Annotated in this window: 38 protein-coding genes, 1 pseudogene and 1 other annotated feature; of the genes and pseudogenes, 7 read left to right on the top strand and 32 right to left on the bottom strand. The window is 60.1% G+C overall.

What is annotated here, in order from left to right; all coding sequences use genetic code 11:
* Nucleotides 1-507: 507 nt before the first annotated feature.
* From AB1576_01335 to AB1576_01315, 5 genes and pseudogenes are all read right to left on the bottom strand, one after another.
* Complete coding sequence (locus AB1576_01335; protein MEW6080441.1) at nucleotides 508-942, bottom strand: hypothetical protein; 435 nt, start codon at nucleotides 940-942, stop codon at nucleotides 508-510.
* Nucleotides 857-1474, bottom strand: a complete 618-nt coding sequence (locus AB1576_01330) for a type II toxin-antitoxin system HicB family antitoxin (protein MEW6080440.1) — start codon at nucleotides 1472-1474, stop codon at nucleotides 857-859. Before AB1576_01330 ends, AB1576_01335 begins: the two co-directional genes overlap by 86 nt.
* Complete coding sequence (locus AB1576_01325) at nucleotides 1455-1727, bottom strand: hypothetical protein (protein ID MEW6080439.1); 273 nt, start codon at nucleotides 1725-1727, stop codon at nucleotides 1455-1457. The genes AB1576_01330 and AB1576_01325 overlap by 20 nt, the downstream gene beginning before the upstream one ends.
* A 390-nt stretch (nucleotides 1728-2117) precedes the next feature.
* Nucleotides 2118-2515, bottom strand: a pseudogene (gene tnpA / locus AB1576_01320) (IS200/IS605 family transposase).
* 324 nt (nucleotides 2516-2839) lie between these two features.
* On the bottom strand, nucleotides 2840-4309 hold the full coding sequence (locus AB1576_01315; protein ID MEW6080438.1) for a PLP-dependent aminotransferase family protein: 1470 nt from the start codon (nucleotides 4307-4309) through the stop codon (nucleotides 2840-2842).
* Nucleotides 4310-4479: 170 nt separating this feature from the next.
* Between AB1576_01315 and AB1576_01310 the strand changes: the two genes are divergently transcribed.
* On the top strand, nucleotides 4480-5202 hold the full coding sequence (locus AB1576_01310; protein ID MEW6080437.1) for an AzlC family ABC transporter permease: 723 nt from the start codon (nucleotides 4480-4482) through the stop codon (nucleotides 5200-5202).
* A complete protein-coding gene (locus tag AB1576_01305) occupies nucleotides 5192-5515 on the top strand; it encodes an AzlD domain-containing protein (protein MEW6080436.1) in 324 nt (107 codons plus the stop codon). The genes AB1576_01310 and AB1576_01305 overlap by 11 nt, the downstream gene beginning before the upstream one ends.
* 211 nt (nucleotides 5516-5726) lie before the next feature.
* Here AB1576_01305 and AB1576_01300 read toward each other — a convergent pair whose 3' ends face one another.
* Both AB1576_01300 and AB1576_01295 read right to left on the bottom strand, forming a co-directional pair.
* Nucleotides 5727-7010 (bottom strand): M28 family peptidase, encoded by a 1284-nt coding sequence (locus AB1576_01300; GenBank protein MEW6080435.1) that lies wholly within the window; start codon nucleotides 7008-7010, stop codon nucleotides 5727-5729.
* A complete protein-coding gene (locus AB1576_01295; protein MEW6080434.1) occupies nucleotides 7007-7168 on the bottom strand; it encodes a hypothetical protein in 162 nt (53 codons plus the stop codon). The genes AB1576_01300 and AB1576_01295 overlap by 4 nt, the downstream gene beginning before the upstream one ends.
* 425 nt (nucleotides 7169-7593) lie before the next feature.
* Between AB1576_01295 and AB1576_01290 the strand changes: the two genes are divergently transcribed.
* Entirely contained in the window at nucleotides 7594-9144 is a 1551-nt protein-coding gene (locus AB1576_01290; GenBank protein ID MEW6080433.1) for a hypothetical protein, read from the top strand.
* A 164-nt stretch (nucleotides 9145-9308) separates the two neighbouring features.
* Here AB1576_01290 and AB1576_01285 read toward each other — a convergent pair whose 3' ends face one another.
* The 9 genes from AB1576_01285 to AB1576_01245 all read right to left on the bottom strand — a co-directional run bounded on the left by AB1576_01285 (nucleotide 9309) and on the right by AB1576_01245 (nucleotide 18078).
* Nucleotides 9309-11033 carry a proline--tRNA ligase gene (locus AB1576_01285; GenBank protein ID MEW6080432.1) on the bottom strand — a complete coding sequence of 575 codons (1725 nt, stop codon included), beginning with the start codon at nucleotides 11031-11033 and terminating at the stop codon, nucleotides 9309-9311.
* Between the two features lie 314 nt (nucleotides 11034-11347).
* Nucleotides 11348-13192: an aldehyde ferredoxin oxidoreductase family protein gene (locus AB1576_01280; GenBank protein ID MEW6080431.1), complete on the bottom strand. Its 1845-nt coding sequence runs from the start codon at nucleotides 13190-13192 to the stop codon at nucleotides 11348-11350.
* 15 nt (nucleotides 13193-13207) lie between these two features.
* Nucleotides 13208-13591 carry a 4Fe-4S dicluster domain-containing protein gene (locus AB1576_01275; protein MEW6080430.1) on the bottom strand — a complete coding sequence of 128 codons (384 nt, stop codon included), beginning with the start codon at nucleotides 13589-13591 and terminating at the stop codon, nucleotides 13208-13210.
* A 25-nt stretch (nucleotides 13592-13616) separates the two neighbouring features.
* Complete coding sequence (locus AB1576_01270; protein MEW6080429.1) at nucleotides 13617-14765, bottom strand: FAD-binding oxidoreductase; 1149 nt, start codon at nucleotides 14763-14765, stop codon at nucleotides 13617-13619.
* Nucleotides 14766-14784: 19 nt separating this feature from the next.
* Complete coding sequence (locus tag AB1576_01265; protein MEW6080428.1) at nucleotides 14785-15927, bottom strand: FAD-binding oxidoreductase; 1143 nt, start codon at nucleotides 15925-15927, stop codon at nucleotides 14785-14787.
* On the bottom strand, nucleotides 15920-16201 hold the full coding sequence (locus AB1576_01260; protein ID MEW6080427.1) for a (2Fe-2S)-binding protein: 282 nt from the start codon (nucleotides 16199-16201) through the stop codon (nucleotides 15920-15922). Before AB1576_01260 ends, AB1576_01265 begins: the two co-directional genes overlap by 8 nt.
* Nucleotides 16198-16689 carry a 4Fe-4S binding protein gene (locus tag AB1576_01255; GenBank protein ID MEW6080426.1) on the bottom strand — a complete coding sequence of 164 codons (492 nt, stop codon included), beginning with the start codon at nucleotides 16687-16689 and terminating at the stop codon, nucleotides 16198-16200. The genes AB1576_01260 and AB1576_01255 overlap by 4 nt, the downstream gene beginning before the upstream one ends.
* Nucleotides 16686-17786 (bottom strand): NAD(P)/FAD-dependent oxidoreductase, encoded by a 1101-nt coding sequence (locus AB1576_01250; protein ID MEW6080425.1) that lies wholly within the window; start codon nucleotides 17784-17786, stop codon nucleotides 16686-16688. Before AB1576_01250 ends, AB1576_01255 begins: the two co-directional genes overlap by 4 nt.
* Complete coding sequence (locus AB1576_01245) at nucleotides 17764-18078, bottom strand: (2Fe-2S)-binding protein (protein ID MEW6080424.1); 315 nt, start codon at nucleotides 18076-18078, stop codon at nucleotides 17764-17766. Before AB1576_01245 ends, AB1576_01250 begins: the two co-directional genes overlap by 23 nt.
* Before the next feature lie 246 nt (nucleotides 18079-18324).
* Between AB1576_01245 and AB1576_01240 the strand changes: the two genes are divergently transcribed.
* Together AB1576_01240 and speB are read left to right on the top strand one after the other, a co-directional pair.
* Complete coding sequence (locus AB1576_01240) at nucleotides 18325-18801, top strand: YbaK/EbsC family protein (protein MEW6080423.1); 477 nt, start codon at nucleotides 18325-18327, stop codon at nucleotides 18799-18801.
* The gene (gene speB / locus AB1576_01235) at nucleotides 18798-19748 is read left to right on the top strand and encodes an agmatinase (GenBank protein MEW6080422.1); all 951 of its coding nucleotides are present in this window, start codon (nucleotides 18798-18800) and stop codon (nucleotides 19746-19748) included. The genes AB1576_01240 and speB overlap by 4 nt, the downstream gene beginning before the upstream one ends.
* Before the next feature lie 84 nt (nucleotides 19749-19832).
* Here speB and AB1576_01230 read toward each other — a convergent pair whose 3' ends face one another.
* The 3 genes from AB1576_01230 to AB1576_01220 form a co-directional block, all read right to left on the bottom strand.
* A complete protein-coding gene (locus AB1576_01230; GenBank protein ID MEW6080421.1) occupies nucleotides 19833-20426 on the bottom strand; it encodes a superoxide dismutase in 594 nt (197 codons plus the stop codon).
* Nucleotides 20427-20680: 254 nt separating this feature from the next.
* Nucleotides 20681-22021, bottom strand: a complete 1341-nt coding sequence (gabT, locus tag AB1576_01225; GenBank protein MEW6080420.1) for a 4-aminobutyrate--2-oxoglutarate transaminase — start codon at nucleotides 22019-22021, stop codon at nucleotides 20681-20683.
* A gap of 178 nt (nucleotides 22022-22199) precedes the next feature.
* Nucleotides 22200-23606 carry a sigma 54-interacting transcriptional regulator gene (locus AB1576_01220; GenBank protein MEW6080419.1) on the bottom strand — a complete coding sequence of 469 codons (1407 nt, stop codon included), beginning with the start codon at nucleotides 23604-23606 and terminating at the stop codon, nucleotides 22200-22202.
* Nucleotides 23607-23760: 154 nt separating this feature from the next.
* On the opposite strand from AB1576_01220, the gene AB1576_01215 reads away from it, so the two are divergent.
* On the top strand, nucleotides 23761-25113 hold the full coding sequence (locus AB1576_01215; GenBank protein ID MEW6080418.1) for an MATE family efflux transporter: 1353 nt from the start codon (nucleotides 23761-23763) through the stop codon (nucleotides 25111-25113).
* A gap of 250 nt (nucleotides 25114-25363) precedes the next feature.
* Nucleotides 25364-26179, top strand: coding sequence for a M23 family metallopeptidase (locus AB1576_01210; GenBank protein ID MEW6080417.1), 816 nt, complete (start codon nucleotides 25364-25366; stop codon nucleotides 26177-26179).
* A 28-nt stretch (nucleotides 26180-26207) separates the two neighbouring features.
* Here AB1576_01210 and AB1576_01205 read toward each other — a convergent pair whose 3' ends face one another.
* The 13 genes from AB1576_01205 to trpE form a co-directional block, all read right to left on the bottom strand.
* Entirely contained in the window at nucleotides 26208-26924 is a 717-nt protein-coding gene (locus AB1576_01205; protein ID MEW6080416.1) for an ABC transporter ATP-binding protein, read from the bottom strand.
* Entirely contained in the window at nucleotides 26921-27691 is a 771-nt protein-coding gene (locus tag AB1576_01200; GenBank protein MEW6080415.1) for an ABC transporter ATP-binding protein, read from the bottom strand. The genes AB1576_01205 and AB1576_01200 overlap by 4 nt, the downstream gene beginning before the upstream one ends.
* 32 nt (nucleotides 27692-27723) lie before the next feature.
* On the bottom strand, nucleotides 27724-28719 hold the full coding sequence (locus tag AB1576_01195) for a branched-chain amino acid ABC transporter permease (GenBank protein ID MEW6080414.1): 996 nt from the start codon (nucleotides 28717-28719) through the stop codon (nucleotides 27724-27726).
* Nucleotides 28720-28724: 5 nt separating this feature from the next.
* A complete protein-coding gene (locus AB1576_01190; GenBank protein MEW6080413.1) occupies nucleotides 28725-29633 on the bottom strand; it encodes a branched-chain amino acid ABC transporter permease in 909 nt (302 codons plus the stop codon).
* Nucleotides 29634-29713: 80 nt separating this feature from the next.
* Nucleotides 29714-30880, bottom strand: coding sequence for a branched-chain amino acid ABC transporter substrate-binding protein (locus AB1576_01185; GenBank protein ID MEW6080412.1), 1167 nt, complete (start codon nucleotides 30878-30880; stop codon nucleotides 29714-29716).
* A 1081-nt stretch (nucleotides 30881-31961) separates the two neighbouring features.
* Nucleotides 31962-33014, bottom strand: a complete 1053-nt coding sequence (gene aroF, locus AB1576_01180; protein ID MEW6080411.1) for a 3-deoxy-7-phosphoheptulonate synthase — start codon at nucleotides 33012-33014, stop codon at nucleotides 31962-31964.
* Between the two features lie 460 nt (nucleotides 33015-33474).
* A complete protein-coding gene (gene trpA, locus AB1576_01175) occupies nucleotides 33475-34305 on the bottom strand; it encodes a tryptophan synthase subunit alpha (protein MEW6080410.1) in 831 nt (276 codons plus the stop codon).
* A gap of 2 nt (nucleotides 34306-34307) precedes the next feature.
* Nucleotides 34308-35507: a tryptophan synthase subunit beta gene (gene trpB / locus AB1576_01170; GenBank protein ID MEW6080409.1), complete on the bottom strand. Its 1200-nt coding sequence runs from the start codon at nucleotides 35505-35507 to the stop codon at nucleotides 34308-34310.
* A gap of 29 nt (nucleotides 35508-35536) precedes the next feature.
* Nucleotides 35537-36259 (bottom strand): phosphoribosylanthranilate isomerase, encoded by a 723-nt coding sequence (locus AB1576_01165; protein ID MEW6080408.1) that lies wholly within the window; start codon nucleotides 36257-36259, stop codon nucleotides 35537-35539.
* On the bottom strand, nucleotides 36259-37062 hold the full coding sequence (gene trpC / locus AB1576_01160; GenBank protein ID MEW6080407.1) for an indole-3-glycerol phosphate synthase TrpC: 804 nt from the start codon (nucleotides 37060-37062) through the stop codon (nucleotides 36259-36261). The genes AB1576_01165 and trpC overlap by 1 nt, the downstream gene beginning before the upstream one ends.
* On the bottom strand, nucleotides 37059-38072 hold the full coding sequence (gene trpD, locus AB1576_01155; protein ID MEW6080406.1) for an anthranilate phosphoribosyltransferase: 1014 nt from the start codon (nucleotides 38070-38072) through the stop codon (nucleotides 37059-37061). The genes trpC and trpD overlap by 4 nt, the downstream gene beginning before the upstream one ends.
* Nucleotides 38072-38671 carry an aminodeoxychorismate/anthranilate synthase component II gene (locus AB1576_01150; GenBank protein ID MEW6080405.1) on the bottom strand — a complete coding sequence of 200 codons (600 nt, stop codon included), beginning with the start codon at nucleotides 38669-38671 and terminating at the stop codon, nucleotides 38072-38074. Before AB1576_01150 ends, trpD begins: the two co-directional genes overlap by 1 nt.
* Nucleotides 38656-40152: an anthranilate synthase component I gene (trpE, locus tag AB1576_01145; protein MEW6080404.1), complete on the bottom strand. Its 1497-nt coding sequence runs from the start codon at nucleotides 40150-40152 to the stop codon at nucleotides 38656-38658. Before trpE ends, AB1576_01150 begins: the two co-directional genes overlap by 16 nt.
* A 114-nt stretch (nucleotides 40153-40266) precedes the next feature.
* Nucleotides 40267-40527 (bottom strand) — a binding site (T-box leader).
* Nucleotides 40528-40904 lie beyond the last annotated feature (377 nt).

The raw sequence follows: 40904 nt of genomic DNA, 5'->3' as shown, positions 1-40904 counted from the left end.
GATCAAATACAGCTTCGACAAGACTACGGCCATGTGACTACGTTTTAATACCTCAGCAGTACCGCAAAATCTCCTGTAACCGCAACGGTTTCGGGAGATTTTGCCCCTTTTATCTGTTAAACTCGGGTTATAGCATGGATTGAACGTAAGATGAAGGATCAAGTCTGAAGCCTCAATGCTCGTGATTTCGCATCCCAGGCTTTCTTCACCGTTCTGCTTATATCCCTTGGGTCTTACCCCGTAGCAGTAACAGGCATGGGAGCCCATATCTTTCTTCCCTTCATGCAGGCTCGCCCAGACGTTGCTGCCTCCTCCGGGGCTCGTGCTCGTCGGGCCACGGTTTTGCCTAGGGCTTCCTTCAGATCCCGTGTCGCCCCTCGCCTTCGGCTAGAGGTTGTACGGGACCACCCTCCTCACGGGACTTCCAACCGCTAGCACTCGCCCATGCCGGCGCACGTGAAAATGGCCCAAGGGAAACCCAAGGGCCATTGATGCATTTCTTCCGAGCTAAACATCCACATCGAACTGAATCTTTTCTGATTGATCCTCTGGTTCCGCTAGTCCGTCCTCAGTTGGGAATGGGGGCAGTACTATTGGGAAACCCAAAGCCATGTTAGTAAGGTATCCAACGAGTAGACTGCGTGTACTGTACAAAGGATATCCGCCGGCTTCAACAGCCGCGGCTATTTCGCCCTCAGTAAACTCCGGGTCCACTTTGACCTGTCCAACCACGACTATCTCCATTTCTAGGTGACCCAGGGGCTCGAAACAATACTGTTCAATCAGACGAAGTATTACTTCGTCTCCTTTCTCTCTTTTAACCTCTAACCTGGATTCTTCTTGAAAAGCAAATGACTCAGCTCCTGGTTTGGCAGTAACCGTCTTTAAGACCAAAGACTCCAGCCGGACCTTGTCGAACATGAGTTCCAGCTTCTTCTCCACTTGGTATCACCCCTCTGTCATAAGGCATACACCTATTCCATGAACCCATTGAAAGATGACTCAGATAGGCTGTACGCAAGTCGATTGGCCGCTCCTCAACAATTATGTGTACCTCTTGAGGGGCCTTCTTTGCTGATTCAAAAACGCCCGTATCAAAAGCTAATGCCGCAAGTATGAACTGATTGAGACTGCTTCCCTCTTTCCTCGCCAACGCTGCAATCTTGCGATGCAGGCTCTTGGGCATCCGAACAGTCAACCTACCAGAGTACTCCTCCTGATCATCGACCTGGGGCATGGGGACCCTTCTTCCGCGCTTCAACGCTGCGCTGAGCCATAGTTTCTTGGATGCCTGAATATTGGCCAAGGCTTCCTGTTCTGTCTCTCCATCAGCCATGCAGCCTGGAAGTTCCTTTATCTCCGCAAACCATCCGCCTCCTTCTTCTTGGGTCAATGCCCTTAAGGTTATAGGATAGTTTTGGCTCATGTAGAACTCCAAGTCTCGGCTAACCATGTCAATCCTCCTCTTCCTCATTCAACTCATCCAGCACACTTCGAACGTATTTCGTAAGCTTTGTGCGGTAAACGGGTTTCTTCAGTAAATTATCTTTTACCGAGACCGTGATAATGCGCTCATCTGCCGGGTGAAGCACCATCCAGTTATTTGGATCATCAGAGCACTGCTCAACCTCGAATCCGAAAGCCCTAAGCGCAGGAACCAACTTGCTCCACTTTGAATTCTGTGGAGCGTCAAGAAATCGCAGTAAGGTCTTAGTCGCGGTAGCCACGGATTCACCACCCTTATTATTCGCTGGTGGGCTATACGTATTCCTCCGAGCACCACATGTGGTGCGCATACAATACTATAATGGTCAAGGCTCTTCGTCAAGTGGAATCAGCCTTGAGGCATTTGCGTTGCACGTACATCAGCGGATTGTCATGGTGCAGGAGGCATCCTTTTATGGGCTTCAAGGCGGTCATGAAGGGGTAGTTGGCGGCGGTGTATGGGGATTGTAGAGGATCAGGTGCTCTATGGCAAATGGTTCTTACGCCCCACGTTGGGACAGGGAATTGGAATGTTTGTTCAGGCAGCCTGAGTTAAGCTTCGGAGTCCACCGCCCTGTTTCTCCTGAGGTGGGGAGCCCCGGAGGGGAACCTCACACACGAAACTGGGCGTCTCAGACGTACTTCTGTCTCTCGATGTACTCACGCAGGGTCGCAAGGGGAGCCATTCCCACGGTGGCCACGAAGTATCTGTTGGTCCAGAGGGTTAAAAGCCTCGACCTGAGCCAGGAGAACTCCTGGCTCAGGATGCGGGAGGAGCGGCCCTTCATGAGCTTCACCAGCCGGTGGATGCCGAACCGGGGATCCACCTCCACCAGCAGGTGGACGTGGTCCGGCATGACCTCCAGCTCGATGATCCTCTCTCCCGCGCCACATCGCCGAGGATTTCCTTGAGCCGGGAGTCCACCCCGTCCTTCAGGACGGGAGGGCGGTACTTCGGGCACCATACCACGTGGTACTTGCAGCAGTAGACTATGTTGTTGTTGGACCTGGATTCGCGCCTTACGCCCAATCATACCATATAATGACAGCAGTCTGAAACCAAGGACCGCCTATCCCCAGCCCTGAAGGGCGGGGCCTGCGGCGGCTGTTATTCGGTCAAGACGGACGATACCTATCCCCAAGGACATGGCACTAGCCCTAAGAAACGATAAGGCTTCCCAAAATGCCGAAAGGTTACGTGCTGCACGCTTGAGCGTATGGAAAAGCTGGGGGTGAAGCCAAAACCCTGATTATCCCGGAGTTATGAAGGGATTTGAACCCTTGGCCTGCTGATTACGGATAACCTGGCCCTCGCAACCCATTACGTCGCAGGGCATCTTCGACACTAGTCTCCCTATACGATCGGTCTTGTCCCCTTGTCCCCCGCAGCCTTCGACGTCTTGCTCGTCGCTGAAACGGAAGCAAGGGCCCTGCCAAGCCGGCGGGCGCCCTCCCGGAGTCGCCCTTCCGAATTGGCAGCGAAGCACAGTCGCAGCTCCCTTTCTCCCTCAGGTGGGCTAACGTAGAAGGCCTCGCCTGGTACGAAGGAAACCCCTTCGCCGCTGGCCTCCTGGAGCAACCGGCTGGCGGAGACCGGTCGGTTGATCCTGCACCAGAGGTAGAAGCCTCCCTCAGGGGTACTAAAGGACAGGTCGTCCCCCAAGTACCTCCGGAGAGCCTTGGCCAGGGCGTCCCGGCGGCTCCTGTACTCCCCGCGTATCATCGCCAGGTGGCTCTCCAGGCCCCCGCCCTCGAGCAGTTCACAAAGCAGCCACTGGACCATGTTGTTGGTATGCAGGTCGACAAATTGTTTCTCCAGGGCCATGCGGTTGAGTAGGGCTGGATGAGCCACCACGTAACCGGTGCGCAGTCCCGGAAAGAGGACCTTGGAGAACGTGCTCAGGTATACCACACAGCCGTACGTATCCATAGCCTTGAGGGGAGGAGGAGGTTTCGCTCCGTAGTGCAGCTCGCTGTAGGGGTCATCCTCCACCACCACCAGCCTGTGCCGGGCGGCCAGCCTGAGAACCTCCATTCTCTCGGCCTGGGACATTACCCTGCCAGTGGGGTTATGGTATGTGGGTATTACGTAGAGGATCTTGGGCCGGTAGCGGATCAGGTAATCCTCAAGAAGACCAAAGGGAAACTGCCCCGTTGCAGGCAGGCCCAGGATCCTCGCCCCGGATGCGTTGAACACCTGGTGAGCTCCGATGTAGGTTGGGGATTCCACCACCACGTAGTCCCCCGGTTCCAGCAATGCCTTACCAAGAAGGTACAGGCCCTGCTGTGAGCCTGCGGTGATCATAACGTCGTCAGGCGTGGTTGTGACGCCCCGGTCCGCCAGCACCTTGCCCAGAGTCTGGCGCAGGGGCCCGTACCCCTGGGTGGCGATGTGACCTAGATCCTGGGGGTTGACTCCCCCGTGAGTCGCGGTGAAGAACTGCGGGAGGGAATCCACCGGGTACAGCTGGGGATCAGGCATCCCCGCCGCCAGAGAAATGCCCCCTCCGGAGGTGCTCGCCTCAAGTATGTCCCTCAGTACTGTGGGAAGCGGGATTTGGGGAATTGGGGTCATCACCTGCATCCAGGGAACCCCAAGCTCGTCCCGGGGCTGGGCGGCAGGGGCCTGGGCCACGTAGGTACCGCTGCCTACCCTTGTAACTACCATACCTTGCTTCTCCAGGTGGCGATAGGCGTTTATGGCAGTAGTGCGGCTAACCCCAAACAGTACAGCCAGCTCCCTCTCTGGCGGTAGCTTGCACCCGCCAGGGAAGACAGAGCCCCTTATCCTTTCGCAGATGATGTCCGCCACTTGCCTGTACATCGGCTGCCGGGAATGTGGATCCAATTTAGCGTCCGATAGGATTTTGGATGTGTCCATATGCCCCCTCACAATCCCTAGGTATCCAATTTGGGCCACTAAATCGCTAATTGGATATTTACGCTGTTTTCCCTTCTGGGTATGATGGAAAAACACAAGCGAGGGGATGTCCTATGAGCGAGGCAAGAACCGTAACAGCGGTGACTGGTGACCCGAGGTCGGAGTTCTGGTCAGGGATTCGTGCCAGCCTTCCCGTAACAATTGGAGTAGTGCCCTTCGGGGTGACCTGTGGAGTAATGGGGGTCACAGTGGCATTGACTCCCATGGAGACCATCCTCATGTCAGCCCTGGTTTTCGCTGGTGCCTCTCAATTCGTGGCACTGACCATGCTGTCAGGGCCGGCCGGGTGGGGAATGATCGTCCTGACCACCCTCCTTATTAACCTAAGACACCTGTTAATGGGGGCCTCCCTGGCACCGTACATGAAACGACTGCCCATGCCCCTCCAGGCCCTGCTTGCCTTCGGAATAGTGGACGAAAGCTATGTGCTGACCATGGACCGGTTGCGGCAGCATGCCTACGACCCCAGTTTTCATCTTGGCTGCCATGTGCCTTTCTACGTGGTGTGGCTGACCTCCACGGCGATCGGAGCCTACATGGGCAGGCATATCGCTGACCCTCTGGCCTGGGGGCTGGACTTCGCCATGCCGGCCACCTTCCTCGCCCTCCTGGTGCCACGCCTCGTGGACAAGACCGCGGCGCTGGTCTGCGTCCTGGCAGGGGCGGTGTCCGTCGCGGGGGCCCTCTACCTGCCGGGTAAATGGTACATAATAGTTGCCTGCCTTGTGGCAAGTCTGGCCGGGGGCTTGATGGAGGGGAAGACGGATGCGAGTTGAAGTACTGCTGGGTATCGTTGGAATGGCTGTGGTCACGTTCTTGACCCGCTTCGTTTGCCTGGCGCTTTTCCGGCGTGGCGGGGTTCCTGCCTGTCTGGAAAGATGGCTGAAGCACATGCCCACCTCTATACTCACAGCCCTGATAGTGCCATCCCTCCTGCTACCCGGCGGGGCCCTGGACATAAGCGTGGGTAACCACTACCTCTTGGCAGGATGTGTGGCTGGGGTAGTCGCCTATAAAAGCAGGAACATTGTTGTCACCTTGGCCCTGGGGCTCCTGGTGATGCTGGCCTTGCGGCGGTTCGCAGCGTGAAGCAGGACTCCGGCACTCAGGGAAGAAGAGGAGGCAGGGCCAGTACACTCCAGCACAGGCACCCTTGTCCAGCAAGGAGGACGCCCCGGACCTTGCCAGTACATGCATCGCGACTCACGTTGACCTCCTGGTGCTTTTTGGGCAGGCCCCCTGGCTAAGATTCTTCAGTCTCACAGGCGTAGCCGGGATGATGGCTTCAGAGGTTCTCCAACTACCACGTGGGGGTCACGGCCTCGGTTCCTGGTGAACAGGGAATGGGCCTGAGGTGTAAGGACATAACCAAGCCAATGGAGGCGACCCCCTCAGGATATTCCACTAGGCAGGCCGTGGAAGACTGGCTTCGCGGCTGATCATCCCGGAGGATCCACCCCTTGGCGGGCGTTACCCACCTCCTTGCTGTTCCTGTCCAGGCCAGGATCGTTATCCCTGAGGCGATGGCCGTGATACCCGCAAGAGCAGCGTGAAGGGGTATCATCCCAAAGGCCAGCATCTGCAGGAAGTACCACGACATGTACCATCCCAGGTAGAGCTCGTAGGAATACATGAGCAAGCCCAGGAAGAGCACCAGGTCCCCACAGAGGAAGAGACCGAGGTTTGCCACTCTCCCTGGCAGGCTCCGCCGAGGGTCCATAAGCGGCCACAGGTAGAGGGCGGGCAAGAGGAAGAGGAGGGCGAAGGGGTTCCACAGGTAGACGGCCATGGACAGGGCGGAGAGAACGGCTAGCGCCACTGGTCTCCTGGTTTTCAGTTCCAGGGGGATCCCCTTCTTCAGCCGGGGCAGGAGGGCTGCAGATAACACCATCATCCCCAGCATTATCGCCAGGGCAACCCACTTCACCTCGTACAGGACAGGGTCCTTAGGCGGCGCAGGGTAGTAACTGAAACGGGGGATGAGATTCACCGCAGCCGAAAGGTAGAGGCTCAATAGCCCGCCGAGGAATGGCAGGGCGTTGACGAGGAGGTTAAGGCACTGGCCAAGGAGGTGCCTGAGGCCCATCCAGCGCCCATTCCAGGCAAGGAACATCCACCAGCAAAGGGGCACGACCAGGGCAAGCACCACGGCCTTCAGCGGGAGACTGGGCAGGAAGGTGCGGCTGGCCTCGAAGTACAGGAAGGGCTCGGGCGATTGGGAGGTATCCCCGCTCCGGTCCATTTCCCTGATCAGCGCCTCGACCAGAACACCCACCTGCTCCATGGGATACGGCGATATCCGGTCAATCGTGTCCTCGGGGGTGTGGTAGTAGAGCCATCCCCCGGGCGAGGTGACCCCGTTGTACCTGCCAACGTTGTCCAGGGATATGGCCATGGAGACCCGGCGGTTGAGGGGGTGGTTCTCGGCGAAGTGCTTGGCCCCGAGCATCCCGTACTCCTCTCCATCTGTGGCTATGAAGAGCAAGGAGTACTCGGTATCCACATCCCGGAACACCTCAGCCAGGTGCAGCATGATCCCGTTGCCCGAGGCATCGTTATCGGCGCTCTGGAGTGTTGTCCTCACCTGGTCCAGGTGGGTACAATGGCTATGGCGTCCTCCAGGTTCCCCTGCTTCCTCCCAACGACGTTCTGAAGAGGGGTTAACTCGCCATAGAGAGTGGCATCAAACTCGTCCTGCTCCGTCTCGTACCCCACTCCCTCCAGCTTCTGCATGATCCACAAGGCACTATGCCTGTTCGCTTCGGTACCTCTGTGCCTGCCCGTGAATCCCGTTGCCATCTCGGTGGCGAGCTCGTAGGCCCTCCGACCCGAGAAGGCAATCTCGTCCCTGGTGTCTGCACGTTGTTCCGGGGCACCGGGATCACGCTGGCGCGCGCCCAGACCAGAACACCTAGGATCAAGGCGGCTACAAGGCTCCAGCCCAGAAGGTGCCGGGTCCTTCGTCTCAATGGTGACCCTCCTCCCCTATCCTACCCGTGCCGGTGGCATCCCCAGTCCCTCAACGTATACTGTACTAGACACCCAGCCCTGGGTAACCGACCCAAATGCTAAGTGGGGGGAATTCTCCATGACCCCTTTGGGAAGACGGTGTTCGCGGCCTGTCACACGCCCCCATGGCATGCCCGTAACCTGGGTCGCGTTGAGCCATGGCCCGGCAGGATAGGCTCCTGGCAGTGGCCCCGGGCCAGGAGCGCTTCTCCTCGAAGGCCGGGGCCTGGAGGATTCCCTTTTCGCTGGTATCACCCAGCTCGAGAAGCCCTGGCACCATCTTGCGATCCGTGAGGCTGAACGGGAGGCAACTTGATACCAGTCAGATCCGCTTCCTGCATGGCGATGCCCGTCAACTCCCTGTGGTTTCTGCAGGGTGGTACCTTCCCCCTCAAGACCTCTTGGAATGGCACCGCCTCTTTGTGCTGGAGGAGGGCATGAAGCCTACAACCCTGGCCGAGAACACCCACTTTACGGCGCTGGGCACCCAGATTCACCTTGCCGCTGGGAGAAGCCCCGAAACAGAGGACTCCAACGAGATAATCATACCATGGAGCCAGTGGAGGCCCTGGGAAAACCGGGTTCTTCACCTTGAGGTGCTCTTCGGGTCTTCACTGTGGGGCACGGCATGTGGGTTTGAGACCTCGGTGTCTAGGGTGCCCGCGCTCTTGCCCGGGAAGAAGCGCCACTGGGTCGCGGGAAACCTCCAGGTACACTCAACCTCCTCCGACGGGCGTCGGAGCCTTGGCCAGCTAAGGTCCCTTCTGGAGGACCGAGGGTACGACTTCGCTTACCTGGCCGACGGCCACCATACCAAGAAGCTGCTGGATGAGGGCTGGCAAGACTACAGGAAGGAGACCGCCGCAGCCTCCAGCAAAGGATTCTCTATGTTCCCGGGGGTAGAGACCGCCGTGGGCCCCGTTGAGACTGAAGAGGGGCACCTCCTGGTCTATGGCACCAATGAGACAATAGCGGGTCTCGAGGAACATACCCTGGGCCCCCAGGGAATGATTGACCAGGCCGTGGCAAACGAACCAGCAGGACCCTCCTCCGCCTCCATATCCCACCCCATGGGCCTCTACAGGTGGATGGACTTCACGGTACTGGGCCACAGTGGCATGGAGGTCATGAGCGGCGCTATCCAGACCCGTTTTGACTTGGTGAGCGCCCCCTCCAGGCTCTGGCGCCAGGAGATCATGCGCCACGCCGGGGGCGCCCTTGACGGCGGCACCTTCCCCTCCCCACATTCAGGGACCGACTGGCATGGCTACTGGTTCGAACCCCTCCGCGGCTATACCACGTGGGTCCGTGTGGAGCCGGACTGGGAAAGCCTGGACTACCCTGGGCGGAAGAGGGCGGTGGACCTCGGGTTATATGAAGGCAGGTTGGTTACCAGCGCCCGGGGCTCCCTGGGATTCTTCAAGGTGGCAGGCGAGCACGTGGGAGGCCTCCTTCGCGGCCTGGCCGCAGGGGAGACCCTGCCATTTGAGGTGGAGTATCTCTCCTCGGCCAGGGGCACCGCCCACATCTACATCTTCCGGAACGACCTGGAGGAGACGGTGTTCTACCGCGCCTTCCCCTGCGATGTAGGGGATGTGAAGCGCTGGAGGGATAGCCTCGTGTTTCCCGGCGGCCACCAGGTCTACTGGATGTACGCAGGGGGGCCGGACTACGTCTACTCAAGCCCCATATTCGCCAGCGAGGACTGAGGGGGCATACCGGCGTGCCGCCGCTGGCGATACAAGGAATCCGCGGACCCAGGTCGTATTATACCCTTTGTGGCAAACCAGATCGGAACATTGGGGGCTAGGCCCTCAATAGAAAGGGCCACGGGCACCGGTTACCTAGGGGGAACCTTGCCCGCGGCCCAAACCTATCCCTGTGAAAGCGCCTCCTTGACCCGCTGGGCTACGTACTGGGCAGCCTCCGTGGCACCGTGCTCCCAAACCTGCCCGCTTCTCCTCTCCACCACTTCCACCACGCCCTGAGGCGCCTTCTTGCCCACATTTATCCTGAAGGGGAAGCCCAGGAGGTCCGCGTCCTTGAACTTCACACCAGCCCTTTCCTCCCGGTCATCCAGCACTGCCTCAACACCCAGTCTCCCCAGTTCCTCATACACGGATGACGCCAGGCTAGCCTGGACTTCATCGGCAGAGTTCACGCACACCACCGTGGCATGATAGGGAGCCACCGACACCGGCCACATTATGCCGTTCTCATCATGGCACTGCTCGATTACCGCCGCCACGGTCCGGGTTATCCCAATGCCGTAGCAGCCCATGACCATCGGGTGCTGCTGGCCACTCTCATCGGTGAACAGGCACCCCAGGGACTCACTGTACTTGGTCCAAAGCTTGAAGAGCTGGCCGACCTCTATGCCCCTTCCTCCCCGGAGCACCTGGCGGCACCGGGGGCAAATGTCCCCCTCCCTCACGTACCGCAGGTCAGATACCTCCCCGGAGAAGTCCCTGCTGAAGTTCACGCCGGTGAGGTGGTAGCCATCGTCGTTGGCCCCGGTGACCATGTTCCTTGTCACCGCTATCTCCCGGTCCACCATCACCCGGGCGTTCTGGAGGCCCACAGGGCCCGCGGAGCCAGGGGGCGCCCCCGTCACCCGGGTCACGTCCTCCGCCGGGGCCATGGTGACGTGCATGGCTCCGGTGAGGTTCTTCATCTTGATCTCGTTGAGTTCCCTGTGGCCGAGCACCATGGCAGCGACCATCTCCTCGCGGCCGTCGTGGTATACGGCCCAGTAGAACAGTATCTTGGCGGTCTTCTCCACGGGCACCCCCAGGCATCCCACCAGTTCCTGGATGGTATGGACGCCAGGCGTGGCCACCTTGCCCATGGGCAGTTCTTGCTCTTTGGAGGCCTCCGGCGCCACCGCCTCGGCCTTCTCCACGTTGGCGGCAAACCCGCAGGCATCACAGTAAACGATCTCGGATTCACCATGTTCCGCCAGGACGGTGAACTCGTGAGTCCCCGAGCCGCCTATGGCACCCGGGTCAGCCTCCACCACCCGGAACTCCAGGCCGCACCGGGTGAATATGCGGGCGTAGGCATCGTACATCTTATCATAGCTCACCGCGAGGCCCTCGGGATCCACATCAAAGGAGTAGAGGTCCTTCATGATGAACTCCCTGCCCCGCATCACCCCAAACCTGGGCCTGATCTCATCCCGGTACTTGTTGCCGATGTGATACAAGAGCTGGGGCAGCTGCCTGTAGCTGGTCACGTCATCCCGGGCGATCTGCGTTATGACCTCCTCGTGCGTGGGGGCCAGGCAGAACTGTCGCTGGTGACGGTCCTTCAGCCTGAACATCTCATCACCGTAGTCCCCCCACCTGCCCGTCTGTATCCAGGGCTCCGCAGGGAGCAGGAGGGGCATCAGGCACTCCTGTCCACCCTTCCGGTCCATCTCCTCCCGCACGATGGCCTCAACCTTCCTCACCGCTCGAAGCCCGAAGGGAAGGAGGTTATAGATGCCCGGGGCAACCTTCCGTATGAGCCCGGCCCGGACCATCAACTGGTGACTGGGGATCTCCGCATCCGCCGGGTTCTCACGGAGCGTGGGCATGAATGCCTGCGACATTCTCATCAGACGGCACCTCCACTATAAACGTGGGTCTTCCGCCCCGTTGGGACGGAAGACCCGATCTTCCGTGGTACCACCCATGTTGGCCCTGGTAGGCCCTCTCTGGTACCCCTGTAACCGAGGGTCTCGGCCCGGCTCATCGCCGGGAGCTCCAGGGCGGGTTCACCCCTTGCCCGCATCCGGCCTTGCAGCGGCCACCGGCCAGCCGGACTCTCTAGGCGGATCAAAACAGGCTACTGCTCCCCTTCACTGCCTTTGTGGGTATTCTACCAACCCCCGGGAGGGCTGTCAAGGACAGCCTCCGGGCTCGTTTCTCGCTACCTTGCCTTCTCCAGGTCGGCCGCTACACTGGGAAGCCCCAGTGCCTCCAGCCTCTCTCTGGTGGGGATCCCGTTGTTGTCCCAGCCCCGGATCTCGTAGTACCTATCGAGGAGACTCTCCAGCTGGTCCTTCTTGATGTTGCCGCCCTTGGTGGGACCCGACGGTATTGGCTCCTCGTAGAACCTGGCAGGCGGGTAGTCATACCCCCGGCCGAATCCCGGGATGTGCAGGATGTTGAAGGCCCGGTTCATGTTCCAGACCCTCTCAGAGAGGTAAAGCATGTGCTCCCAGGTGTAGTCCTGCCCCGTGATGGTGCTGAGGATCTCCGGGTAGTAGCCCAGCTCAAAGGAGATCTCCACCCAGGGGAACCGGCACGCCCCCATCATGTCAAAGAGGGGTCTTACATGCTGGAGTTCCACGGTCTTCTCAGCCTTGCCCTCAAGGCTTTCCCGTCCTGAGGCTATGTCGTAAGTGATGGCCCAGGCCCTGTTATGGTGGGCGCCGATGTCCGCCGTCATGTAGGCCAGCATCATGGCCGGGGCGTTCCTGGGCTCGTAGCCGCTGAGCTCCAGGCCCTTGACGTGGATGGCGAACCTCTCTGACCCCTGGCCGAACCGGGCGGCGGCATCCCTGACCCCTTCCGCCAGGATGTCCCCGACGCCCTCACGCTTGGCGATCTTCTCCAGCAGGTACACCACGGAATCCAGGTCGCCGAAGGCCAGGTCCTTCCCTGTGTCCTTCTCGGTGATGATGCCCTTCTCGAAACACTCCAGGGCAAAGGCCACCGTGTTCCCGCCGGAGATGGTGTCGATGCCCAGCTCGTCCATGATGTAGTTGGCGTAGGCCACCTCTTCGATGGTGCCGATGAGGCAGTCCCCGCCCACCATGGCTATGGTCTCGTACTCAGGACCCTCCACGTGGATCTCACCCTGGGGCACCTTGGCCTTGGAGTACTTGCCGCAGGGTATGGGGCAGCCGAAACAGCCCTTGTCCAGTATGTGGATCTTGTCCCGGAGGGCCTTGCCGTTGATCTCCTTGTACCTTTCAAAGTAGCCCGTCTGGAAGTTCTTCGTGGGGAAAGAGCCCACCTCGTTGACCCAGTCGGTAACCCCGGCGGTGCCGAAGGGCGTCCACTCCTTGAACCCTGGTTTTGAGAAGCACACGTCGAACATCTTCTTGCCAAGATCCAGGGCCTTCTCCGGGTCCGGCAGGGGAACCGCATGGGAACCCCTCACCGCTATGGCCTTGAGCTTCTTGGAGCCCATGACGCAACCCACGCCCGTGCGCCCACTCTGGCGACCGAAGTCATGGGAGATACAGGCGTACTTCACCAGTTTCTCACCGGCGGGGCCAATGGTGGCAATCTGGAAGTCCTCTCCCAGCTCATCCTTGAGTATCCTCTCGGTCTCGATGGCTCCCTTGCCCCAGTAGGCGGAGGCATCCCTGACCTGCACCACATCATCATCGATATAGACATAACAGGGGCCATCGGCAATGCCCTCGAAGATCACCGCGTCGTAGCCAGCGTACTTCATCTCCGGAGCCAGGTGGCCACCCATGTTGCTGTCACCGTAGCCTCCGGTGGCCGGGGACTTGGCCCCGAACTCCACCTTGCCGGTGCACGGGAAGAAGGTGCCCGCCAGGGGGCCCGACGCCATGACCAGCTTGTTGCCCGGCCCCAGCGGGTCAGTGCCAGGCTTCACCTCATCGTAGAGGGTCTTCGAGACAAACCCCCGTCCCCCGAGGAAATCCTTGGCCACCTGGGGATCCAGTGGCTCCGTCTTCCATGTCCTGTCTCCCAGGTTGATCCTGAGTACCTTGCCAGCGTATCCGTACAGCACTTTCTCACCTCCCTCTCAAGCCTTGTCCTCGTCGAAGAGCGCCCCTGTGGGGCAGTAGGCCAGGCAGGTACCGCAGAGTGTGCACTTTATGGGGACGTGGCTGTCCTTGTGCATGAACATGGCGTCCTGGGGACACTCCTCCACGCACACCCCGCACCCTGTACATTCATCAGGGTCGATGATGTAGACCCCGCCCTTCTCATGGATGGCCTCAACCGGGCATACCTCGGCACAGGTGCCGCACTGGTTGCAGCTGAAGATCTGGTACCTTCCGGGGACAGGGAAATGGCCCCGGATCCTCACTGCTGACTTCTTGGGGTTGTTCTCCCTGAAGATGCTGAGAGAGCAAGACACCTCACACACCCTGCACCCTGAACAGATCTCCTCCTTGACTCCCATCTTCACCGGCATCACCTCCTGTTCGCTAGACAACGGATGGCTCATGCAGAAGCTCGCCCCGGCCAAACCTGGCTAAACCCAGGCTCTCCAGGGGTATATCTGGCTCCTCGTCACAGATGGCCTGTGCCAGGAGCCGGGAAACCATGGGCGCTATCATGAAGCCGTGGCCGCTAAAACCGCAGGCCAGGTAGAAGCCCTCCACACCGGGGGCCTGGCCCAGGATGGGATGGGCATCCGGGGAGATGTCATAGAGGCCCGCCCACTGGCGCACCACCCTGAGGCTGGCCACCGGCGGCAGCAGCCCCGTTATCTTCCCCGCCATCTCCTCCAGGAAGTGCCAGGAGGAGGTAGTCACGTAACCCTTGAGTTCGTTGGGGTCACCTATACCCATTATGAAACTGCCATCAGGGGTCTGCTGGCAGTACAGGCCGTGGTGGAAGGACATCACCATTGGACCCAGCACAGGCTCCACCTGCTCGGTCACGAGGATCTGGTGGCGCTCAGAGTAAATGGGGAGTTCCACCCCTACCATGCGTGCGAGGTCCACCGAATGGCCCCCCGCCGCTACCACGGTGATGGGCGTGGATATCTCGCCCTCCTCCGTGAGCACCCCTCGAATCCTGCCCCCTTCCGTGAGTATTCCAGTGGCCTCCACATACGTCCTGATCTTGGCTCCATGCCTCCTGGCTGCGTCAGCGTAGGCCTGGGTTACCTGGAAGGGATTGCAGTGCCCGTCTTCATGGCAATACGTTGCTCCCACGAGGTCCTCCGTGTTGAGAAAGGGCACGATCTCCTGGGCCTCCTTTGGTGTGAGCAACCTCGAGGGGATCCCCAGGCTGTTCTGCAGGGTCACGTTGGCCTGGAACTGCCTCCACTGGTTCTCGGTGAAGGCAAGGAGCAGGTAACCCCCCTGCTTGAACTCGATGTCTCTCTTGGTTTCCAGCATCTCGTTCATCCGGCTGAACATCTTGATGCTGGAATAGGCGAGGCGGCAGTTGATCTTTGCCCCCCACTGTGCCCTGACACCGGCTCCGCAACGACCTGTGGCACCGCTGGCCAGGAAACCTCTCTCCAGGACCACTACCTTGCCATAGCCCTTCTTCGCCAGGTTGTAGGCTATAGAGCAACCGACGACGCCCCCGCCGATGACGACGGCATCCGCCGCTTCCCTCAAAGTTCAGTCCTCCCTTGCATCACACGCAGGCAGGCTCTGGGATGAGTCTTCCCGTCTGGAACCGGTCAAGCCCCAAGGCGTCCACGGGAATGAAGGGCTCTTGCCCGGATATCAACTGGGCCAGGATCCTCCCAACGCTGGGCGCGAACTGGAGGCCGTGGCCGCTCCACCCCAGGTCCAGGTAGAGACCCTCAACAGGGGTGGGCCCTATGATGGCCTGGGAATCCGGTGTGATGTCATAGAGCCCCGCCCACTGCCGCACCACTCGCAGCCCGAGCGTAGATGGCATGTGGGACGATATCCGGAGGGCTGCCTCCTCCAGGAACGACCAGGAACTCGACATGAAAAGCCCTTTCAGTTCCATGGGATCCCCAATGCCCATGATTACGCTCCCGTGGGGGGTCTGCTTCCAGTAGGTGCCATCATCAAAGCACAGGATCATGGGGTCGAGGAAGCGCTCCACCGGTTCCGTGACCATGATCTGGTGGCGTTCAGAGTAAAGGGGCACCTCCAGCCCCAGGGGTTCCACCAAGGAGGGACCCCAGGGGCCCGCTGCCACCACCACGTTTGGGCACTCGATGGTACCATCCGGGGTCACCACCCCGCGTACCCCCCTGTCGTCCCCGGTTATTGAGATGACCGGGCAGTACTGGCGTATGGTGGCCCCAAGCCGCTCGGCCGCCCTGGCGTACGCCCAGGTGAGGTGAAACGGGTTAACGTGCCCGTCCTTGGCACAGTAACTCGCCCCCAGCACCCCCTCGGGGTTCAGCTCAGGCACAAGCCGGAGCGTTTCCTCGGGGGACAGCATCACCGAATCAATCCCCAGCCTCTGCTGCAGTGCGACGTTCTCCTGGAACTGCCCGAGCTGCCCCTCGCTGTAGGCGATGAGCAGGTACCCCCCTTGCTGGAACTCGATGTCCCAGGGGTAGTCCAGTTCCTCCTGGATGCGCTCAAATGCCCTGATATTCTCAATAGCCAGAAGGCAGTTGACTTCTGTGCCGAACTGGTGCCTCACTCCCGCCGCCGACCGGCCCGTGCCCCCTGAGGCCAGGTAGCTTCTTTCAAGCACAAGGGGCCTCAGGCCCTGGGAGGCCAGGTGATACGCAAGGGAGCACCCGTGAACGCCGCCACCAATTATGACGGCGTCCCAGCACTTAGACATCGTCCTCTTCCCCCCTGGCAATTACCCCCAGCTTCACGGGTTTCGTCGGCGGCCTGAAGGTGGGCATTCTCAGATCCTTGACAGGCCTGCCCGTCTTTAGGGATATCTCCTGCAGCACCAGGTCCCTGCAGGTCTTGCCCTGGCACGGACCCATGCCGCACCTGCTTATCCTCTTAACCTCATCCACGGTGAGGAAACCCTCATCCAGAAGGGACCGGATCTCCCCCAGGGTGATGTCTTCACACCGGCAGATCACAATGTCCTTGTCACTCACCTGTCCTTCACCACCCTGAAGTTCCTGGCAGTCATTGCCGCCTCGTGGGGAACCTCAAGCCATACCACCAGTGTCTTGTCCTGGCTCTTGGCGTTCTGGACCTTCCGCACCCTTGCCCGGCACACCACATTCCCCTCACGGTCCAGGGCATCCACCTCCTGGCCCTCGCTGGGAACCGGCAGGAACTCGTAGGGCACCCTCACTACAGCGTAGTCCTGGTGACTCTGGTCCACCACGAAGATGGCCAATCCGGGACAGTGACTGATACACACACCGCAACCTGTGCACCTATCGTGGTCTACATGGGGCAGGTCGTTAATGTCCTTGAACTCCTCAACTGCCCCCACCCTGCAAGAGGTGTAGCACGGGTTACAGGGGATCTCCTGGAAGCACTCGAACACCGCCACGGGGCCCTTCTCGCGCCTCTCAAGGCTGGGCTCCACCTGGGCAAGGTCTTCTTTTGTAGCCACCCCTGTATTCTCTATCATGAAGCCATCGCCTCCCGTGCCAGGGCTTCCAGGCCCTTCCTGATCTTGTCACCCACAGGCCCCGCCCGCAGGGACTCCAGCTCTAGCCGGGCTTCCTCCATGGCCTTCATGACACCGGTCACGGATCCCCGGCCTAGCTTCAGGGCTGCGGCAAGCCCCGCCAGGCGACCCTCCAGCATGGCGCTGGAGGCCTCCTCCACCCCGGCTACGTCCCCGGCGACAAACAGGCCGTCCACCGAGGTCTCCAGGTTCTCGTTGCGCACGGGGACGTGCCCGCCCAGGGCGGGTACAAAACGCATGGCACACCCTGCCTGCCACAGCAGTTCCGTCAGGGGTGAAAGTCCCACCGCAAGGCCCACCACGTCCACATCGAAGTCCCTCTCAGTCCCTGGCACAGGGCTCCAGGAGTCATCCACCCTGGCCACGGTAACCCTCTCAACCGCGTCCGTTCCGTGGACCTGCGTGACTGTGTGGGAGGTAAGTACCGGGATGCCCAGGCGTCTAACCTTGGACGCGTGGACCCAGTAGCCACCGATCCTTGGGGCCGCCTCCACTATTGCGGCAACCTCTACCCCGGCCTGCACCAGCTGGTAGCTGATGATCAGGCCGATGTTCCCCGCGCCTACCATGAGGGCCCGTTTTCCGGGCATCACACCGTGGACGTTCATGAGTGTCTGGATGGCACCGGCACCGTACACCCCAGGCAAGTCATTGTTGGGGAAAGCCAGCATCTTCTCGGAGGCTCCAGTGGCCACCACGTAGGCAGTGGCCTTCATCTTGATGAACCTCTCGTCTTTTTCCACGGCTATAACGCGGTCGTCGTAGTAACCCAATACTGTAGCCCCTAGGTATACCTCTACGCCCTTTTCCAGGGCTTCCTTGGCCAGTATGCCGGCTATGTCTACACCTCTAGTGCCGGCTCTCTGACTTTGAGATCCAAAGAACATGTGGGTTTGCTTCGTAAGCTGTCCTCCAAGCCTGTCCTCCCTGTCAATCATGGCAACCTTCGCGCCACAGGACGCCAGTTCGATAGCCGCGGGAAGGCCTGCGGGTCCTCCTCCTATAACGATGGCATCATACGCTCTCAAGGAGATCACCCTTCCCTACTTGCGTCTGGACCTGCATCCCTTCCCGGAGTCTCTCCACACACACCCTGACATTGGGGACTCCGTCTACCTTCATTAGGCAGGATGAACAGTTCCCTATGGCACAGAAGAAGCCCCTCGGACGGTTCAGCTTGGGGCTGTGACGGAGCACCCGCACCCCGGCCGCGTGCAAGGCAGCGGCAATTGGCTCGCCCTCGTATCCCTCCATTTCCCGGCCATCGAAGGTGAACCTCACCTTGCGGCCTCGCTGGAATTCCAGGATGGGGTGGTGGGTGATTCTCACGGGATCACTCCCCTCTCTGCATGGTGAAGCCCCCGGATTCTCCCCTCTCCCCTCCTTTTTGATCCGGGCAAAAAGGTCCATGGAGATGTTTCGCCAAGAAAGCATCTATTCCTGCTGGTGACAGGGATAATGAGGCTTTGGGAGCATCTGCCTGGCCCCCGGGAAAGGCCCTGGGAGGATCCAGGATATCCGGAACGAATATGGGGCCAACAAGGGTTGATGTGCTCTTGGAAGGAGGGTGTTACCATGCACCCCAACGCACAGGCGGTCCAGAGGGCCCTTGAGGCGCTGGGCGTCACCTCAAGGGTACTGGAGTTGAGCGAAAGCACCCGGACATCAGTGGAGGCGGCTTCAGCCATTGGCACCACCGTGGCCCAGATAGCCAAGAGCCTTGTGTTCCGGGCTGGCGATGAGCCAGTACTCGTAATCGCCTCAGGTCCTAACCGTGTATCCATGGAGAAGGTGGGTCGCCACCTTGGGTGTGCCCTGGCCCGGGCGCAGGCTGGCGAGGTTAGGGATGCCACTGGCTTCCCCATCGGGGGAGTACCGCCTGTGGGGCACCAGAGCCCCCTGAGGACCCTCATGGATGAAGACTTGTTCCACTACGACCAGGTGTGGGCTGCGGCGGGAACACCTCACGCCGTGTTCCCCATCACACCCCAGGAGCTGGCCAGGATCAGCGGGGCCGAAGTAATGGACCTGAAAGAGGATGGCAAGGAATGAGGAAGTACCGGCCCATGCCCTACGATAAGCCCGAGTTCAGCGGCCCAGCTACCTTCATGCGACTCCCTGCCACCACCGACCTCGAGGGGGCGGACTTCACTGTTGTGGGCGTCCCCTTTGACACTGGGGGCAGCTGGCGGGTGGGGTGCCGGTTCGGCCCTTCGGCCATCCGTTCCATATCCAGGCTCCTGTGGCCCTTCGATGCCCAGTGGCGCGCAGACATCTTCGACTACGTATCCGGCACAGACTACGGCGACCTCCCTGTGGTTCCGGGTTATCACGAGGAGTCTAACAAGCGGATAGCCCAAGCCCTAAGACCCGTTATGGAGGCAGGGGTGGTTCCCATCCTCCTGGGAGGCGATCACTCCATAACCCTGCCTGTGCTCAGGGCCGTGGCGAACGTTCACGGACCTGTTGCCCTGATCCACCTGGATTCACACCTGGACACATGGGACAACTACTTCGGCCAGCCCTACTGGCACGGCTCTCCCATCTCCAGGGCTGTGGAGGAGGGCCTCATTGACGGCACTGCCTCCACCCAGCTAGGACTCAGGGGCGGGCTGGACGGGCCTGACGTGATGGAATCTGCTGAAAGGGCTGGCATGAAGCAGTTCTTCGCCGGAGTGATCCACGAGATCGGGTGGAAGCCAGCAATCCGGGACACCTTGGCCAGGGCCCGGGGGCACAAGGTCTACCTGTCCTTCGACGTGGACTTCCTGGACCCTTCGGTGGCACCGGGCACAGGCACACCTGAGGTGGGCGGGTTTGGCACCCGTGAGGCCATATCGTTTCTCCGGGCGTTGGAGGACCTAGAATTCGTGGGGTTCGACATGGTGGAGGTGCTCCCCCCCTTCGACCCTGGAGAGATCACCTCCCTGGCGGCCGCCACCATGGTGTACGAGTTTATCAGGCTCCTGGCGGCGGCGAAGAGGCAGCGCACCGGGTGACGTCATTCCCCTGGGGGGCGTGAAGGCCCCCCAGGAGTCCCCCTAGAGCCCAGTGTTCAGCAGGTGAACCCCGCAACCCTGATCCTACTTCAAGGCCTTGCCGAGCCTGGAGTCAACATCATCCCAGTTCACCAGGTTCCACCAGGCATCAACCCAGGCTGCCCTCTTGTTGCGGTACTTCAGGTAGTACGCGTGCTCCCAGACGTCAATGGTGAGCAAGGGTGTGACTCCCCACTGGGTGAGATCCTGGTGCTTCTCCGCCGTGAGGATGACCAGGTGGCCGAAGGAGGGGTTCCAGCAAAGCACTGCCCAGCCCGACCCCTCCACTGCCACGGCGGCGGCGGAGAACTCCTTCTTGAAGGCCTCGAAGCCTCCGAAGTCCTTGGTGATCTGCTCGGAGACGGCACCCGTGGGGGGACCCCCACAGCCAGGCCCAATGTTCTGCCAGAACAGCGAGTGGAGGATGTGACCGGATCCGTGAAAGGCGATCTCTCTCTCCCAGTGCTTGATGAGGGCCCAGTCCCCCTTTTCCCTAGCCTCTTGCAGCTTGGCTTCAGCGTTATTCAGTCCATCTACGTAGGCCTTGTGGTGAAGGTCGTGGTGAAGATGAAGGGTCTCTTCGTCGTAGTAGGGTTCCAGCGCGTCATATGCGTAAGGAAGGTCCGGCAGTGTCTTCACCGTGTTCCTATCTCCTTTCTTGACTCTCCCCGGACAGTATCACCCTGGATCCGCCCCGGTATGATGCTAATACTACGGCAAGACCGCGCATTCCTCCAGGCTTCACCAGGGCGCTTGTCAACATAATGCGACGGGCCAGGGGTTACCCTGCTCCCCCCATTCTCCCCTGGCGGGCCGGGTCATCCCTCTCTAATGCCAGCCAGGCCCCATTTGACAGGGCCTGGCTGGCAGGGGGACTCGATTATGGGGGCCTCTTAGCTGGACGCTACCTCCTGGATGGCCTCCTCCAGGATATCCAGGCCTTCCTCCAGCTGTTCATCGGTTATGGCCAGTGTGGCGAGGATCCTGATGACGTTTCCATGGGTGCCCGCCTTCAGGCATATGACACCCTTCTGCATGGCCTTCTTCAGGATGGCGCTGCACTGTTCCCCGGCGGGCTCCTTGGTGGCCCGGTCCTTCACCATCTCCACGCCTACCATGGCGCCAAGACCTCTCACTTCACCGACAAGCGCATAGCGGTCCATCATGCCGGTGAAGCGCTTCATCATGATCTGGCCCTGCTCTTGGGCCCTCTTGCACAGGTCCTGCTTCTCTATGATCTCCAGCACCTTGAGCCCGGCCACGCAACCCAGCGGGCTCCCGACGTACGTGCCTCCGATGGTGCTGTCTTCCGGTACGTTCATGATCTCCTTCCGGCCTACCACACCACTGATGGGCACCCCGGCGCCGATGGACTTGGCTATGGTGATCATGTCGGGCTCTATCCCAAAACGCTGGGACGCGAACATAGCGCCTGTCCTGGCAAAACCCGTCTGGACCTCATCAACCACAAGATAGATCCCGTGCTTCCTGCAGATCTCTTGGATTAGGGGGAGGTACTCTTTCGGAGGTACCACAAAACCGCCCTCTCCCTGGATGGGCTCGATGACAACGCACGCCACGTTGTCCGGGTCCACCATGGTCAGGAACGCCCGCTCCAGGCTCTTGGCACACTGCAGGCCGCAGGAGGGATAGGTAAGGCCGTGAAAGCAACGGTAGCAGTAGGCGTAGGGTACCCGGTAGACCTCTGGGGCAAAGGGCGGGAAGTGCTTCTTGTAAGGTTTTATCTTACTCGTCAGTGACATTGCCATCAGGGTCCTGCCATGGAAGGCGCCCTCAAAGGCTATGACAGCATGCCTGCCCGAGGCATACTTGGCGATCTTCACCGCATTCTCCACAGCCTCGGCACCGGAGTTGAAGAACACCGCTCGCTTCTCGAAATTGCCTGGCGCAACCTGGCACAGCCTCTCCGCCAGTTCCACCAGTGAAGCATAGGGCACAACGGTGAAGTCGGTGTGAATGAATGCCTCTACCTGTTCCTTCAGGGCATCAACCACCTCGCTGGGGCTATGGCCAACGTTCAGGGCCCCAATGCCTCCGGTGAAGTCAATGAATGTGTTGCCGTCAATGTCGTTAACAATGGCACCCTTGCCACTGGAGATGAACATTGGTGCGTGTGGATCCCATGCCCGGACAACACACCGCTTCATCCTGGCGAGCAGTTCCCTGGACTTGGGCCCTGGGATATCCGTCTTCACACCGGCAAATCTTCTCATGGAATACCCTCCTCGGCTTTGCCGCTATTGGTCACAATCGGTACCCGCAAGAGACATGCCAGGCGCGGGGAGCCTGTCTTGCCCCGGAAAACCCAGTAACCACAGGCAAAACGCAGGCACCCCTAACGGTAAAACCGCCGCCAGGGATGCCGTCTTTTCGGCATGTGCCGCAGTATCATCACATTCCCAGGCGTTTTATCTTGGATTGGAGTGTCTGGCGAGGCACTCCCAGGGCTCTGGCCGCCCTGGAGATGTTACCCTGGCATCTTCTGAGGGTTTCCTGCAAGATCCCCCTCTCCAACTCCCGGAGGGACTCGTGCAGGGGCTTTTTCGGGTTGTCCATTGCGCCGGCCGGTTTCATCGAGAACACCAGCAGCGGGGGCGGGAGGTCATGGATCTCGATGAACTCCCCGTCCATGATACTCATCGCACCCTCGATGGCGTGTTCCAGCTCCCGGACGTTGCCCGGCCAGGGGTAGCGCTGGAAGAGATCGAGGACCCCTGGGCGCACACCGCGCACCTGGAACTCGTGGGACTTATTGTACTTGGCCACAAAGTGGCCGACCAGGCTGGGGATATCATCCCGGCGCTCCCTAAGGGGCGCGATGCGCAGGGATATAACTGCTATCCTGTAGTAGAGGTCTTCGCGAAGGCTCTTCTTTCGCACCGCCTCCATGGGGTCCAGGTTGGTGGAGGCGATGACCCGTACATTGACCGGCCGGACATCAAGGTCTCCCACTCTCCTGACGTTCCCATCCTGGAGCACCCGGAGGATCTTAGGCTGGAGGTCCAGGGGCATTGAGTTAATCTCGTCCAGGAAGAGGGTCCCTCCATCGGCCAGCTCAAACAGGCCGCGACGGTCCTGGGCCCCGGTGAAGGAACCCTTGACCGTCCCGAAGAGGATGCTCTCAAGGAGAGTAGCAGGGATGGCAGAGCAGTTCTGAGCAACAAAAGGCGCACCCATGCGGGGGCCTGAGTTGTGGAGGGAGTGGGCGAACAGCTCCTTGCCTGTCCCCGTCTCCCCGTAGACTATCACCGGTGCGTCGCTCCGGGCCGCGCGAAGGGTGACCGACTTGAGCCTTTTCATTGCCGGGTTTACCGTAACGATGTCCTCCAGGCTGTAGGTGGCCCAGGATCCAGGAGACCTCTCACGGCCTGGCCCTCTGGGAGCCAGGCGGGATTGGAGATCAACGATCCTCTCTGACATCTCTACCACACGGGTGATGTCCCTGACGATCTCCATGGCCCCCACCACGCGTCCTTTGAATGTCAGGGGCACGCTGGAGTTAACTGTGGTGATCTTCCGCCCTTTGAAACTGGCGTAGGTCTGCTGGCGCTCAAGGATGGGTTTACCCGTGCGGAGCACGGTAAGAAGGGTGCTTGTCTCGTCATTGAGGGAAGGGAACACCTCAAGAAGGTGCTTCCCCACGACCTCCTCCGGCCTGAGACCCTCCATGCGCGCAGTGGCGCTATTGTAGAGCACAGTGTGGCCTTGAGCGTCCACCACATGGATCCCGTCGGCCACCATGTCAAGACCGTACTCCAGCAAGGCCTCCCACAGGCCAGGTTCTGCTTTTCCCCGCACACCCTCGCCCCCCCCTGCCGTGATTTCGGCATTAGCTTGTTCAACACTGGGGATGGCGATTCCTGCTAAGCCCCACTACCCCTATTCGCGGCTGTTGCCCTGGCAGGGCTTCAATGTTATAGTGGATCTAGCCTGTGCCTCAGCGAGGTGCGCTTTGAACGACAAGATAGGCTACCTGAGACGCACGCAGCGTAAAGCACTACTGCAACTGGCTTGGCCGGCTGTACTCGAAATGTTCTTACACACCTCAGTATGGACGCTGGACACCGTGATGGTGGGACGACTGGGCGCCGCTGCCCTGGGCGCTGTATCCCTGGGTGGCCAGTTCTACTGGACCATTCTGTTCATTGTAGCCTCCCTTGGGACCGGCACCATGATACTGGTATCACGCAGGGTAGGGGCAGGAGACCACGAAGATGCCCTCAGGATCGGGGGGATGGCTCTCACCCTCATGACCTTCACCTCTGTGGCAGTGGCCCTCGGCGTCTTCCTCCTGGCACCAGGTCTCTTCAAGGTCGCTGGCACCGAGCCTGACGTCGCCGCCCAGGGCACCGCCTACATGAGGATAGTGAGCATAGGAGCTGTGTTTGTGCTCCCGGCCATGGCTGGAACCGCCATCCTGAGGGGCTGGGGCGACACGCGGACACCCCTTTACATCGTGGGCGCCTCAAACGCCACCAATCTCCTGCTGGATTACGTCCTTATATTCGGTCACCTGGGGTTTCCCGCCATGGGAGTGCCAGGGGCCGCCATAGCCTCCCTGGCAGCCCATTTCCTTGCCTTCATCCTCGTAGGCTGGTATCTGTTCTTCCGGTGGAAGACCCCGGGCCTAAGCCTATCACACCTTAGAAACCCCAAGCCAGCCGTAGCCCGTTCCCTGGTGTCCCTGAGCATACCAACGGGCCTGGAATGGTTCCTGCTGGACGGCTCGCGAGCCGTCCAGAGCCTCATCATCGCCTCCCTGGGCACACACGCCCTGGCCGCCCACCAAGTGGCGGTCGTCGCCGAGTCCCTCTCCTTCATGCCTGGGTGGGGCATTGCCGTGGCCACCACCATCCTGGTAGGGCAGAACCTTGGAGCCGGCGAACCCGAGGCTGCCAGCGAGAGCGCCCGCCAGGGAACCCTGCTGGCGGTGGTGTCCATGGGCGCCTTCGCCGTGTGCTTCCTCTTGTTCCCCCGTTCCCTTGCCTCGGTCTTCACCAGTGACCCCACTGTCATCTCCCTGAGCGCCGCGTGTCTTATGGTGGCGGCGTTCTCACAGCCCTTCATTGCCGTGGCGGAGAACATGGCAGGAACCCTCCGCGGGGCCGGGGACACGAAGCCACCCCTTTACATTTCCGCCCTCACCTCATGGGGCATCCGGCTCCCCTTAACCGTAGTGTTCGTCAAGGTCCTCGCGCTCCCCATACCCTACGTGTGGGCCGGGACCGCCGTGGAATGGATGGCAAGGGCCGTGCTCCTGCTGTGGTTCTTCAGGAGAGGAGCCTGGAAACGTACAGTGATATGACGGGACGGGCTCTTCTCTCTCCGGAGTCGCCCCCTGGAGCCATGGCACCACGCCTGCCTTACCCGTAGCACACGGGACCCACGATCCTGGCCACCTTCCCCCCTTACAGCCAACACCCCCCCCCCAGCATACCGGTTGGCCCCACAACCCCACATGGACACCCCGGCGTGGCTAGAGGTATTGGACAAGCTTCGCCGAATTGCTGCAGGAAACGACAGTATCGCCGGAAGTGGGGAGGCCCTGCCATAACATGTCACGATCTGCGCCCGTCACGCTCATACTCGTTGCCCTCCTGGTGGCCGTGGGAGGCTACCACTATGGAACCCTTCAGGCTAGTGAAACAGCCCCGCCCCCGCCAGAGCCTGCGCCCCAGGAACCGGTAGTCTCTGAGGAACCCATGCCTGGAGGGCCTTTCCCGGTGCACCAGGCCCAGGTGGAGAGGGCAGCCCTGGGAAAGGGACTGGATGAGGAGGCCATGGCAGGCACCTGGCATCGCCTGGACTTCCTGGTGACTCCCATAGATGGGGCTCGGGTTTCTGACGCCGCCGGCCAGCTGCCTGGGGCACCCAGGACATACCGGAACGGGGTTCACCAGGGACTGGACTTCTACGGAGGCTACTGTGGCGTGGACGTGCAGGTGGGCACCCCGGCCCTGGCCGCCGGAGACGGGCTGGTCACCAGGGCAGACACGGGGTTTCGGGAAATGACCTGGGAACAACGGGAGCAGTACCTGAATGCGTCCATCATAGAAGGAGAGACGCCCGATGACATCCTCGACTCCCTCAACGGGCGGCAGGTGTGGATCCAGCACCGGGACGGGGTCGTTACCCGCTACAGCCACCTTGAGTCCATCGCTCCAGGCATTGAGACCGGGACCAGGGTCAAGTCCCGCGAGGTCATTGGCTTCGTGGGGAATTCTGGGACCAGTGACGGCGTGATGGGGACATCCGAAGGGGCGCACCTGCACTTTGAAGTAATCGTGAATGGACGAGTGTTCTTTGAGGGGATGAACCCGGAACAGGTGCGCAAGACCCTAGAAAGGCTGCTGGAAGTGGCCGGGCAGTAACCTGCCCGGCCACTTCACAAAGGGCTTTCTACTTCTCGCCTAGGTAGGCCTTCCTAACCCTCTCGTCCTTCACCAGGTCCTGCGCAGAGCCACTCAACGCCACCTTACCCACCTCCAGCACGTAGGCCCTGGAGGAGAGCTTCAGCGCCGCCCTGGCGTTCTGTTCCACGAGGAGGACTGTCACGCCCTGTTCGTTGATCTCCCGGATGGTGCGAAAGATGGCCTGGACCAGGATGGGTGCCAATCCTAGGGAAGGCTCGTCAAGGAGCAGGATCTTGGGGCTCCCCATGAGGGCGCGCCCGATGGCAAGCATCTGCTGCTCACCACCTGAGAGGGTTCCGGCAAGCTGGGTCCTCCGTTCCTTAAGCCTGGGAAACAGGTTGAAGACCCGCTCGCGGGAGACCTCTATGCCAGCCTTGTCCTTCTGGCGGGTGTAGGCGCCCAGGTTGAGGTTCTCATCCACGGTGAGAGTGGCAAAGACCTTGCGTCCTTCAGGGGCGTGCGATATTCCCCTGTTGACTATCTCATGAGCCGGCACACCGGATACCTTCTGCCCTCCAAAGGCTATGGAACCCTGGTGGGGTCTAAGAAGGCCTGATATGGCTCTCAAGGTTGTTGACTTGCCAGCCCCGTTGGCTCCAAGCAGGGAGATGATCTCTCCCTCGTTCACCTCAAGGGAGATACCTTTCAGAGCGTACACGTGCCCGTAGTAGATGTGAAGATCCTCCACTTTGAGAAGGCTCATTCCTCGTCCTCTTCCCTTCCGAGATAGGCCTCGATCACCCTGGGATCCGCCTGCACCTGGGCCGGGGTGCCCTCAGATATCTTGGCCCCGTTGTCCAGGACCACCACCTGGTCGGAGATGCCCATGACCACCGTCATGTCGTGCTCGATCAGGAGTATCGTAATGCCGGTGTCCCTAAGGCTTGATATGAACCTCATCATCTCGGCGCTCTCGTGTTCGTTCAGCCCTCCAGCGGGTTCGTCCAGGATCAGCAGCTTGGGACAGGAGGCTAGGGCACGAGCCACCTCCAGGCGCCGCTGGTCACCGTAGGGCAGGTTCTTGGCCAGTTCGCCCGCAAAGTGCAGGAGACCCACGCGCTCCAGCTGGCGCTCGGACTCCTCCAGGATACCGGCCTCCTCCGCCCGCTGCTTGGGCGTCCTGACGATGGCGTCCAGGAGACCTGTGGAGGCCCGGCAGTGCTGCCCGGACATGACGTTCTCCAGTACCGTAAGGTTGGGGAACAGCCGGATGGTCTGGAAGGTGCGAGCTACACCCTTCTCGGTTATCTGGTGGGGCCTCAGGCCGACGACGCTTTCACCGAAGAAGCGCAGGTCTCCGGAATCCGGGGCGTAGATGCCGGTAATCAGGTTGAACACGGTAGTCTTGCCAGCCCCGTTGGGTCCTATCAGGCCAAGGATCTCGCCCTCGGCCATGTTAAAGGTGACGTCGTCCACAGCTACCAGGCCGCCGAACCTCTTGGTCAGATTCTCCACTTCAAGAACGTTCATAGGGGTACCTGCCTTCACCAATTATTCTCCGGTCAAGAGGCACTGGGGGCGACCTCTTCGGGCTTAGTTTCCTTTGCGCCGCCTGCCTTGAACCACCGGGGGTTAGGCCACAGGCCCTGGGGCCTGAAGAGCATCATCGCGACCATGGCTGCCCCGAACACAAACATGCGCCACTGGATGAAGCCTCGGAAGAACTCTGGCAATACCGACATGCCGAAGGCTCCCACGATGACACCCGGAATAGAGCCGATGCCTCCCAGGATAATGATGCAGAACATCACCACGGACTCCCAGAACACGAAGCTCTCGGGGGCGATGATGGTCATCTTCCCGGCATACAGGTTGCCTGCAATTCCAGCCCCTGCCGCTCCTAGGACGATAGCCAGGAGCCTGGCCTTGTTGGTATCGATCCCCATGGCCTCAGCGGCCAGGTGGTCCTCTCTTATATAGAGCCAAGCCCGCCCAAGCCGGGAGTCCTCCAGGCGCTTGGAAATGAAGACGTACGCTACCACAAACACGAGGAACAGGTAGTAGTAGTGGATGGGCTGCCTGATGGCGAATCCCGCCAGGGCTGGCCTGGGGATCCCCAGGATACCGTTGGGGCCGCCGGTGAGCCCGAATAAGTCACTGTAAAGGGTGATACGAACGATCTCCCCGAACCCTATGGTAACGAGGCACAGGTAGTCGCCCCTGAGGTGGAGGATGGGCTTGGAGATGAGCGCCGCGAAACCCGCTGCCAGGAGTCCGGCCAAGGGCAGGAGCACCAGGGTAGGCACACCCATGCGGGTGGAGATAATGGCCGTGGAGTAGGCCCCCACCGCGTAGAACGCCGCATGGCCCAGGTTGAATATCCCTGCGTAACCAACGATGAGGTTGAGACTGAGCCCCAGCATTACGTAGATGAAGAAGAAATTGGCCACGTCCTGCCAGTACCGGTTGGTAAGATTGGGGTAGACTAAGACTGCGGCTAAGAGAAGTCCGTAAAGCACCTTGGGCGGGACGGCGGCATGAGGTCTCTTGGTCTTCATGTCCATCATACCTTCTCAGCCACCCTTTCGCCCAGGAGTCCAGTAGGCCGGAAGATTAACACCAGGATGAGGATGGTGAAAGCAATAGCGTCCTTCCACTGAGGGGAGACGTATCCAGCACCAAAGGCCTCAGCCACCCCCAGGAGGAGCCCTCCTATCATCGCACCTGGAATGTTCCCAATGCCTCCGAGGATTGCCGCGGTGAACGCACGGAGGCCGTACGCCCACCCCATGGTGAAGTTGATCTGGCGGTAGTACAGGCCAACCATAATGCCTGCCGAGGCACCGAGGGCAGGCCCAATGACAAATACGAGCCGGATGATGCTGTCGACGTTGATGCCCATTAACCTTGAGGTGTCATGGTCGAGGGCTATGGCCCGGATGGCCGTTCCCACCATGGTCTTCTGGACGAAGAAGTACAGAGTGAACATGAGAGATATCGCTATACCCAGGATGATCAGTCGCATCAACGTGATTTCAACGCCTAGTATCTCCCATGCCATGGTGGGTATGATCCCCTCCGGGTACACCTTGTAGCGAGTGCCGTAGGTGAGCATCACAGCGTTCTGCATGAATATGGAGACACCCAGGGCCGACACCACGGCGGGGAGCCTGCCAGCGTGCCTCAGGGGCTTGTACGCTATCCGTTCGATGGCCACTCCGGTGAAACCCACCAGGCCCATGGAAAGGATGAACACTACCACTATCGCCAGGAAGAGGTTGGGAATAACATTGACCAGGCCTACTGAGGCGATGAAGGAGAAAGCCAGGTAGGAGCCGAGCATGAACAGCTCTCCGTGGGCGAAGTTGATGAGCCTCAGTATCCCGTAGATCATGGTGTAGCCCAGTGCCACCAGAGCGTAAACTGAGCCGATGGTCAGGCCGTTGATGACCTGCTGCAGCAAGAACTCCATGAGGTCCAACCTTTCTGGTGTTTGGGTTTAGAAGGATGAGAGAGGGAGAGGGCTTGTGTCCCTCTCCCTCAAGGTTCTTGTTACTCGTAGGCCACGAACTGGCCGTTAGCGTCTATCCGGTAGAACAGGTGGATGCTTCCCAGGCGGTCACCCTTCTCGTCGTAGTTGATGGGCCCGGTGATCCCTGGGAAATCCTTGAGATCGTTGCGCAGGTAAGCCGCTATCTTCTCGGGGTCAATAGACTCTGTCTTGGTAATTGCCTCCGCGATGATGCGGAAGGCATCGGCGGCCATCACTGTGTAGACGCTGGTTGGATCCTCCTTGTACTTGTCTTTGAAGTCCTGGATGAACTTGGCAGCTTCAGGATACTCCAGGTCATGGGGGAGTGGAGCCGTGCTGATCATGGCGCCCTCGGCGGCCTCAAGCCCTGCGATCTGCACGAACTCGGGGTTATTGCAGGCGTCGCCTCCCATGAACACGGCGTCGATCCCAAGGTCCTTGGCCTGCTTGGCCAGGAGACCGCCCTCCGGGAAGTACCCGCTGAAGTAGATGGCCTCAGGGTTGGTCGCCTTGACGCTGGTCAGGGTCGGTGTGAAGTCCTTCTCGCCTGGGGTGATGGCGTCGAAGAACACTACCTCGCCTCCGCGCTCCTCGAAGTAGAGCTTGGTCCAGTCAGCCAGGCCCTTGGCATATGTGGTGTTGTCGTGGAGCAGGGCCAGCTTCGAAAACTTCAGTTCATTCCTGAGGAACTCAGAGACGAACAGGGCTTGCCTATCATCCAGGAAGCAGGTGCGGAAGAACCTTGGATATCCCTTCTCGGTGAGGCGGGTCGCGGTGGAGGAAGGCGTGATATGGACAATGCCCGCCTCATCATAGATGGCTGATGCGGGCTCGGTGCAGCTGGAGCTGTACGACCCGATGACGGCGGTGACGCCCTCAGCCACCATCTTCTGGGCCACCAGCGCCGACTCCTTCGGGTCTCCCTTGTCATCGCCAGGGATAACCACGATCTCGCGGCCCAAGAGGCCACCGGCGGCATTCAGCTGCTCTGCCAGCAAGGAAACGGCGTCCACGAAGCCCTCACCCTCGTATGCCCACTGGCCGGAAATCGGGCCTTGGACACCGATCTTGATGGGTTCCAAAGTCTCCGCGGGCTCCTCCTCTTCGGCTGGGGCAGCCTGCTGACCGCAACCGGCAAGCGCCACAACCAACAACGCCACACAAAGCCACACTACAAACCTTTTCAATGCGGTTCCCCCTCCTTAGGCTCTTGTGAGTAACAAAGCCATCCGGTGCTCTTCTCTAGTAAGATCATCAACACACTGATCCCGGAACTACCACCTCCCCCGTGGGAATGCGGTGTCGAGAATGTTGCGCTCTCAGGCACCGCGTTTTATCTAATGTGCTCTTGTACTATTCTATGGATTTTTGACAATTCCTCCTGCTGGATCCCTACTTCATCAGTTGAGGGCAAGAATAGTGTATCTTGTATAAACCGGTGTATGTCCTCTCTGGAGGAAGGGAAGGGTCAATCTGCCTACGTGACACTGGCGTTTTCCCGGGAGGTACTGTCCGAGGGCTTCTGCCATTCCAGGTACTCAAGTAAGAGATGCCGGCAGCCAGTCGGCCGGTTCCCACCAATCCCCATGAGGTCTCTTTGGGGGTTCTATTCACGAACCCGCTCTTCCGGTCGCGGGTCACCAATATGTCCACCAGCACAAACGGCACTTTCCCAGAAGTCCACTTATGCTGGCCTAACCTGATAGCCATCAATCATGGTAATGATCGGTTCTCGAGGTCAAATGCTGCGTGGAGCGAGTTGCCTCCATAAAGGAGTAATGCCGCCATTCTCCCCTAGGCGAGAAAGATAGTGGAAGGACGGGCCGGCTGACTTTCGTAGGTGACTATCCAGGCAAGGACATGTGCATCAAGACCGATCCAGAACCCCTTCGTCAAGACAACCCTGCGACTCCTTGAGACCACTGCCTCCAGGCACTTCTTGTCACCTGGGGGAATGCCAACTACACTGGCCCACCTTGTGCCGTGGCAGCTCGCACACGCAGATCCACATTCCTCTTAATGGCAATCTTGTTCAGGACGGTTTTCCTCTGGGCAGGGCCTGTAGTTTATGCTATACAAGACTTACCTACAGTCTTACACATCGAAGGTGGTGGCACCTGAACTCTTTGCCCATTTGCTCTCAGCCTGCATATGAGACCCAATTGTCGCTTATTTATGACCTAACTTGATAGCCACATCTTCCTCTTTAGCAAGCACTGCGCGACTTACCGGTTCAGGTTAGGCTTCCGGACAATTCCTCCCGCCAGATTAGGCACCGGTCGCCGCATGTTGCGTTTCTCTAACCGGGCGGACCTCCCGCCCCACGATGGGAGCCAGCGCCCTGATCTCCCCCATGAGAACATCGAGGGCGGGAAAATCCAGGGACTGTGGCCCGTCACACTTAGCCCTGGAGGGATCAGGATGTATCTCCACCATTACCCCGTCGGCGCCCGCAGCTATCGCCGCCCGGGACATGGGTCCAACCATGGATGCCACCCCGGTACCGTGGCTTGGATCGACGATGACCGGTAGGTGGGAATTGGCCTTGACCTGAAGCACTGCGCTAAGGTCTAGGGTGTTCCTGGTGCCGTTCTCGTAGGTGCGGATACCCCTTTCGCACAAGATCACCCCGGGATTGCCCGCGGACATGATGTACTCCGCTGCCATCAGCCATTCCTCCACAGTTGCCGCGATGCCCCTCTTCAGGATGACCGGTTTGTCCTGAATGCCAACCTCCCTGAGGAGGGCGAAGTTTTGCATGTTCCTAGCGCCAACTTGAAGCACGTCAACGTAGCGATGTACCATTTCCACGTCCCGGGTGTCCATGACCTCGCTCACTACAGGGAGACCCACACTGTTGCCTGCCTCTGACAGGAGGCGGAGTCCCTCCTCCCCTAGGCCCTGGTAGGCGTAGGGTGATGTTCTAGGCTTGAAGGCCCCCCCCCTCAAGGCATGGCAGCCAGCGCTCCGGGCGGCCCGGGCGGTCGCCGTCACCTGCTCCTCGTCCTCAACGACGCAAGGGCCCGCAATCACCACCACGCCAGGCCCGCCTACCTCAGACCGCCCCACCCTTATCTTGGAGTCCTCCCTGTATAGCTCCCTGCTTACTAGCTTGTAGGGCTTGAGTATGGGAACTATTCTCTCCACCCCTGGAAGGTTGAGGATGGATTCCCTTCCCACCACGCTGGAGTCACCCACTGCCCCGATCACCGTTCTCTCCTGCCCGTAGATGGGATGGGTCTGGTAACCCATTTCCACAAGACGCCCCTCCACAGCCTTGATTTCTTCTCGGCCCGCACCCATCTTCATGACGATGATCATCTCCCGTCGACACCTCCCTGGAGAATCCGAAAACCCCGCCCTCCAAGGGACGGGGCCTTCACCCCGCGGTACCACCCTAATTGACACGCTGGTCCGCTCCAAACCTAGGTACGGGAGAGGTCTCTCCGATACCCGCCCCCTTGTAACGGCGGGGGCCCCGGCCTCACCTAATCGGGCACGCCCTTTCAGCTGGCTCCTCAGGGGAGAACTTCGGTGCCGCGGATCACCGCTGGCTTTCACCGTCCCAGCTCGCTGGTGGCTACCTAGGGCCCTACTTTTCCCCTTCAACGGATTGGACTTGGATTTGAGCATAACCATACCACATGAGGGATCCGAGGTCAAGAACGAGATTCCCCGCACCCTGCCAAATCGTGGCGACCCCGCCCGGCAACGACCAGGGTTTGCCAGGCCCAGGCAAACCCCTGGGCTAGCAAAGGGCGAACCCTGGCAAGTCCCCCACCTATACATGGGATGAAGAAGCCTCATCAACCGCCGCTCTCAGCTGGCTCACGAACCGGGCCACAGGCCTTACGCTGTCCCTTCCATAGCGCTCTACCTGCCGGACGATGGCGCTCCCCACAACCACCCCGTCGGCCACCTGGGCATACCTGCGCGCCCCGGACGGCTCTCCCACGCCGAACCCAAGCACCAGCGGGATGTCGCTGAAATGCCTCACCCTGGCCACCAGGGACCTGGCAGTGTCCAGGTGGCCCCTGGTACCGCTGGTTCCGAGGACAGATACACAGTAGACGAAGCTGGTCGCCCGGTCCACCGCCAACCTCAGGCGGGCATCAGGGCTGTTTGGGGCCAGCATAGGAATGATCTCCATGGACGACGCCTGGACGTGGTCATCCAGAACAGGCCATTCCTCAACGGGAAGATCTGGGATTATGAGCCCGTCGACACCATAAGTACCTGCTTCCTGGACGAACCTGGAGACCCCATAGGCAAAAATGGGGTTGGCGTAGGTCATCAGGACCAGGGGCACCTCCACATCCCTCCGGATGTCCCTCACAAGACCAAGCACCCGAGAAATGGTGGCCCCCGCGCCAATAGCCCGGTTTGACGCACGCTGTATGACGGGTCCATCCGCCAGGGGATCCGAGAAGGGAACCCCGAGCTCGATGATGTCCGCGCCAGCCTCCGCCATGACCCTTACCAGCCGCCCTGTGGTCATGAGATCTGGATCGCCAGCGCACACGTAGCAGATTAGCGCCTTGCGTCCTCCCGGGCGAAGGCCGGACAAGGCACGACTGATGGCCGTCTCTTTGCTTGCAGTCTTCCTCTTCATATCTATCCCTCCAGCACCTGGTCGTGGCCTGACACCAGATCCATGTCCTTGTCCCCCCGGCCTGAGAGGCAGGCGATGACACTGGTTCCCGGGGGACACACCAGGGCAAGGTCCTCCAGGAAGGCCAGGGCATGAGCGCTTTCCAGCGCGGGAATGATCCCCTCCAAGCGTGCCAGCTTGTGGAAGGCCGCCAGGGCTCTGGTATCCGTGATGGCACGGTACTCCACCCTGTGGGCATCCTTGAGGTAGGAGTGTTCCGGACCCACACCAGGATAGTCTAGCCCAGCCGAAATGGAGTGGGCCGTCAAGACCTGTCCATCCTTGTCCTGCAAGAGGTAGCTAAAGGTACCATGCAGGATCCCTGGTCGTCCCAAGGACAGCGTTGCCGCGTGCATGGAGGTTGTAAGACCGTAGCCACCAGCCTCTACCCCTACCATCTTCACAGGGTCTCCCAGGAAGGGATGGAACAGCCCAATAGCGTTACTGCCACCGCCAACCGAGGCCACCAGGTAGCCGGGGAGGCAGCCACGAAGGGCCAGGAACTGTTCCCGGGCTTCGCGGCCGATGACGGACTGGAAGTCCCTGACCATCATGGGGTAGGGATGGGGGCCCACAACGGACCCTATGACGTAGTGAGTGTCGTTGACACTGCTAACCCAGTCCCTGATGGCCTCGTTTACAGCCTCCTTCAGGGTTTTCGTGCCCGTCTTCACAGGGATCACCTCGGCCCCCAGCACCCTCATGCGGAGCACATTTACGGCCTGCCTGCGCATGTCCTCTTCCCCCATGTATACCTGGCACTGTAGACCCAGGAGGGCTGCCACTGTTGAGGTAGCCACACCGTGCTGCCCGGCTCCGGTCTCCGCTATGACCCGCTTCTTGCCCATCCGCCTGGCCAGGAGGCACTGTCCCAGCGCGTTATTGATCTTGTGGGCTCCCGTGTGGTTCAGGTCCTCACGTTTGAGGTAGACCTGGAGGGCTGGCAGTGACTCGCTAAGACTAGGGGCGAAGTAGAGGGGCGTGGGCCTACCCGCATAGTCCCTCAAGCAGGCCTCCAACTCCAAGGCAAACGACGGGTCTATGGAATAGGTGTTATAGGCCTCTTCAAGTTCCATCAACGCGGGCATCAAGGCTTCGGGAACGAACCGGCCCCCGTAGGCACCGAAGTAACCTGATGCATCAGGCAGGGTGACATTGTTCATAGGTTTGCGGCAAAAGCCCTAGAAGGGCTCTATGCCTTCTCTCCCTTCCTGGTACTGTCATGGCTTTGGCGTGGGTGGCACTGGGCCCGGACCACACTGTCGGCGGGCAAGTCCTCTGGGGAGCCAGTCTCCATTTCTGCCTCCCTCACCGCCCGGATGAAGTCGAGGATCAGATCGGCGGCCTTGACCCCGTTACGTTCCACTCCAGAACTGACGTCCACCCCGTAGGGGCGAACGGCCCTGATCACCGGCGGGACGTTGCCGGAGTCCAGGCCCCCCGCTACGATGATGGGACTGCCTGTACCCAGTCTGCCTAGAAGATCCAGGTCAATCATGGTGCCTGTGCCTCCCACTCTTCCCGGGACATACGAGTCTAAGAGGAACGCATCCACGTCATACGAGGCCATCCTCTTCAGGCTCTCTGTGTTCCTGACCCTGAGAGCCTTTATCACGGGAAGCCTCCTGTCTCTGAGGTATTCACACTGCGCGGGGCTTTCCGAACCGTGAAGTTGCAGGTGAGTGAGGCACACCTCGCCGGCCACCTCCAGGACGTAGTCAGGTCTCATATCCACAAACACCCCAACCCTGTACAGGCCACCGGGAAGGCCCAGGGAGATCCGCTTGGCCTCGGCTACACTGACCCTCCGGCGGCTCTTGGCAAACACGAAACCAATGGCATCGGCACCGCCCCTTGCGCAGGCCAGGGCTGCCTCCAGGGAGGTAATACCGCAGATCTTTACAAAGGTGCCCATCAGAAGCCATCCTCCTCGCCCCTGAACTCCCGGATCTTGGCCTGGACCCCACCAGGCCCGGACTTCACCAGAGCCTCCCCCACCAGCACACCCCTGGCCCCAGCCCGGCATACCCTGACCACGTCCTCCCGTGCCCAGATACCGCTTTCACTCACCACGAACCGATCGGGGGGTATGACGGGTAACACCGCCTCAGTAACCCCTATGTCTGTATGGAAGGTCACAAGGTCCCGGTTATTGATCCCGATGATCCTAGCTCCGGCATTCACTGCGATATGGGCCTCCTCCCGGTCATGAACCTCAACCAAGGCCTCAAGCCCAATGCTCTCACAAAGACCGAGGAACTCTTTCAACCCCTTTTCCCGCAAGCACTTGACGATAAGCAACACGGCATCAGCGCCTATGGCACGGGATTCTAAGACCTGGTAAGGGTGGATGATGAAGTCTTTCCTCATGACCGGCAGGGATATCCCTCCCTTCACCAATCGGAGGTCGGACTGGGTGCCTAGGAAGAAATCCTCTTCCGTCACCACTGACACAGCGTTCACCCCCGCCCTCTCGTAGGCCAGGGCCATCCCCAGGGGGTCCGGGTCTAGCATGAGAACCCCTCTCGAAGGTGAGGCCCTCTTGACCTCGGCAATGATGGCCATAGGGGACGCCTCAAGGGAGCCCAAGAAGCGCCGGGGAACAGGGGCCGCCAGTGCCATCTCTTCCATCCTTGCCCAGGGGATACCTCTCATGGCCTCTTCCACCCGTTTCAGTTTCCGCCGGGTGATCCTTTCCAGTATTCCCGTGCCGCTCACCGGACCACCTCCTGGGAGAACCGCCTCATGGCAAGAAGCGTATCCAGGGCCGCACCAGTGACGATGGCCCTTTCCCCCAGGGCGATGCCTTCCCTGAGGTCACCGGCTGCGCCACCAACCACAAGCCCGGCGGCAGCATTCAGGAGCACCCAATCCCTGGCAGGCAATGGGTCTCCCATCAGGATAGACATGAGGGCCTCGGCGTTGGCCTTGGCGTCTTTACCCGCCACGGAATCCCTCGAAGCCTGAAGCCCCAGTTCCCGCGGGTCGATAAGGTAGGTTTTCATGCGGCCATCCTTGATCTCGGACACCTGGGTCGGCGCGGCGGCGGAGATCTCGTCCAGGCCGTCCAGGCTATGAACAACCATGGCATGGGTGGTCCCCAGCGCCGCCAGGGCCTCCGCTACACGTCCGGTGAGATCCTGCGCGTAGACCCCCACGACTTGGGCCTTCACCCCGGAGGGGTTGCACAGGGGTCCCAGGAGATTGAACACAGTGCGCAGGCCCAATTCCGTCCTGGGCCCTGAGACGTACCTCATAGCCCTGTGATAGACTGGAGCGAACAGGAACGTCATGCCCGTCTCTTCCAGGCATCTTCCGGCCGTTTCAGGCTCCATTGTTATGTCAATGCCCAGTTCCTCCAGTACATCCGCACTTCCACACCGGCTGGAAAATGAGCGGTTGCCATGCTTGACAACGGGCACCCCCGCGCCGGCCACCACAAAAGCGCTGGCCGTCGATAGGTTGAGGGTTTGGGCGCCATCCCCTCCCGTGCCGCACACGTCCACGGCGCCAGCGCCCCATCCTACGGGGATGGCCTTGGCACGGATCGCCCGGGCAAAACCCAGGATTTCCCCCATTGTCTCGCCCTTCATCCTTGAGGCAACAAGGAACGCCCCTACCTGGGCGGGCGTGGCGACGCCTTCCATGATCTCCATCATAGCCGCCTCGGCTTCCCCTGGACCCAGGTCCTCGGAAGCCGCCATCTTCGCTATGGCATCCTTGAGCATCACTTGGGTCCTCCCGCGCTAGGCCGCTTCCTCTGGGAAAGGAAGTTAGACAGGATTTGCCTGCCGTGTTCAGTCAAGATGGATTCCGGGTGAAACTGGACCCCCTCCACAGGGCGGGTCTTGTGCCTGATCCCCATGACCGTACCCTCCGCCGTCCAGGCGGAAACCTTCAAGCCCTGTGGAAGCGGCGTCTTCACCTCCAAGGAGTGGTATCTCGTGGCTGAGAATGGGCTGGGAACCCCTCTATAGAGAGGGCCCCCATGGTGGAAGACCTGGGAGGTCTTTCCATGGACCGGAACAGGGGAGCGCCCGACGGTGCCCCCAAGGCCCACTGCGATGGCCTGGTGCCCCAGGCAGACCCCAAGGATGGGGATGCCTTCACGGGCAAGCGCTCGTATGATCTCCAGGCTCACCCCGGCTTCCTCGGGCCCCTTGGGCCCGGGGGAGATAACGATGTGTGTGGGTCCAAGATGGACGATTCCCTCAAGAGTTATCTGGTCGTTCCGGAATACCAGCGGGTCCGCCCCAAGTTCCCCGAGGAGCTGCACAAGGTTAAATGTGAAGGAATCGTAGTTGTCGACTATCAATACCCTTGGCACTGGCTCTCGACCTCCTCCGCACCCTCCAGCGCAGAAAACAGGGCCTCTGCCTTCTGCATGCACTCGGCGTACTCCCGTTCCGGGTCTGAGTCGTAGACTATCCCCGCGCCTGCCTGGATGTGCACCCTTCCCCTGTGCATGAGAGCGGTGCGTATGGTGATGCACGTGTCCATGTTCCCTGAGAAGCCCAAATACCCGACGGCGCCACCGTAAGGGCCCCTCCTGCAAGTCTCCAGTTCGTCAATGATCTCCATGGCCCTGACCTTAGGCGCTCCCGACAGGGTCCCCGCGGGGAAACAGGCCAGCAAGGCATCGATGGCATCCATCCCGGGCCTGAGAACGCCTGTCACCTCGGACACCAGGTGCATCACGTGAGAGAATCGCTCCACCTCCATGAACCTGGGAACCCTCACCGAGCCGTACCGGCACACCCTTCCCAGGTCATTCCTGCCCAGGTCCACCAGCATGACGTGCTCCGCCCTCTCTTTTTCGTCGTCTTGGAGCTCCTGAGCCAACCGGGCATCCTCATCGATGCAATCACCCCGCCTCCGGGTCCCAGCTATGGGCATGGTCTTCACCGCATCCCCTTCAACCCTTACCAGCATCTCTGGGGATGCACCCGCCATCTGCGTCTCCCCGAAGTTCATGTAGAACATGTACGGGGATGGGTTCACGGCCCTGAGGCTCCTGTAGATGGATAGGGGATGAACGGACAACCGGGCTTCCGCCCGCTGGGAAAGCACCACCTGGAAGATATCCCCGGACCGGATGTACTCCTTGGCAAGGTTGACAGTACTCACGTAGGCCTCCCTCGAGGTGTTGAACCTGAGGCTTGCCCTCATACACGCTGCTCTTGACTCAGGGCCAAGGGCAGGGGGTCTTTGTCCCAGAATAGCCACGGTGTCCTCCATCTCAGTCACCGCTTCCCGGAATGGGTTAGCGGAACCCTTGGAAGGGATGTTGATCACGATCTTTCCCCTGCGCGTCACGTGATCGAAGACTACAATCTTCCTACAGGCCATGAGCCAGGACTCAGGAAGGCCTAGGTCGTCAACGGGACCACCCGGCAGTCTCTCTATGTAACGGACCAGATCATAGGAGAGGTAACCTACCAGCCCCCCGGAGAACCTGGGAATACTAGGCACACCGGGCATCCTCAGGTCCTCCAATAAGTCCCGGAGCACCTGCCAGGGGCTTCCTTCCAGTGTACGCTCGTTCCGTGTGGAACCGTTCAATTCTGTGACACTCGTGTGACCCTCATTGAACTTGACCATGAGGAACGGGTCGACCCCCACGAAGGAATAGCGGGCTACGTGCTCTCCTCCCTCGACACTCTCAAGCAGGTACCCCTCCCTGCCTGCCGAGAGCTTGAGATACGCAGAAATGGGTGTCTCCGTGTCCAAGATGACGTCGGTGTAAGCGCTCACGATACGTGATCCCTCCGGCACTGCCTGTCTCACTTGGCCCTGGTCTAGGTGCATGAATTCTCGCCTCCTGGGGAAAAAGGTAACTCCCGTCCTGGGACGGGAGTCAGACCGTGGTGCCACCCAAGTTCCGCCTCTGGCATCACCGCGGGCAACAAAAAAACCCTCGCCCATCGGGACGAAAGGTTACTTTCGTGGTGCCACCCAGGTTCCGCACAAAGACGGCTCTCTTTTCCTGGTACGGTGAAGGGCGGAAGCCCCTCACGATACCGGCCCCCTGTAACGGTGGGGATCCGGCAACCCCTACTTAGGCACTGTTCGGGTTTGCGGCTCGTGAGCCCATTCAGGCGGGTCAGTCAGACCGGCTCGCACCCTTCCCGGCTCTCTGGACTGCTGATTGTTCGCCCTACTACTCCCATTCATCGCCCTAGGTTATCCTGTTGTTGAAGACAACGTTAGCACAAGGTGAACCCCCTAGTCAAGGGGGGATTGGTGCCGGCTGTGCTATGGTCAGCCCATGACCGGCCTAGTAAAAAAAAAGAGATACCCCTGCGTTCAAGCCAATGGGGGCCTTGTTCAATGCACTCATAACAACAGGGAGACCCATGCGCCACCTCGCACCCCCTGTGTTGCATCAAGCAAAAAGGTACTTGAAAGAGGAGACGTTGCATCAGGTAGAAAGGTAGGTTTTCTTTGTCTTTGAGCCCTGTCTTTCCTTGTGTTGAAGGACCATGACAGGCTGAAAGTAGTTGGTGTAAAGCCTAAGCACGTCGTTGATGCGATTGAGGACAACCATCTGTTCTTCAGCA

The sequence above is a fragment of the Bacillota bacterium genome, assembly GCA_040754315.1.
Taxonomy (GTDB): domain Bacteria; phylum Bacillota; class Sulfobacillia; order DUSP01; family JBFMCS01; genus JBFMCS01.
Note: the sequence above shows the minus strand (reverse complement) of the source record. Positions and strands in the feature narration are given on the sequence as shown.

Bases quoted from the DNA above. Each gene is read 5' to 3' on its own strand.
- aroF (MEW6080411.1), bottom strand. From the start codon at position 33,014: ATGATCATCGTCATGAAGATGGGTGCGGGCCGAGAAGAAATCAAGGCT.
- AB1576_01315 (MEW6080438.1), bottom strand. From the start codon at position 4,309: ATGTACAGGCAAGTGGCGGACATCATCTGCGAAAGGATAAGGGGCTCT.
- AB1576_01200 (MEW6080415.1), bottom strand. From the start codon at position 27,691: ATGAACGTTCTTGAAGTGGAGAATCTGACCAAGAGGTTCGGCGGCCTG.
- trpA (MEW6080410.1), bottom strand. From the start codon at position 34,305: ATGAAGAGGAAGACTGCAAGCAAAGAGACGGCCATCAGTCGTGCCTTG.
- AB1576_01275 (MEW6080430.1), bottom strand. From the start codon at position 13,591: ATGGGAGTCAAGGAGGAGATCTGTTCAGGGTGCAGGGTGTGTGAGGTG.
- AB1576_01310 (MEW6080437.1), top strand. From the start codon at position 4,480: ATGAGCGAGGCAAGAACCGTAACAGCGGTGACTGGTGACCCGAGGTCG.
- trpE (MEW6080404.1), bottom strand. From the start codon at position 40,152: ATGCACCTAGACCAGGGCCAAGTGAGACAGGCAGTGCCGGAGGGATCA.
- AB1576_01165 (MEW6080408.1), bottom strand. From the start codon at position 36,259: ATGGGCACCTTTGTAAAGATCTGCGGTATTACCTCCCTGGAGGCAGCC.
- AB1576_01210 (MEW6080417.1), top strand. From the start codon at position 25,364: ATGTCACGATCTGCGCCCGTCACGCTCATACTCGTTGCCCTCCTGGTG.
- AB1576_01285 (MEW6080432.1), bottom strand. From the start codon at position 11,033: ATGAGAATGTCGCAGGCATTCATGCCCACGCTCCGTGAGAACCCGGCG.
- trpD (MEW6080406.1), bottom strand. From the start codon at position 38,072: ATGCTCAAGGATGCCATAGCGAAGATGGCGGCTTCCGAGGACCTGGGT.
- AB1576_01305 (MEW6080436.1), top strand. From the start codon at position 5,192: ATGCGAGTTGAAGTACTGCTGGGTATCGTTGGAATGGCTGTGGTCACG.
- AB1576_01205 (MEW6080416.1), bottom strand. From the start codon at position 26,924: ATGAGCCTTCTCAAAGTGGAGGATCTTCACATCTACTACGGGCACGTG.
- speB (MEW6080422.1), top strand. From the start codon at position 18,798: ATGAGGAAGTACCGGCCCATGCCCTACGATAAGCCCGAGTTCAGCGGC.
- trpB (MEW6080409.1), bottom strand. From the start codon at position 35,507: ATGAACAATGTCACCCTGCCTGATGCATCAGGTTACTTCGGTGCCTAC.
- AB1576_01255 (MEW6080426.1), bottom strand. From the start codon at position 16,689: ATGATAGAGAATACAGGGGTGGCTACAAAAGAAGACCTTGCCCAGGTG.
- AB1576_01290 (MEW6080433.1), top strand. From the start codon at position 7,594: ATGGCCCGGCAGGATAGGCTCCTGGCAGTGGCCCCGGGCCAGGAGCGC.
- AB1576_01190 (MEW6080413.1), bottom strand. From the start codon at position 29,633: ATGGAGTTCTTGCTGCAGCAGGTCATCAACGGCCTGACCATCGGCTCA.
- AB1576_01240 (MEW6080423.1), top strand. From the start codon at position 18,325: ATGCACCCCAACGCACAGGCGGTCCAGAGGGCCCTTGAGGCGCTGGGC.
- AB1576_01330 (MEW6080440.1), bottom strand. From the start codon at position 1,474: ATGAGGAAGAGGAGGATTGACATGGTTAGCCGAGACTTGGAGTTCTAC.
- gabT (MEW6080420.1), bottom strand. From the start codon at position 22,021: ATGAGAAGATTTGCCGGTGTGAAGACGGATATCCCAGGGCCCAAGTCC.
- AB1576_01195 (MEW6080414.1), bottom strand. From the start codon at position 28,719: ATGAAGACCAAGAGACCTCATGCCGCCGTCCCGCCCAAGGTGCTTTAC.
- AB1576_01265 (MEW6080428.1), bottom strand. From the start codon at position 15,927: ATGTCTAAGTGCTGGGACGCCGTCATAATTGGTGGCGGCGTTCACGGG.